The sequence below is a fragment of the Myxococcales bacterium genome, assembly GCA_016706225.1.
Classification (GTDB): domain Bacteria; phylum Myxococcota_A; class Polyangia; order Polyangiales; family Polyangiaceae; genus JADJKB01.
This window is the reverse complement of sequence record JADJKB010000021.1, coordinates 857,319-913,961: the sequence shown is the minus strand read 5'-3', so window position 1 is coordinate 913,961 and position 56,643 is coordinate 857,319. Positions and strand designations below refer to the sequence as shown.

Genomic DNA, 56,643 nt, shown 5'->3' with positions numbered 1-56,643 from the left:
CCATCGATGGTCGCGAGTCCCAAGATACCCCAGTCGTCGATTTTTCCCTTGGTCGTACTGATGTCGACACTCGTCAGCCCGAGGATACGGCTGCCGTCCTTCGGCATGCGCGGTTTCAAGAAGTCGAGCAGCTTCTCCGCGCGATAGCGCGCGCGCTTCGGGTAGTACGCGCTCTTTGGCAGATCGACCCGCGGCAGGGTCTTGACCTCGACCGCGTAAAACGCCCGGAGCGCCTCGACCACCATGGCCACGTCGGCCTCCGGGAGGGCCTTACCCAGAGCCTGCACGTACACGGTGCGACCGCCGTCCTCCTCCGCGCCGGCAACTCCGGAGAGCACCAGGGGGAAGAGCCCGGAGAGCGCCAGAAATCTACGACGGGTATGCGGGTTCATGGCGCGGTTTTCAGCATAGCAAGCTCTGCGGCCGTGAGCCGCACCGGGTCCCGCGGCAAGCGCGCGAGGGAGAAGTCCTTCAGGCATTGCTCCGGTGTCATTCGCTCGTCGCCGTCGAGCCCCGAAACCCCGGCTGCCCAGGCGACGATGCGGCGCGGATCGACCCCGCGCTCCCGCAGCTCAGCCAGGCTGAGATCATCGGCACGTTTGGCGAAACGTCGGCCGGAGGCGTCGACCACGAGCGGCACGTGGAGCCAGCGCGGGGAGGTGAGTCCAAGGGCCCGCTGAAGCAAGATCTGGCGCGCCGCGCTCGGCAAGAGGTCGTCGCCGCGAAGCACCTCCGTCACCCCTTGAGCCGCGTCATCGACCACCACGGCCAGCTGGTACGCCGGGGTGCCATCGCGCCGCATGACCATGAAGTCGCCGACCGTGCCGCCGACATCGAAGCTCTGCTCGCCTCGGAGCTCGTCCTTGACCAAAGTCTCGCCGTCCGGCACCCGGAAGCGCAGGCTGGCGTCCTTGCCGGTCAGCTTTCGTGCGTCTTCGCGGGATCCGAAGCGATCGCGGCAGGTTCCCGGATAGCGCACCTCCACGTCCCCCTCGTGGGGCGCGCTCAGCGCAGCTCGAACGTCGGCTCTCGAGCAGATGCACGGGTAGGCCGCGCCGAGGTCGCTGAGTCGACCGGCCTCGGCGCGCAACCGCTCGAGGCCGGAGCTCTGCAGCAGCATTGGTCCGTCCCAATCCAGGCCGAGCCAGGTCAGATCCACGAGCGCGGCGTCGATCATCTCCGAGCGGGCTCGAGGACCGTCGAGATCCTCCATACGCAGAACGATGCGCCCGCCGCGGGCGCGGACGCTCCACCAGGCGAGCAGAAACGAGCGCGCGTGCCCGAGGTGGAGCAGCCCCGTGGGGCTCGGTGCGAGCCGGCCGACCGGCGGTGTGGAGTCCATGGGCGCTCACTCGTGAGCTTGCCAGACCCGGTGTTCAGCGTCTCGCGCGGCGCCAAGCCCGGAGCCGAGCTCACATCTTCTCGACCGACTTGAACATCTCGCGGACGAACGAGGTTCGCGGTCGGATGAGCAAGACGCGACCCGCGAGGGGCCTGACCGTGATGCGCGCTCCCGCTGGAAACCCGACGTCGGAGTTCAGGAGCTCGTCGTCGAAGATGTAACGATCCCCATCGTCTGTGCGCACGGCGCTCTGAACGTCAGCGCTGGCGACTCCGGTGATGGCCAGAAGGGTCAGGCCGAGGGCCGCGGAAATCCCGATCCGAGTCATATTTGTGCCTCCCGTGCTTCAAACCGCGGCGAGGCGAGGAGCTTGGGTCATTCCTTGTCGGGGTCGCACTTGCAGACGGCCAACTTGGCCTCGCTTTCCTTCACGATGTTCTTGGCGCGCGTGCAGCGGTCGGCCGAATCACCCGCGAGCCTGCAGACGGCAGCGGCGGCGCGGCGGAGCGAGGTCATGGCCTTGCACGCATCGGGGCAGCGGGCGTCACCCTGAGCCAGGCGCTCGGCGCCCTTGCCGGCCTTGTCGCCAGCCTTGCCCAACGACTTGTCGAGGTCGGCTCGCGCTTGGGTCAGCTGCGTTTCGGCTTCGGCGAGGGTGCTCGGGTCCCGGAGCAGATTGCGCCGGCTGTCGTCCTCGTCCTTCGCGGCTTCGGGCGCGAGGCCTGGACCCGGTGTCGGCTTCGCTTCGGGCTCCGGTGTCGGGGTGGCCGCGGGCGGTTGTTCCACCGGAGATGCCACCGATTGCGGGGCCGGCGGCGGCGCCTCGCTGGCCGCCGGGGCCGCGTCCTTCTTGCAGCCCGCGAGGGTACAAGCGAGCACGAGCGATACTGCGATTGAAGAGCGCATCTCAGGTCATTCTCCGTCGGGCGCGCACTTGCACACGGCCACCTTGGTCTCGCTCTCTTGTACGATTCCGCGGGCGCGCTTGCAGCGCTCGTTCGTTTCACCAGCCAAGCGGCACACCGCGCTACCGGCGCGCTTGAGCGATGCAAAGGCCTTGCAAGCCGAGACACAGCGATCGGTACCAGCGGCGAGTGGCTCGGCTTCGCCGCCGCTGGGCGCCGGCTTCGCGGGTTTCTTGTTGGCGGTCTCGCTGGTCTTCGCTCTGGCGCCCGGGGTGGGCGGGGTAGCTGGCCCCAGCTCGGCTCGGGCTCTGTCGAGTGCCGCCTCGGCCTCCGCGAGGCTCGTGAACTGGTTCTCGTCCTCCGCACGTGGCTGGTCGCGGTCGAGACCGCCTGCGTTGGGCGCTGCGCTCGAGGTCCCGGTCGGCGCCGCCCCCGGGGCGGGCATGGGTTGTTGCCCATAACCTGGCTGTTGCATTGGCATTCCGCCGGGCTCGGGGCTCGCGGGCTCCTGCGCCTTGCTCGCGGCACAACCCATCAGTCCGAGCGTGAGGAGTCCTGAGAGAGCAGCGCGATGGAAGATCGACATCATTTCACCCGAGCCGGAGGCAGAGTCAGGGGAGGGTACCAAAGTGAGACGATCGACGGACGGAATCGATGGGTGGCATGCGGCGAGTTGGTCGGAGAACCGGCCGTTTCCCGCCGTCCCGCGCCCGAAATGTGCGAGGCCCCCGCGGGCGCGATCGTAGAAAACGGTCGAGCCCCGAGGGCCTTACACTCAATCTGCTAGAGAACTGCGCACGCGCACGTCGTGCCCCTGGTCCGCGCCATCAGTTGATGGCGTCGGGTCGGCGGTAAACCGTCACCACGGCCGCGCCACCGAGGCCGAGGTTGTGTTGCAGCGCGATTTTGGCGTCCTTGACCTGGCGCTTTTCGGACAGGCCCCGGAGCTGCCAGTTGAGCTCGGCACACTGGGCGAGGCCCGTGGCCCCGAGCGGGTGGCCCTTCGAAATTAGACCGCCCGACGGATTGACCACCCATTTTCCGCCATAGGTCACCGCGCCCGAGTCGATCAGTTCGCCGCCCTTGCCGGCCTCGCACAAACCGAGCGCTTCGTAGGTGAGCAGCTCGTTGGTGCTGAAACAATCATGCAGCTCGATCACGTCGACCTGCTCGGGACCCACGCCCGACGCCTCGTAGGCGGTTTGGGCTGCTTTGCGCGTCATGTCGGAGCCGACGATCTTGATGCAGCTACGCTCATCGAAGGTGCTCTTCAGATCGGTCACCATCGACATGCCGGCGATCTCGATCGCCTGCTTCTCCAGACCGTTCGCCTTGACGAACTCCGCGCTGGCCAAGATGGCCACGCCGGCGCCATCCGAGGTGGGGCAACACTGAAGCTTCGTCAGCGGCGCGTAGACCTCCTTGGCGTTCAGGATGTCTTCGAGCGAGTACTCGTCCTGGAACTGCGAGTACGGGTTGTTCACCGAGTGTTTGTGGTTCTTCCAGCCCACCTTGGCGAACTGCTCGGGTTTCGTTCCGTACTTCTCCATGTGCTCCCGGCCGGCGTTGCCGAACAGCTGCGCTGCCGGCGGAGCCGGCGCGAACTCTCGCAGCTCCATCATCAGCATCATGTGTTTGTCCATGGGGTTCACCCGGTCCATGAACTTTGCGCCGAGGGAGCCCTTCTCCATCTTCTCGAAGCCGGCGGCCATCACGCAGTCAGCCAGCCCGCCTTCGATCAGCTGTTTGGCCAGAAACAGCGCCGTGGAGCCGGTGGAGCAGTTGTTGTTGACGTTGTAGATGGGGATGCCGGTGAGACCGAGCCCGTACAGGGCGCGCTCCCCACTGGTGCTCTCACCGTAGACGTAGCCGGCCGCGGCTTGCTGGATCTTCGTGTAGGGAATGCCAGCGTCGGCTAGTGCCTTCTCGCCGGCCTCCTTGACCATGTCCGGGTAGTCCCACTCCTTGGAGCCCGGCTTCTCGAACTTCGTCATTCCCACGCCCACGACGTAGACTTTCCTGCCCATGGTTCTCTCCTAGTTGGTGGCCGATGGCGTCCCTCTAGCGGGTGCGCTCCGGCTCGAGCCGCGCAGCTGCGATACGCCATCGACCCTAGGCAGGCAAGCCTGGCTGAGCACGTCGAGAGCGCCCTGCGGCCGCACGGCGGTTCTCCGCTCGGAGCACCGAGCGGGTGCGCCGTTGTGCGGGCGTGGAAGGGGGAGGGGCCAGGCGGCGCGAGCGGAGGCGCTCAGCAGAGCTCAGCGGCGCGCGACAATGTACGCGAGCCAGCCGGGCTGGTTGTGGGCGCGCAGGCGCGGCCGAAACACCTCGGCGTCCATCGGTTTCTTCGAGCAGTCCCAGTACACCTGCACGTCCGAGAAGCCTGCCTCGGCGAGCAACTCTTGCAGCTCTGGGAGCGTCCAGAACCGCCAGTGATAGCTGAACGCCTTGTTCAGGCGGCTGCCGTTCTTGAACTCGAAGTGGATGTAGTTGACGACCTCGTGAGTGATCGGGTCGAAGCCATTTTGGTCCCAGACGTAGGTGAACCCACCCTTGATACGGCGGCGCTCTTCCATTGGCTCGATCGCCTCCCAGCCGCCGTAGGCGTCGAGGGCGAAGAACGAATCTTTGGCCAGCAACGTGCGGACATGGGCGAAGTAGGCGCGCATCTCGTCGCGCGTGCGGAAGACCCAGTAACTGAAGTTGAAGGCACACACGACGTCGAACTTGGCCCGCACGGGGCTCCGAACGTCCTGCCGCAACAAGGACAGGCGGCTTGCCGACTCGCCGAGGCCCGCGACGTTGTGTCGTTTGCCCCAGGCCAGCACTTTCGGGTCGATGTCGACGCCAGTGGCCTTACGCGACTCCCCGCGCCGAACCCACTCCGCACACAACAGCGCGGAGCCGCAGAAATCCTCCAACAGGCTCTGCGGGCGGCGTCCGAGCAGCGAGCGATAGACGTGATCCAGGAAATCGACCTCGACCTCCGCGTCTTGCACGCTGAGCTGGTAGAGCACGTGCCGGTCGGCGTTCTTGGCCGTCAACGCGGGCTTCTTGGCCGGCTTCTTGCGAGTTTTTTTCGAGGCCTTGCGGCTCGAGCTGGGTTGTTTTTTTCGGGTCACTGGGAGCGCTACTTGTCGATGACGACGATGTCGAATTGCGCGTTTTCGTATAGTTTGTCGAAGGTGGACGCAAACTTCTTTTCCACGTTCTTGCGCTTGACCTTCAGCGTCGGTGTGATCTCGTCTTCGTCCAGAGAGAACTCGCGCTCCAGCAAGTACACACGCTTCACCTGCTCCACGCGCGAGAGCTTCTGATTCCCGCGGTGCACGGCCTCGGCGATGCGCTGGCGGAGTCCGGGCTGTGAGGTGACCTTCTGCATCAGCTCGTTCAGGCCGTCGGGCAGAGCCAGAGGGTTCTGCATCAATGCGAGCTTCATCCGCTCGAGCTCGGCCTCCTCGCTGGCCAGCCCGTTGCTCTTTGCCCACTCGATGGCCTCGATGGGGCTCACCGAGACGATGGCAGTGACGTACGCGCGGGTGTCACCATGGGCGTGGACGTGGCTGATCAGCGGGTCTTGGTGCTTGATCTCGTTCTCGATGTTGGCAGGCGTGATGTTCTTGCCGCCGGCGGTGATGATGATGTGCTTCTTGCGATCGACGATGTAGAGGTAGCCGGCATCGTCGCGCTTGCCGACGTCGCCGGTGTGCAACCAGCCCTCCGCATCGACGGTCTCGGCCGTGGCCTCCGGCGCCTTGTAATAACCTTGGAACACCGTCTTGCCGCGGATCAAGATCTCGCCGTCTTCGGCCAGCTTGTCCTCGACGAAGGCGAGGGGTTTGCCCACCGAACCCAGGCGCACGGCGCCAGGTCGGTTGACGTGGGTGACCACCGTCGATTCGGTCATGCCGTAGACCTCGAAGATCGGGAAGCCTGCGGCCCAGAAGAACTCCAACATCTTGCGCGGAATGGGGGCGGCACCCGTGACGTAGTATCGGACCCGACCGCCGAAGACCGCGCGCAGCTTCGAGAACACCAGCCGGTCCGCGAGAGCGTGTTTCATGCGCAGACCGAGCGGGATGGGTTTGCCTGCTTGCCAGAGCGCGACGACTTCATGCCCGACCCCCTCGGCCCAGCGAAAAGCCTTCTGTTTTCCCGGCGGAGCTTTCTGCACTTCGCTCTGAATCCGAGCGTAGGCCTTCTCGAAGATGCGCGGCACACTGCCGAAGATGGTGGGTTGCACCTCCTTCACCTCTTCGAGCACCGCCGGCACGCTGCTGGCGTAGGCCGTGGCGATGCCGTGGTTGATGCGACCGTAGAACGCCAGCACGCGTTCTGCGACGTGGGCCATGGGGAGGAAGCTCAATCCGCAGTCGTTCTCGTCGAACTCCATGATGGTCGAGCTACCAAGCAGCGTGACGATGTTCTCGTGGGAGATCATCGCCCCCTTGGGGGGGCCGGTCGTGCCGCTGGTGTAGACGATGATGGCCGTCGATTTGGGATCGATCTGGCGGACCCTCGCCTCGACTCGCTGGCGCTCCGGCACCTTGGTGAGCGCGTCCGCGAACGGAGTAATCCAGCTCTCGTTCTTCAGCTGGTCTTCGATGCCGCGCGTCTCCCATACCAACGCGCGCTCGAGCTTTGGCAGGCCGGGTTTCGCGGCGATGACCTTATCGAGCTGCTCTCCGTCCTCGACGATCACAAACCGCGAGTCCGAGTTCTCCAAGATGTAACCGAGCTGCTCCGCGGTGAGCGTGGGGTAGGCACCGACGGTGACCGCGCCGGCAAGCAGGCCGCCGATGTCCGCTATGCACCACTCGGGTCGGGTGCTGCCGACGACGGTGATCTTGTCACCGGGCGCGAGCCCCGCGTCCATGAGCCAAGCCGCGAGCGCGGCAGCCGACTCGTAGAAGTCCCGCCAGGTCGAGGAGACCCAGGCCCCATCGACCTTGCGTCGCCAAGTGGTCGCATGAGGCGAACGGTCGACGCGGCCGAGGAACAATTCCGGCAGCGTCTTGCAGTCGGGGATCACCGGCTTGGTCGGGTTTGCGGGGGAGCGAATCTGGTCCAGCATCAGGGGCGCGAGTCTAGGCCAGTGTCTCGGTCTTCGCCCACACTTGATCTGTCAATTTGGCGGGACTCACAGGAAGTGAAAAAGACGACAAGTCTGGCCGATGGTGCCGCGACGCGATGTCCCGGCCGGACTCGGGCGCGTCCGTTCGCGCCGCTGCGCCGCGTGGGAGCTTCACTTCTTGGCTGCGCAGCGCACGCGTGCAGCCCAGGTGCGATGGTCCGCCGTGTAGGCAGCGACGATGCCTTCGGGCGTTGCGGCGAGGGAAGTGTTGGCGAAAGCTTTGGCGCGCGCGAGCACTCGAGATGGCCCGAGGCCATCGAGCGCCAGGCTCGACAGGTGCAGCTCCTGCGGTGCGCCGGGTTTGGCTTCCGAAGGGCTGACGTAAGCGAGCCAGCTGTCGCCGCACGCCCGCACCACCGAGATTGGCGCAGGATCGAGGCCATTTGGGTAGATGCGCCAGGTGATGGGCACCCCCATCTTCGGTCGCTCACCCACAGCAAGCGCCGCGAGGCCAAAGCGCGACACGTCCCGTTCGATCGCCACGAATCCCCAGACCTCGCCGGCTGCGCTCTCGGCCGCGACGATTTCCGTCGAGGTTTGTGCCGAGCCCCCCACCCACACGACGACATCTTCATCGAGGGCCGTCTTGCCGCCCTTCTCGAGCAGGAGCCGAGCGTGTACCGGCGTCATCGCGGTGCGCCCTTCGAGGGTGAAGGCCATCACACCTCGCGAGGTCTCGGCGAGCGTCACGCTGCTGGCGGCTGCTCCCTCCGGCGAGAGGCGCAACGGATCCCCGCCGTCCACCCAGAGGCGCGCGGCGGCATCTCCGTCGGCGCTCGCGGGGCGTGTGATGTACGCGACCACCGCCTTGCCGCCGAACGACGCGGCCGACACGCGAGTGCCGTCCCGCGCGTCCTCGCTGAGTACATCAACCCTGCCGCCCGAGAGCTTGGCTCGGACCAGTCGCCCCTTGGAAATCCAGAATGCATGCTCCCCCAGCACGGCCGGGCCGCGAGCGAAGGCTGCGAACTGACCTGCATCGAGGCTCACCGGAGCCGGAGCGCCTTTTACGGTGCTCGGCAACGCCGTGACACTCAGCTGGTCGTCGCGGGTGAGCAGCACGACGCCTCGACTCGTGGCGGTCGCCGGCCCTGCCGGACCGATGTCGAACAGCTCGATGGCGGCGTTCGCGCCGGCATCCGTGGCACTCCCGGCATCGATGAGCTCGTCTCGCTCGACGCTGCGTGCGCTCGCGGTAGGCGGTGAAGCCGAGGTCGCTGCGCTGCCGGAAGTTGCGGGCGTGGAGCTCGCCGGCGGCGGCGGCTTTTGTGGTTTTCGCTCGCAGCCCACCGCCAAGAGCAAGACCAGAGCCGAGACCGCGCGCGCCTGCATGGGTGCCCTCCGCATACCCGTTCGGCGCCCCGATCTGAAGGGACGGCTACCCGGGATCATCTTCCGGCGGTAGGTCCTATTGAAAATGACATTGACAATCATTTTCAATAAGGCAGAGTGAGCCCGTCTGAAGGAGCAAACCCGCATGTCAGCCGTCTCGTTTCGCCTTCGATCCCTTGCCATCGTGCTCGGCGCTTCCGTCCTTTTCACCACTCTCTCGCCCAGGGACGCCGGCGCATCCGAGCGACGTTTTGCCTTCACCCACGAGTCCAACGTGCTGAACCCCGGCAGCGTCGAGCTCGAACCCTGGACGACCTGGCGGGCCGGCCGAGACCAATTCTACAATCGCTTCGACCAGCGCCTGGAGTTCGAGTTCGGGGTAGTCCCAAACTTGCAGATGGCCTGGTACTGGAACATGACCGCGCTCGCCGCGGATCAGACGGACGCCACCACCGGCCAGACCACCCGAGCGTCTGGGTTCGAGTTCGGCGGTATCTCCAACGAGTGGAAGTACAAGCTCAGCGACTCGTTTGCCGACCCGATCGGCTCCGCCCTCTATTTCGAGTGGACGGCGGCGCCCGCCGAAGCGGAGGTCGAGCTCAAGCTGATCGTCGACAAACGCATGGGAGACCTCCTGGTTGCCTTCAATGCCGTGGGTGAGCATGAGTGGAAGTTCGAGACCAAAGGCGAGTCTGAGCGTGAAATCGCCGTCGAGACGGATCTCGGTGTCGGATACTTCGTGACCCCGAACGTGGTGCTCGGCGTCGAGCTGCGCACCAAGACGGAGCTCGAGAAGGCGAAGGAGTACGAGAGCACGGCTTTTTATCTCGGCCCGTCCATTGCTTACGCCCAGAAAGCCTGGTGGACCGCGTTGACGGTTCAGCCTCAAGTCTTTGCCATCAAAGGCGAGGAGGCGAAAGAAAAGGACGACGGGGCGCTCGATCTCGAGCACCACGAACGGGTCAACGTGCGCGTCCTGTTCGGAATGGATCTGTGAACAAACGGTTCTTCGCGTTCATCGTCATGGCTGCGGCGCTCGCTGGCTGCGCCGCAGGTCTGCCCGCGGCGAATGCCAGCGACGTCGAGCGGGCTCGAGGGCAGTTCCCCGGCGCCACGGGTGAGCGACTGGCGAAGGGGCGCTCGTTGTACGTGCAGACCTGTGCCGGCTGCCACACCCTGAAGTCCCCGGACGAAGTGCCGCCGGCGCAGTGGGCCGACGAGATCGCCGAGATGCGTCAGACCCAAGGCGTGCAGCTCACCGACGACGATGCCTCGGCCATGGCTGAGTACCTGTGGGCGGTTAGCTCGCGGTTGCGAGAAGAGTCCGCAAATCCCGGGGCCGCGGCCCGCTGAACGCTTCGGGCTTGGTCGCCGCCCGCGCCGGCGTTATCAGCGGCGCATGTTCGATCTGCGTCGCCTGGCGCTGCCATTGGGTTCGTGCCTCCTGATCTCAGGCTGTGGTTCCTGTCCGCCGTGCGAGGCAAAGACGGCCAAGGAGTCTGTGTGCCGCGCCGACGAAGGCGAGGGCACTGCGCAAGGGGCGAGCGCACCTCCAGCGACGAGCGCACCGGTCTCCGTGCCACCGCCAGCTCCGGCAGCCGCCCCGACAGCCAGCGCTCCGCCTGCCGTCGTCGACGCGCCTCCGCCGCCTGGTGCCGCCTTGCCGGAGGTCAAGGTGGAGAACGTCGGCCTCCACATCGGGGGTGGCCCAAACGACGACGCGTCGAAGGCGCCGTTCTTGCGGGCGCTCGAGAACCAATTCGGCGCCTTTCGCTCCTGCTACGTGAAGGTGGACGATCCGGTGAAAGGTGGAACCTTCGGTGTGGATCTGCACATCGGTCGCGACGGCGGCCATGCGGCGGTGAAACAGCCGCGCACGGCCATGAAAGGCAACGGTTTTCGCGACTGTGTGGTCAAGGTCTTCGAGCAGGTCGAGTTCGACAAACCGAAGAAGGGCCCAACGGTCATCAGTTATTCGATCAAGTACACACTGACGAAATGAGGGCTCGCCGTGCCTTCGGGCGGATAGACTGCCGGGTATGGTTCATTCCTGGCACGAGCTCCCGAGCCGCTCGCCGTCGCCCGCCGACGCCGTCAACGCGCTGATCGAGATCCCGCGAGGCTCGAAGGTCAAATACGAGCTCGACAAACCCACCGGGCTCTTGCGGGTCGATCGGATCTTGCACAGCTCGGTCCACTACCCTGCGAACTACGGTTTCATCCCTCGAACCTACTGCGGCGACGGGGATCCACTCGACATCTTGGTCTTGTGCAGCGAGTCGGTCGAACCGATGTGCATCATGGTGGCTCGGCCCATTGGGCTGGTGCGCATGGTCGATGGTGGGAAGGCCGACGACAAGATCATCGCCGTGCACCTGCACGACCCAGCGTTCAACGACTACAAGGAAATCGAAGAGCTGCCTCGGCACCTGGCCCGGGAGATCCAGCGATTTTTCCTGGACTACAAATCACTCGAGGCGAGAAAAGACATCGTGGCGGAAGATCCCGTCGGCCGCATCGAGGCCGAGCGCATCATCGAAGAGGCCATCGAGCTCTACCGCAAGGAGGAGAGCCGGCTGCGAGGCTGGGGCTGAGGACCGCGCTACCGGCGGCCCGCGCGGCGGCGTTCACAGCGGCTGCCAGAACCAGCCGCCGTCTCGCAGACAAACGGCGAGAGCTCGCCCCAGGATCGCGTCGCGCGATACGAGGCCGAAGGCACGGCCGTCGTGGCTATTGCCCCGATTGTCTCCGAGCACCAGGTAGAGGTCGTCTGGCACGGTCGTGTCGTCCAGATCGGGACCGCCGTCGTGGTCCAGCGCTAGCGTGTACGTGTGCCGCGCGGGCAAACCGTCCAGCAGAACCTCGCCGTGGCGCACCGCCACTCGGTCGCCTGGAACGGCCGCGACGCGTTTCAGGAGCACGCGCCCATCTTCCGGCGAGTCGAGCACGACTACGTCGCCGCGGGCCGGTCCGTCGTGACTGCCGACGCGCAGGTGGGTGAACGGTACTCGCAGGCCGTAGGCGAGTTTGTCGACGATGATGCGGTCGCCCTCGACCACGTTGGGGCGCATCGAACCGGTCGGCACTCGATAGTGGTCAGCGAGGGACGAACGTGCGACGAGCACACCCGCACACGCGACCGCCATGAAAACCCAGCCCCGTGGGCCCTGGGGGTCTCGCGGTGAGCTCGGCATGTGGCTCAGAACCCGGCCGCGAGGCGCCGCATTCCCGCGAGGTCCACGGGCGTGTATCCTCGGGCAAGGATGAGCAACGACGATCGCCAGCGGATCCTGGCCCGACGCGCGAAGCTGATGGCGGCGGCGTTGACCGTGCTCGCGGCAGATGGCTGCCGTCCGCCCGACGGCGGGGAGCCCCAGCCTTGTTTGTCGCAGCCTCAGCCGTGCCTCTCGGTCGAGCCGGAACCCCAGGTGTGCCTGTCGCCCATTCCGCCGCCCGAGCCGGAGAGCGACGCGGGCCCCGAGCCCGAACCTCAGGTCTGTCTCTCCATGCCGAACCCGCACCCCGAGGGTCCGCTCGAACCTGAAAAGAAACCTGGGCCCTACGCCGAGCCGCCCCCCGGCAAGAGCTGAGCTCGCCGCTCACCACTCGAGCAAGACCTTACCTGTGGCCTGCCGCGTCTCGAGGTAGCGATGTGCGGCCGCCGCCTCGTTGGCGGGGAACACTTTGCCGACGTGGGGCGCGAGCTGCATGTCGGTGACACGCTCGAGCTTCGCCGTCAGTTTCTCCACCCACTTGGGATCGCGCAGCACGTGCAGCGCATTCAGGCCAAAGACTCCCTGGTTGTGGTTCAACAGATCGAGCACCGAGAGCCGCGGCGTCGAGAGCACGGCCCGGGCGATGCGCACGAAATCTCGCTTGCCGTCGTTCACGCCGGAGTTCAACCCCATGCACACCATACGGCCGGTGAGACCCAGGCGCGGCAGCTGCCTCTTGATGTCCTTGCCCCCCGAGGCTTGCAGGATGAAGTCGAAGCCGTTGATGCTCGGATCGGCGAAAAACTCGTCGCGGGTGTAGGGGGTTGCGCCGAGCGCGGCGATGTATTGCTTTTTTGCCGCCGTCGTCGTCAGCCCGACGACCTCGGCGCCGGCGCGGAGCGCCATCTGCACCGCCAGCGTGCCCACGCCGCCGGTCGCACACTCGATCAGCACGCGGTCGCCGGCGCGAACGCGTCCCATCTCGAACAGCGCCAGCTCGGCCGTGAAGAAGCTCACCGGGAGCGCGGCGGCCTCGGCCAAACCGGTGCTCTGGGGCAACGGAAAAGCCTGAATGGCCGGCACACTGACCTGCGAGGCGTAGCCGCCGAAATAGGTCCCCGCCACGACGGGGTCGCCGACCTTGAAGCGCGCCACGTTCTTCCCGACCTGCTCGACAGTGCCGCTCACCTCGTAGCCGGGCACGAAGGGCCGCTTCGGTGCGTCCGGGTAGAACCCGAGCCGCATCTGGATGTCGGCGAAGTTGATGCCCGAGTACTTCACCGCGATGGCAACGTCGTCGTCGCCGACCTCTTCCCGGGGCCTCTGCCGGAGGGCGAGGGACTTGGCGGGACCGAACTTCTCGATGGCAATCACTTGGCGTTCAGCAGTTTGCATTTCAGTTCTCCATATAGTTCGACAACTGTCGAAGTTTTAGGGCAAAAAAAGGGCGCTCAGCGGCCGGCTTCGAAGATCGCGCGCAAGGAGGCCATGGCGTCCGGGCGGATGGTGCAGACCAGCTGCTTGCCATCCCGGGAGGTCTCGATGAGCCCGGCGTCTTCCAGCTCTTTGACGTGGTGGCTTACCGTCGGAGCACCGATGTTGAGGTTGTTCAGCACGCCGGCCAGGAAACAGTCATGCACCCGGCCCTTGGCGAGATCGAGCCGGCTCTCTTCGAGCAAGTTGAGGAACAGCTGCAGCCGATTGGGATTGCTGAGCGCCTTGAACGCTCGGCTCAGCCGCTTGACGTCTCCATCCCGTGACACGCCGACATCAATACGACGTTTGTCGAAGTGTGTCAAGACCGGCTCAGAAGATTGCTCGCTGCCTACTGCCGCTCCGGTTTAGGGGCCCTAGAACACCGATCAGCTTGCGCTGCTCGTGTTCTAGGACCTTTACGTTGGGGCTGCGCCCCAAACCCCCGGCCTTCGGCCGTGCGCGCTCCGCGCGCGAGCGCCGAACACCTTGCAAGTCCCGGAAAACAAACGAACTTCAACCTGTTCGGCACTCTAGACCTGGCTCAGGCGCCCCTGGCTCAGGCGCCGCGGGTCAGCTCTGAGAGCCGCTCGAGAGGGCCGCGGAGTGAGGGGTAGAGTTTCTCGTACACCTCCCGATAGAGCTCACCGTAGCGCGCGCTGTTCGGGCCGGGGCTGAAGCGCTCGGCAGTACCAGTCATGTGACGGGTGGCGGTCTCGAGATCTGCGTGCAGCCCCGCGCCGACCGCGGCCAAGATCCCAGCTCCGAGCGCCGTGGCCTCGGCGGTCCGTGCGCGCAACACTCGGGTCTCGAGCACGTCCGAGATGATCTGGCACCACAGCTCGCTCCTCGAGCCGCCGCCCATCACGATCAGCTCTTCGACGGGGCTCTCGAGGGCGGTCTCGACGGCGCGAGTGTGCAGGCGTTGCTCGAACGCGATCCCTTCGAGAACGCCACGATACACGTGCGCCGCACCGTGGCGGCCGGTCAACCCCACCATGATCCCGGTGGCGTCGTCGTCCCAGTACGGATTCATCACGCCGTTCCAGTAAGGAACCAACATCAGACCGTCAGAGCCGGCGCGAAGTTCGGTGGCCTCTGCCTCCAGCTTGCCTAGCGCCTCGCCGGTGTCGCGCGCGCCCAGCAGCTTCTCCGCGAGCCAGTTCAAGATGAAGGTTCCGCCCTTGAGATCGGTCTCCAGGAAGAACGTGCCCGGCGAGGCCGCGTAGAGCGTACGAAACGCGTTGTTGATGCGGTAGTCGTTCGACAAGAGGCCCGAGACGATGGCGGTGCCCAGGTTCAGGTACGCGCGGCCCGGCCCGGAGATCCCCGCGCCGAGCCCGGCGGCCTGCCCATCCCCGGCACCGGCGATGACCGGCAGACCGGCGCGGAGGCCGATGGTCGCGGCGATCTGAGCGTCGAGGTGACCGAGCTCCGCGCCGGGCTCCACCAGCTCGGGCAGCTGCGCTTTGGCCAGATCCGCGAGCGCAAGCAGCTCGTCGGACCAGCTGCGGGCTTGCATGTCGACCAGACCGAGCGGATCGGCGGAAGCAAGCGACGTGGCGCAACGACCGGTGAGGCGCCAGGCGAGAAAGGCGTGCACGTCGAGCACTCTGGGCCGAGCCTTCGCGAGGTCCGGGCGACGCCCGAAGAGCGCCATCAGTTTGTAGACCGATGGCGTGATACACGGCGGTTTGCCGGAGAGCTCGTGCAGACGGCTCGCCCCGAAGCGTTCGACGGCTCGCGTCACCTGGTCGCCGCCGCGGCTGTCCATCCAGACGATGGCGGGGCACAGCGGTTTGCCATCGTCATCGGTGAGCACGAAGGTCTCGCGTTGGTGTGCGATGGAGAGGGCAGCGATCTCACGGGCTCGCGGGCCCAGCCCTCGCACACACTCCGCAATCGCGAGGCGCGCGGCGGACCACCAGGACTCGGCATCTTGCTCCCAGGCGTTCACGTCGGGGTTCGAGAGCTCGAAGGCAGAACGCCCCTCTGCTACCGCTGTGCCGTGTGGATCCCAGGCGATGGCCTTGGTGGCCGTGGTGCTGGAGTCGATGCCAAGAACCAACATCGGCTCAGCTCCTGAAGAAACGGGCGAACGGCATGTCGACCGGGCGCCCGTCTAGGGCGACCTCTGCCATGTGCTCGAGCAGGGGCACGCTGTCGACATGCAGCGAGCCTCGACTTCGCAGCATGGGCAGCGCGGCGCGCATCGATTTCAAAATGTCGAGGCACTCCAGCGTCGCGCCCTGCATGCGGTCGACGGCTTCCGCAACCGAGAGGCCGGCGCCCAGCAGCTTGCCGAAGCGTCCCGTGCGTCCCCCGTTGGTGGTGACATCGAGATCCCCTACACCCGCCAGTCCCGAGGCGGTGTCCGGATCACCCGACAGCGCCCGGATTACGCATCGCATCTCGCCGACCGCCTGGGCAAAGACCGCGGCTTCGTAGTTGTGGAGCGCGATGCTGCCAGCCGCGCCGCCGTTCCGCTCGTGGATCCCGAGCGCGAAGGCGATGCCCATCGCGTATGCGTTCTTGAGCGCTGCGGAGACCTCGACGCCGATGACGTCGGAGCTGGCGAACGGGTGGTAGTACGGCGTGGTCAGCGCTTGGCAGAGCCGGTCGAGCTTTGCGCGGTCGCGCCCGGTCACGACGACGCAGGTCTCGACGCGCCGAGCCAGCTCTCCGGCGATGCATGGCCCTGCAATGGCCGCCGGGCTGATCTTGCCGCGCAGTTCCGGTGCCAAGCAGCCCTCGAGCACGTCGGGCAGAACATCGAGGGAGCTGCCCGACCACTCGAGGCCTTTGCTGATCATCACGACCGGGACCTCTGCCCGCACGAAGGGAGCGAGCTGGTCCCCCGCCCAGCGCACGCCCGCCGAGCTGACCCCGACACCAATGATGTCCACGTCGCGCAGGGCTTCGGCGAGCTCTTCCAGAAAGAATGGGCGGATCGCCCGAGGCACGTCGAATGCGAGCTTCGGGTGGTGGCCCCGTGCCCGCAGGCTCTCGATGATCTCGCGATCGAGGTGCGTACCGACCAATCGTACGTCGTGCCCCGCGTCGAAGAGCGGCAAACAAAGGGCGGTGCCCATCATGCCCGCCCCGACCACGGTGACGACTGCCATGACCGGCAGCATGCCGTGGTGGCGGCGGCTGGGGAAGGGCCGAAGCGGTGGCGGGCGGCGCCAGGGCTCTGCTTTTCGCGCCCGCGTCGCCGGCGCTGCCAGCGAGTCCTACCCGCTGTTCGGGCGACCGCAGTTGGTGCTCGCAGATTCGTCACCCATGCGCGCTTCTTCCTGCTCCTCCGTGCGGCGAAAGAAGACCTCGTGGAGCGCGGCGGTCATGCCGGTGCCCAAGGCTGCCTCGCGAACGATCTCGAGTCGGCGTGGCCAGAGCAGAGTGTCCGGTGCAGGCTCGCCTTGTTTGCCTGGCGGCGAGACCTCGCGCAGCCCCGCGCACTGCCAACATGCGCCCTGTTTGTTCACGAGCGCACACAGGCCTTCGTAGCTGTGCTGCATTTGCTCACGAGCCGACGCCAGGTGATGCCGGAGCACCGAGGTGCTGATCTCCAGCGCCTTCGCCGCTTCGTCGTTGGAGAGGTCCATGACGTCGCGCAGGACCAGGGCGGCTTGAGCTTCCGGCTCGAGCGTGCGTCCCACGCAGGTGAAGCAATATGCAATGTGCTCCCGTACGTCGTACGAGTAAGCGGGACTGCCCAGGGCCTGGCCCACTTCGCCGCCCATGGTTTCGTCCTCCAGGCAGCGGCTGGCGAAGATGACCTGGGCTTTCTCACGCCAGCGTTTGCGCGCGCGTAGGTGGTCGAGCGCCAGGCGGGTGCCGATGGAACACAACCAGGTGCTCGGCGCGGCTTCGCCGCGGAAACCGGAGATGTTCTCGTACGCCTTCAGCAGCGCCTGCTGAGAGAGGTCGTCGACGTGGTCGGGATGGCCGACCAAACGCCGAACTACGCCGCGCAGCTTGGGGACGTGCTCCGCGAACAAACGGTCGAAGGCACGTCGGTCCCCACGCTGCGCAGCGCCGAGCAATTCTTGGTCGATGGGATTGCTCGCGGCATTCATCACGCCGAAGTCTCCCGCGCGCTCTCGCGTTTCGCAATCGCAGCGCGCCAACGGGCGAGATTGTCCATGCCTTGTCCCACCTCGGCGCCGGCCTTCGCCGCGCAGTATTCGACCATTGGATAGGCAAAGAGATCGGCCAAGCTGAGCGTGTCGCCGGCCAGAAAGGCCGACTGGTCGAGGGCTTTGTCCATGGCGCTCAAGTGAGCGCGGGCCTTTTCTCGGAGCTCGCCGCTGGCGGTCTCGTGAAACGGGGTCACGACGTCCGGGTAGATGTAGTCTATGCAAGCGCTGACCCACTGCAGCATCTTGGCTCGCTGTTTTGCGTCTTTCGGCTGCAGTTGTCCGTTGCCGAAGGTGTCGTCGAGGTAGCTGGTGATGGCGAGCGTCTCGAACAGCACCAGGCCTTCGTGCTCGAGCACTGGCATCTTGCCAAACGGGTGCAGCGCCAGATGGGACGGCTGTTTGAACTCCAGCGGTTGGAGATCGTGCGTTTCTCCGACCTCGGCGCACGTCATGCGGGCCGTACGGACGTAGGTGCTGGGAGCGAAACCGAACAATTTGATCTGTGACATGGTGGCCTGCCCTTGTTTGGGGTTCGTCAGCTGAGACGATCCGCGCGGCCCTGCCTGCCAAACGTCGGGAACCAATCGTCTTTGTTGGCGCGCACGCACCACCAGCGCCGGTGCGCCGCCCAGCGGGCCCGAGCAGCCGAACGCGGTGTGGGGCGGGTCGCGCTACGCGGCCTCGCTGCTATCTTTCGTGCGGACCAACGGTCCCGCTCCAGCGGAGACGAGAAAGACCGGACACGGCGCCTTCTGCAGCACGGCTTCCGCGACGCTGCCCACCTTGACCTTCTGCAAGCGTTCGACCCCGCCACGGCCGTGAGTGACCATCATGATCAGATCACATTGCTTTTCGGCCGCGGTATCCAGGATTGCCTGAGTTGGCGAGGCGTGGGCGACGCATGGGTGCGCTGTGACACCCTTCAACGAAAGCCCGTCACACACACCGGATAGGTACTTGGTGATGGTGTCGATGAAGTTGTCCGACTCCGAGCCTTCGACCACCGTCAGGAGGGTCACCGCACTGCCAAAGCCCGAGGCGATGGCGTGAACATGCGGCAAGACCTCTTCTGACACCGCCGAACCGTCCAGCGCTACCAGGAGGTGGCGGAAACGGGTCCGTGTGCTCCCCCACTCGTCCGTGGGACGGATGACCAGCACCGGCGCGGTGGTCTGATGGATCACAGCGGTCGTGACGCTGGGCAGCACCCAGCGTCGAACCATCGCGCGGGCGTGGATGCTCATGACGACCAGATCGACCTGACCCGAAGCGGCATCGATGCCGATCTGCTCCGCCGGCACTCCGGCCCGAATCACCTGCTCGGAGTTGTAGCCGCCCATGCCGAGATCCTCGGCGACGTCTCCCAGGTATTCCTCTGCGGCGCGCTGATTCTCGCCGACGTTCGCCGCGTCGGGCGGCACGACGTACATCAAGCGGATCTTGCCAGTGTAGTTGCGGGCCATCGTCTGGGCTTGCGCCAGGCTCAGCTCCGCGGACGGGGTCAGATCGAGCGGAACCAGGATGTTCTCGTAGGTGACACCCGGATAGAGCGCTTCACCCGCGGCGGGAGAGAGGTTGCTCGCGGCGATGACCTGTCCGAAGCGCTCTTCGACCTTGAGCGGCGCGCCGAGCCGCTTCCGAAAACGGCCGAGCACGACGTAGAAGATCGGCACGAGCACCACGTACATCCAGGCGCCGTCCATGAAGCGTTCTTCGAAGATCACCAGAGTCGCGCCGGTGGTCATGAGCGCGGCGAGCCCGGTGCCGCCAATGGCCGCGGCGCCGGGCAGAGTGAGCTTGATGCGATTTTCTCGGACCAGGCGCTTGACCGCAGCCCAGCCCGTCAGGCTGAGCAGGATGAACACGCCGGCGGCGTAGAGGGCGAGGTAGGTCTCCTCGTGAGTGCCGAACAGCACGAAGCACACGAGGCACAGGCCGACCTGCAACCAGACGGGCGCAGCGGCGACGCCGTAGCGGTTCTTGGAGCCGAGCCAGGCCGGAATGTAGTGCCGGAAGCGCAGCCCGAGACTCAGGTTCTGGATGCCCTGGGCGGCTGCGGCCGCGGCGGACAGGAGCACCGCGACGCCGATCAGCGTGCCGATGTAGGGCAGCGGTGCGGGCAGGAGTTTGTCCATCGTCTGGGTGAAGACGGACACCTCGTGTTTCGAGGGATCGGCAAGCTCGAAGATGGCGGGCCCCACCACCAGCATCGTCAACGAGGTCGTGCCCATGATGATGAGCAGGCTGCCGAAGGCCTTGCGCGAACGCTCCTTGGCCGGCCCCTCGTAGGCCGCGACCAGATTGGCGAAGATCTCGATCCCGGTCATCAGGGCCAGGATCCGCGCGTACCCACCCAGAGTGATGTGGATATTTGCCGGAGCAAAGGCCGCCCAGTCCAGGGTCGGGAGGCGGATCCCGAACCTGGCAATCGTTGCGATGATCATCGCCCACAAGAGCACCAGGATGGCGGCTGTGGCCGGTCCGAACGTGCGCGCGGCGACCTTCGGACCCAGGTTCACCGCAAAACCGATCAACAACGTCGCGACGATTGCGGCGACCGTTCGTGCGGGCAGCCCGAAGACGGAGGTGTTGAAGACCGGGAAGCGGTCGGCCAGGAACGTGACCAGCGCCGCGATGCTCACCAGGAAGGTCAGCGTGTACTCGATGATGGTGATGCCGGCGTTGATGAGCACGGCCCAGCTGCCGAACTCTTCCTCGTTCAAGCCGCTGCCACCGCTGCCATCGGTGACCCAGCGCATGACCAGCCGATACATGAGCGACACGGTCACGACGGTCAGCACGGCCAACCAGATGGCTGACCCGAAGACCACCGAGGCCACTCCCGACGCGACCAGCAGGTTCAGGTACGGGCCGAAGACGTAGAGCGGCGAGGTTGCGGGATCACCACCCCCCGCAAGGGCCCCCTCGATGGAACCGGATAGTTTGTGATTGACGTGGGACATTGGCGAGAATGGCTCGGGCGGCGAACCGGATACGCCGCGAGGCCCCTCGCCGCCAGCCCAATGTTGTGCGGCGGAGGTGATTGCTGCCGGATTGGTCCGTGGGTGAGCGGCCGGTCATGGGGCGCGGCGCGGCGAAACGAGCGCCTCCCTTTGCGTTCGCAGGGCGCTAATCGAGGCGGCTCAGTACACGCGGCTCAGCGGCGCGTCGTCGGAGTGGACGACGGGCGCGTAGCCCGGATCCCACACCACCCGACGCACCGTGGCCTCGACGTCCTCCGGATGGATGCGCCGGCCGAGGTTGTTGTCGCTCGCGTAACGCACGACGGCGCACGCGATCTCGAAGCTGACCCGGCGCAGCTCGCTCTGGTGGGGGAAGATCGCGTTCTGGGCGAGGCGCTCCTCGGTCACCGAGCGCGCCAGGGTGGCAGAAGCGATGTGGAACATCTCGGTCGTCACCTCCCGGGCCTCGGCGATGGCGGCGCCGAGACCGACCCCCGGGAAGATGAAGACGTTGTTGGCCTGGCCGACCACGTGACGGCGCCCACCGCTCTCCACGTCGTCGAAGGGGCTGCCGGTGGCCACGATCGCGCGGCCGCTCGTCCATTCCAGGGCTTGCGTCGGCGTACACTCCGCCTTGCTGGTGGGGTTGCTCAGTGGCAAGACCAGCGGCCGCTCGACGTGCGCTGCCATCGCCTCGAGCATCTCGCGGGTGAACGTGCCGGCGCGGGCGGAGGCGCCCACCAAGATCGTCGGCCTCAGCTTCTGGATGACATCGACGGGTGAAAGCTCGGTGCTCGGGTCGAGCCCGTGGCTCAGGAGTGCTTCACGAGATATCGCCAGCTCGTGTTTGTGCGGTTCGTCGATGTTGCGCCCGTCGTGCAGCAGGCCTCCGCTGTCGAAGGCGACCAGCGCCCGGCGAATCGTCGCGTCGTCCGCGCCGTCGGCGCGCATCGCCAGGGCGCACAGCCGTGCGATACCCGTGCATGCGGCGCCCGCCCCCATGAAGACCACTCGTTGAGCGGCCATGCGCTGTTTCGTGATGCGCAGGGAGGCCAGGATGCCAGCCACCGTCACGCTGGCGGTGCCTTGAATGTCGTCGTTGAAGGAGACGATGCGGTGCCGGTAGCGCTCGAGCAGCGTGAACGCGCGATCCTTGTGGAAGTCTTCCCACTGCAAGATGGCGCGCGGAAAGACCTCGCGCACTGCCCGCACGAAGGCCTCGATGAAGTCGTCGTACTCCGGGCCACGCAGGCGTTTTTTGGGGTAGCCGAGGTAGAGCGGGTCGCCGCGGAGGGTCGCGTTGTCCGTGCCGACGTCGAGACTCACGGGTAGGCACTTGGAAGGATGGATGACGGTGCCGGCGACGTAGAGTGCGAGCTTGCCGATGGGGTTTCCCATGCCGCCGCAGCCTTGGTCGCCGAGCCCCAGAATGCGCTCGTTGTCGGTGGCGACGATCAATCGGATGTCTTTGAACGGTGAGTTCCGGAGCACCCGCGGGATCTCGTCGACGTCGTCGGGGGTGATCCAGAGGCCGCGCGCGCTGCGGTAGATGTGGCTGAATTTTTGGCACGCCTCACCCACCGTGGGGGTGTAGACGATGGGCATCAGCTCAGCGACGTGGTCGACCAGCACGCGATAAAAGAGCACCTCGTTGCGATCTTGAAGGCTGGCGAGCCCGATGTACTGCTCCAGCGGCGAAGTCTTGGCGCGGATCTGCGCGATCGCGAGCTCCGCTTGCTCTTCGAGGCTCGTGACTTTGTACGGGACCATGCCTCTCACGCGGAGGTCGTCCCGCTGAGCGCGGCCGTACGCCGTGCCCTGGTTCGTCGAGGGGTTATGCAAGAGCCAGACGCCGGCTTTGCGGGTCTGGATCACCTTCGCGCCGCCGAGATCATCGAGGGAGTCGCTCATTTCTAGGTTTGTATACCAGAGCGCCACGACGGGGCGAGCCGCTCTCGTCGTCGCGCCCGCGCGTTTCATTCGTGCCTGTGCCTTGCTCCGAACCGCACCGCGCAAGCACTGCGCGCGGGCCACCCGCCGCCAACCTTGGTCACAGACGCCCGTCGAAGTCCGCGCCGCGCAGGCGCGGGGATGTGGGCGCTCTTCGCCGCTCTTCTGGCTTCGATTGCCGGGTCGCGGAGCACGGCGCGCTCGTTTCATTGGTGCGGCCCGGAACCCTCGGCTCGAAGCGGTGTCTGGGGTTCCATTCGGAGCGTCGGCTCCTTTTCGAACCCGTCAGGAGGAGACGCATGCTGAGGCCGCGTTCTGCTTTCATTTCTGCTTGTTTGGTGCTCGGAGCCGCGCAGGTTGCGCTGGCGGAGCCCGCCACGTTGCCCCTCAAGCGGGTGCGCCTGTACGAGACCGGCGTCGGTTATTTCGAGCGAACGGGGAGCATGAATGGACGCCCTGCGGCGCTGCCGGTGCCCGCGGGACACCTCGACGACGCACTGAAGACGCTCGTGGTCCTGACAGACGATCCGAAGGGCGGCAGTGTGGCTGGGGTCGAGTTCGGCAGCAGCATCAGTCGCGGCATGGCCCGCTCGATGGCGGGACTCGGCGCGGAGGAGGCGCCGCTCACTCTGCACGCGATGTTGAAGAGCTTGAAGGGCGCCGAGGTCCAGCTCAAGGCCGGCTCGCTCTCGCTGACGGGCAAGGTGGTGGAGCTCTCGGACTCGGCGACGAGTGACCTCGAAGAGTGTGTGCCGGTGGCCGGTGCAAAAGCCGGTGAGCCGAGCTGCGCGATGCAGAAACAACCCGTGGTGGTGCTCTTCACCAAGGCCGGGGAGCTGCGGCGCATCAAGGTTGCGGAGCTCACCTCCGTGCGGCCCACGGATCCGGCGTACGCCGCGCGACTCGGCTCGGCGCTCGACGCGCTTGGCGACCGCAGCGCGCGCGTCATGAAGGAACTGCGAGTGAGAGCCTCTGGCGCCAAGAGTGTGTCACTCGGCTACGTCGCGGAGACCCCGGTCTGGCGCGTCACATATCGCCTGGTGCTCGCCGACAAGGCCGGCGACACGAGCAAGCTGCAAGGTTGGGCGCTCTTGCACAACGACACCGACGAAGAGTGGAAGAGTGTGCAGATCGATCTGGTGAATGGCCGACCAGACAGCTTCCTGTTTCCTCTGGCAGCGCCGCGCTACGCGCGCCGCGAGCTCGTCACGCCGGAGAACGAGCTCGCTACGGTGCCGCAGTTGATGGATCAGACGCCAGACTCGATGTGGACCGGTGAGAGCTTCGGAGCCGGAGGGCTCGGGCTCGCGGGGATTGGTGAGGGCGGCGGAGGTCGCGGCGAAGGCATTGGGCTCGGCAGCATCGGCACCTTGGGACACGGCGGCGGCACTGGCAGCGTCGGCGCGGCCAGCGCGAGCTCCATGCTGTCGGTGGGTAATCTGGCGGGCGTCGCACCGGCGGAGGGCGTCGAGGCAGGCGCCATGTTTCGCTACACGCTGAAACAACCGGTCGATCTCCGGGCCCACGGCTCGGCGCTCATGCCCTTCCTGGGCGACGGGATCGCGGCGCGTCGGATCGCGTTCTTCTCTGCCGCGGGGGAGAGCGCTCGAAGCGCGGTGCACCTGACCCATCAGGGCAATCAGACTTTGCCGCCGGGCACGCTGGCGGTGTTCTCCGACGGTGGTTTCTCGGGTGAAGCGGCGCTCGCGCGCATGAAGCCCAAAGAGACGCAGGTGATCACGTTCGGTGTCGACCTGGACGTGGAGCTCAGCCAGGCTGCGGCGGACTTCAAGGACAAGACCCGCTTGCTCGCCTTCGACCGAGGGCAGTTCGTCGAACACTTCGTGCGGCACCACGTGGTGAGCTACGCGCTGGAGAACCGCAGCGGTTCGGGGCGCGACGTGTTCTTGAAGCTCGGATACGTCAACAACGCCAAGGTCACCGGCGCCGATGAGCTGACCTGGGACTCGAACGCGGGGGCCGCGTCGGCGGTCTTCAAGATCGGGCCGCGGGCGAAGCTCGAGAAGAAGCTGGAGGTCGACGAGGGGCTGAGTCGGCGGCTCGATCCGCGGCGCATCGACTCGCGCAAGCTGCAGCGGCTGGCGGCGTCGGTGCCCGCACGGCAGGCCAACGTGGTCAAGCGGGCTGCAGAGCTGATGCTCGAAGCGGAGGTGCGACGGGGCGCGCTGGGAAAACGCAGGGCCGAGCGACTGGAGCTCGAAGCGGACATCGTGCGCCTGCGCGAGCACGCGCGAGCGCTCGGGCGGACCCGGGGCTCCGAGGACATTGCCAAGCGGCTGCTCGCCGCCGAGGACCAGGCAAAACGCACGCGCGTGCGAATCCACGAGCTGGAGAGTGAAGCGAAGGAGCGAACGCGGTTGGCCATTGCCACGCTGGCGACGCTCGGGCGCTGAGCGGACAGGAGCCGATTTCGTTTCCAGCTCCGAACATCGGCGCGCACTGCGGGGTCGAGTCAGGGGGAGTTCGACTTGGGGGTGTCGGGCTTGGGTGCGACGGGTTTGGGCGCGGGCTTGGGTGGGTCGACCTTGAATTCGATCTTCGGCAACGCCGGAAGACCGCTGGGCAGTGGCGGCAACGAGCTCGGCAGCGGCGGCAGTTTGCCCAGGATCTCGCCGATGTCGAGGTCGCCGATCTTGAGTGGCTTGAGCCCGCAACCGACCCCGACGGCCTTCGTGACCTTTGCGTGCTCCAGATCGTCCGAGCGGGCCGAGATCCCGACCTTGATGGCAACACTGCCCTTGATGAGCTGCCGCGCCAGATCCCCGGCCAGCCCCCCCAGCGCGCGCCCCAGGTAACTGTCGGCGGCGGCTCCGGCCAACGCGGAGCAAGGCAAGCTGCCTTTCAGCTCGAGCTCGAGCGCGCCATGGTCGTCTTGTCGCGCCACGCTGCCCGTACCTGCGAGCTTGAATGCGCCGGCGGTGACCTTGACGTCAGACAGGTCGGCGCGCTCACGGGCTTCGTCCACACGCAGCTTGGCGGAGAGGGTGGTGGTGTCCCCAAACACGAAACCGTCGAGCTCTCGCGGGTGGGGCGGGATGTAACCCTTCAGTGAAGCGTCGAGGGTGCCGGTCACAGCGCCGCCGTCGAGACCCTTGGGCATGACCAGGTGCACGGTGCCACTGGCGGTGACGTTCTTCACTGGGAGCTTCACGCCGAACGGCCCGGCGAGGCGCTCGAGGGCGACCGGCGAGAGGGTGATGTCCGCAGTGGGTTCGGCCAACGCGTGTTTGATCTCGAACCGCACCGGCGCCCGGTTCGGGTCCTCGACTCCGAAGCCGATCACGACCTGGGCCTCGTCACTGGTCCATGCCGCGCCGAGTTTTCCCAGATCGGGACAGCTCGTCGCGCCCTCGTCAAGCTCGGGGCACACACCGAGCACGCTCTTCTCGGTGCTGACCTGGGTCATCGCGCCGGAGCGCGTGGCCGTACCGCCCGAGAGCGTGAGCCACGGCTCCGCGTCCGTGGCCTTGCGCCAGACGAGGGACGCCTCTCGAGCCTCGGTTGGCATGCGCAATGTCTGCGGGTAACGCTTGGCCCACTCGCTGACACCGAGCGCCAGGGTTGCCGCCGAGCCGCTGGCCTCTACGTCGACGCCGGTGAGCTTGAGCCCGACCGGCTGCGTCCAGCGCAGCGACACGTCGAGCTCGCGGATATTGCCGTGGATGGCGGGCAGGCCCGCGAGTGAGAACTTGGAGCCGGTCAGCGTGACCGAGCCGAAGTGGAGCGAGGCCTGCTTGGGTTCGAGGACGACGCCGTGCTCCGCGGCGCGCTCGACGGCCATCCGCAACGCCATCGGGCGCGCGAAGAACAGCGCGAACACCGCGAGCGCGGCGGCGAGAGCCGCGGCGAGCCCGCCGACGCCGGCGACAAAGCGCTTCTTGTTCATGCGAAGTTCGACGGTTGTAGCCCCGAATCGCTTCGATTCCGAGCTATTGTCCTGCCCGAAACGATGAGCACCTACCTGACGCCGGAGGGCGCCAAAAAGCTGCAAGTGGAGCTACACCAGCTCTTGCATGTCGAACGACCGCGGGTGGTCCAAGAGGTCTCGGACGCAGCGGCACAGGGCGACCGGTCGGAGAACGCCGAGTACATTTACGGCAAGAAGCGGCTCCGGGAGATCGATCGACGCATCCGGTTCCTGACCAAGCGCCTCGAATCGGCCGTGGTGGTCAAGCGGGACGAGGGTGCAGCTCAGGTGGTGTTCTTCGGGGCGACGGTCGAGGTCGTCGACGAAGAAGGGCAGCACAAACGCTACCGCATCGTGGGCCCCGACGAGGTCGACCCCGGGGCGGGGACCATCAGCTTCAGGAGCCCGCTCGGCACGGCGCTGATGAAGCGCAAAGTGGGAGATATCGTAACGGTGCGGCGGCCGGCGGGTGAGGTGGACTTGGAGATTTGTGCCATCACGTACGAGTGAAGAGCTGTCCAAAAATTGGCCAGGCGCAAGCCGGCGAGGCCGGCCCGCGTGGGGTGGGGCCCCAACGAATTCACTTCGTTGGGGCGGGGAGGCGCGTGCCTCCCCGATGACAAAGTGAAAGGGCTGTCCAATTCTTGGACAGCTCTTGAGTGAGCCGGTGGTTCCATTGAGCCCGAAACTGCTCTAGCTTGGCCTCGCCTTTGGGACGCCTCCGCGCCCCGAAGCCCCGAGCGCCGTCTTCGGCAGTGCGGGAACAGAGAGCCCTCGAGGAGGCAACATGTCCGAGCTTCGTTTCGACAATCGAGTCGCAATCGTCACAGGTGCCGGCGGTGGATTGGGGCGCGCCCACGCGCTCTTGCTCGCCAAACGCGGAGCCAAGGTCGTCGTCAACGATCTCGGTGGATCGATGGATGGCACCGGCGGCGGCGGCAACTCCGCGGCCGACAAGGTCGTCGCAGAGATCAAGGCCGCCGGTGGCGAGGCCGTCGCCAACTACGACAGCGTCAACACCTGGGATGGCGCCCAGAAGATCGTTGCCAAGGCCAAAGAGGCCTTCGGCAAGCTCGACATCGTGATCAACAACGCCGGCATCTTGCGCGACGTCTCGTTCATGAAGATGACCGACGAGGACTGGGAGAAGGTCCTCTCCGTTCACCTGACCAGGTCCATATACGTGTGCAAGACGGCCTGGACCTTGCTCCGCGAGAACAACTATGGCCGGGTCGTCAACACCACCAGCGCCGCCGGCCTCTACGGCAACTTCGGCCAGGCGAACTACAGCGCTGCCAAGCTGGGTATCGTCGGCTTGACCAAGACGCTGGCGCACGAAGGCGCCAAGTACAACATCAAGGTCAACGCCATCGCGCCCATCGCCAAGAGCCGTATGACCGAGACCATCATGCCGCCGAACGTGCTCGAGAAGCTCGCGCCGGAGTACGTGTCGGCGCTGGTTGCGTACCTCGTCTCGGACAAGTGCGAGGACAGCGCGCAGGTCTATGCCGTGGGCGGCGGATACTTCTCCCGCGTCGCCGTCATGGAGGCGGAAGGCATCGGGATCGCCGTCGACAAAGTCACGCCCGAGGCCATTGCCGAGCAGTGGACGAAGGTCAACGACATGACCGGCGCCAAGGCTTACGGCAACGCCATGGAGGCCGCGGGCGCGGCGATGAAGTTCGCGATGACGTGAGCGGCAACGCGAGTTGCGCGAGCAAAGAAGGCGACGGGCCCAGGGCTCGTCGCCTTTCTTGCATCTTCGTTCAGGGGGGCGGCGTGTTGACGTTGTCGAACGTCGCGATCGGCTGTGAGCCGTTCGGCCCAAAAGTGCCCGCACCGAGCTCGAAGTTGACCGTTGTCATGCCGCTGGGTCGTTTTACCATCCGCCGCTCCGTCCACGTCTTGCCGTCCGGGCTCGTGTCGAATCGGATCTCATCCTTCGGGAAACGCATGCGCCACCAGCGGTGCTCCACCGGGCTGTAGTGGATGCCGGTGGTGTCCTCGTTGGAGTTTTCTTCCACGCTGAACCGCATCTCGAGGCCCGTCGGTGAGGTCGACTCCGGTTGGGTCATCATTTCTGCGTCCATCGAGCCGCTCACCGTTGCCATGAAATAGGTGTCCCCTTGCTGGGCGCCCTTCACGACCTGTTTCACCTCGACCCACATCATGCAGCCGTCGAGGGTGAAGGTCTGGTTCGAGCTGATCCCGACGTAGTTCCCGGCGTTCATCCCGGGTTTGGCGATGAGCACTCCCCCGGCGGCGTCGATGCTGCCGGCGTTGTAGGCGTACTTGCCCCAGATCGAGAGATTGAGCGGTGACGAGAAGGAGTCCTGGAAGTCTTCGAGCCCGCCGGACGGGCAGGTGCTCGTCACGCCCGCTCCGCCCCCGGTGCCGCCCGCGCCCGCTCCGCCGCCAGTGCCCGCTCCGCCGCCGCTCTGCCCGCCTGCACCGGCCCCCGCGGCTCCGCCTCCACCACCCCCGCCGCTGGCTCCGCCGCCGCCACCGCCGCCGCTCCCGCCCCCGGATGTTCCGCCGCCGCTCTGCCCGCCTGCACCGGCCCCCGCGGCTCCACCGCCCGAGCCGGCTGCCCCGCCACTGCTCCCGCTCGCTGCCGCTCCCCCGCTCGACGCGCCGCCACTTCCGCCGTTCGCAGTGAACTCTTCACCCCCGCATCCACCGACGACGATGGCGAGAGCAAGCGCGGGGCTGAGTCGGGCGAACGAAAGCACCAACCGCCAAGCCTAACACGTGAGCCACACACTCGGCGCCACCGAACTTTTCGGGCGGCGCGGATCATCGAGCCGCGTTCCTACTTGCGCGAAGCCGGCCGCCCGCGCCTCTTTGCCGCTCGTCGCCACAAACCGAGCACGCCGAAGAGCCCGAGGAGGATGCCATGGCTCGCGCGGCGTGCCGGAACCGCACACCCGCAGGCGCCATTCGTGTCGTTCCCCAGACCGCTCGCCTGGCCCGGTGTGGTCGACGAGCCGGGTGCGCTGGAGTGGTTGTAGTCAGCCAGCGCCGCCCCGATCTTCTCTTCGTTGTCCACCAGGAGCACGTACTCGCCCGCGAGGGTGAACTCTTCGATCTTGCTCGCCCACGGCACGTCCGCCGGCAGGTCGCCGGGCGCCGTCGTGCCGGCCACGTTCCGCCCGTCCGAGGTGGTGGTCATCAGCGTGCCGTCGCACTGATTGGTGCGCGTCGCCGAGAGCTGGTTCGAGACGTCCGGCAGCGCCATCGGGGTCACGCGGAACATGGGGTCTTCCGTCATCTCCGCCGGAGAGATGCGCGTGACCATGCGGGTCAGGTAGAGGTTGTTCTGCAGAACCGAAGTCGCGTGCTGCGCGGGTTTTGCGATCAGCTCGTCGAAGTCCGCCGCAAAAGCGTCGCCGTTCCAGAGCGTCAGATCCGCGTTCGGGTAACACGTCATGCAGGAGTAGTACGCGGCCGCCGTTACCCCGTCGGGCGGGGGCAGGTAGTCGGCCAGCAACGGGAACACCAGCGGGTTGCTCGACTGGCAGTTTGCAGCCGACTGGCAGCTCGCGAGGTTCCAGGCTTCGAGCTGGTTCATGACCTCGTAGGGGTCGATGGCCTTGAAGGCTGTACCATCCCAGTTGGTCTGTGAGATGCCGGCGGGGCTGACCGCCGTGCTCGGACCTGCGTACTCGGTGATGAAAGCGCGCCCGTTGGCCGCCGGGCTGTCCACCGCCCGGGCGATGGCTAGGCTGTAGTTTTGTCCGAGGCCTGTCCAGTCCAGACGCGCACTGTTCAGTGTCACGTGTTTGTAGCCACCGCTCGGCACGACGCGGTCTGCTCCCAAAAAGAAGGTGCGGACCGTCATGTCTTCGACGGCGGCAATGCGCGTGAGCTTCAGCGGCACACACGGCTCGTCGCCCGGGTAGCGAACGACGATCGGATGGATCTCGTCCACGCCGGCGTCGGCCTGGAGCTTCAGCGCCACGAACACGTAGCCGCGGTCGATGTAGTCCTTCAGGATTGGCTCGGCGTCGGCTTGGTCGGCGTCGTAGTTGTTCTGCACCAGCCAGTCGAGCATGCCCTTGGCGTCCGTTGGCTGGAGGATCAGGCTCTCGAAATTGCCCACGGCTTGCCGGCCGATGACGGTCGGGGTGTTGTTCTGGGAGCCGCTGCCTCCCGCTCCCGTCGGGCCGTAACTGCCGCCCGCGCTGTCGCTCGACGATGAGCTGCACCCAAAACCGGAGCCTTGTGAGGTCGAGTCGTCGCCTGAGCAAAACTGGAACGTGGTCGTGGTCGTGAACGACGGGACCGTGCCGTTCAGCAGGTTCGTGAACAGCACCTGCGAGCCCACCGACAGCTCGGGTTTGACCGGCACCGGGATGAGCCAGGCAAACCGCGCGGGGTCGCCCTGGTACTGGATCTGGATGTGGGCCTCGACGAAGCCGTTCTGCATCACGAACAGCACGTTTTCGCCGGTCTGGTCGACTGGCATCGGCGGTTGCCCCGCCGGCGCCTGATCACAGAACGTCCCACCACAAGCCGTCGCGTCACGCGCCGAGCCCGACGCCGCCACCACGAATCCCAACGCCACACCCACGCGAATCCAAGAGCGCATATCTGGCCTCCGGCTTTTTGCCTCCGAGGACCATCCAACCTCGGAGACCGAAGTTCCAGCCTACAGCAATGCGCGTGCCACCGCCGAATCCCTCGCGGACCGCCGGCGATCGAGGTTTGACGGAGGCAGCCCCGCTGACATTCGAGTCACGGGCGTGCCAGGGACGCCCGTTGCAAGACCCGGTGGGGCGCGTGGCGGACTCGGAGGTTGCGCCCTCAGACGAAGAAGTCCGGGAGCAGGTCGGCTCCCGGTGTATTCGCGTACTGGTCGAAGTCCGTGACCCCGGCGGCCCGCAGCAGATCTTCGTCGATGGCAAAACGACCGGTGAACTCCCGGCTGGGTCGCGTCAGGATGAAGTACGCCGCATCCGACATGATTTCCGGTTTGCGGCAGCGCTCCATGCTCGTCTCGCCGCCGAGCAGGTTCTGCACCGCCGCAGTCGCAATGGCGGTGCGAGGCCAGAGTGCGTTGACGGCGATCCCATCACTCGCAAACTCCTCCGCCATGCCGAGCACACACATGCTCATGCCGAACTTCGCCATCGTGTAAGCAACGTGGGGGCCGAACCAGCGCGCCTCCATGTTGAGCGGGGGCGACAGGTTCAGGATGTGCGGGTTCTTGGCGAGCTTGAGCTGGGGGATACACGCCTGGGAGCACAGAAAGGTGCCGCGGGTGTTGATCTGGTGCATCAGATCGTAGCGCTTCATCGGCGTGTCGAGCGTGCCGGTCAGGCTGATGGCGCTGGCGTTGTTGACCAAGATGTCGATGCCGCCGAAGGCGTCGACCGTGCGCTTCACGGCCTCGGCGACCTGGTCCTCGAAGCGGATGTCGGTGACACACGCCAGGCCCTTGCCGCCGGCCGCCTCGATCTCTTCGACCGCGCTAAAGACGGTTCCGGGCAGCTTCGGGTGGGCCTCCGCCGTCTTTGCGACCACGGTGATGTTCGCGCCGTCTCGGGCGGCTCGGAGCGCAATGGCCTTGCCGATTCCGCGGCTCGCGCCGGTGATGAAGAGCGTCTTGCCTTTGAGGTCTGCCATGGTGGGCGAACGCTATTGCAGATTGTTCCGCGGCGTGACCGAAAAAACTCACGGCTCCTCGCGTGACGCCCCGGCCTGCGACACACCCAGCCGAGGTTTTGTGCGCGGGAGCCTCCGCGGGCGCCAGCTGCCTCGCTCCGGCGCCCGTGTTATGCGATGCGCATGGGGCGTCGCTCATCCACTTCCGCGTTTTTCTCCCTGTTCATCCTGGCGAGCTGTACCGACAAACCCGCCGTCGCACCGCCGCCCGCTCCGCCCTCGGCTGCATCGAGCGAGCCGGCACCAGGCCTGTCGCCCGTCGCGCACCCGAGCTTCGAGAACCTGGGGGGCATGTGGCTGCCGAAGCAGCTCGAATCCCAGCTCGACACGCTGAAGAAGCTCGGGCTCGCGCTCGACCCCAAAAAGTTGGTCGACCCCATGGCGTATCCGCTCGGCGCCGTCGTCAGCTTGGGCGGATGTTCCGCGAGCTTCGTCTCGCCGGAGGGGCTGATCGTCACCAACCACCACTGCGCGACGGGTGCGCTGGGGTACAACTCGACGCCGGCGGAGAACCTGCTGAAGAACGGTTATCTGGCCAAGACTCGTACGGACGAGAAGTGGAGCGGACCCACCGCGCGAGTGTACGTGACTCGCTCGTTCAGCGACGTCTCGGACTTCATGCGCGCAGGCCTCGAGCAGATCAAGGACGACAAAGCCCGACAGGAGAGCCTGGAGACTCGAGAAAAGGAGTTGATCGCAAAGTGCGAGCAGCAGCCGAGTGTGCGTTGTGACGTTGCGAGTTACTTCGGCGGCGGACAGTACCTTCTGATCGAGAAGCTCGAGATCAAGGACGTCCGCCTGGTCTACGCGCCCAAAGAGAGCGTGGGTAACTTCGGCGGGGAGATCGACAATTGGCGCTGGCCGCGACACGGTGGTGATTTTGCGTTCCTGCGGGCGTACGTGGGCAAGGACGGCAAACCCGCCGACTACTCGCCGGACAACGTGGCGTATCAGCCGAGCATGCACCTGCGCCTGGCCGAGCGCGGCCTGGGCGCCGGTGATCTGGTGTTCGTGGCGGGTTATCCCGGGCGGACCATGCGCCTCAGCACCGCCGAAGAAACGAGTGAGGCAGTCGACTGGTACTACCCGAAGCGCATGCGGTTGTTCGAGGACTACCTGGCGCTGATCGAACGCGTGGGCAAGGAAGACGCGGACGCTGCCATCAAGGCGCGACCCCTGGAGCGAGGGCTCGCCAACGCCCTCACCTACACCAAGGGCTCGCTGGAGGGGCTCACCAAGGGCGGAGCCGCGGAGCTGCGCAAGAAGCGCGAGGCGGAGCTGAAGACCTGGATCGCGGCCGAGCCCGAGCGGCAGAAGCGCTTCGGAGAGGTCTTGCCGCGGCTCGAGCAGCACTTCGCCGAACGCAGGAAGTACCGCGAGCTCTCGTACGCGCTGAGCGAGCTCGAACGCATGGTGAGCCTGCTCGGCGCGGCGCACACCATCGTGCGCATGGCCGAGGAGCGGCCCAAGGCGGATGCCAAGCGCAAGCTCGACTACCAAGCGCGAAACTGGGCGCGGCTGGAACAAGAGCAGCAAGCATTGGAGAAGCGCTACTCGCGGAAGCTCGACGTCGCCGAACTCGAGCTGGCGCTCGCGCGCGTCGAAAGACAAGCTGATGACAACGCCAAAAAGCGGCTCCTCCCGATCTTCTTGGGCAAGGCAGCTCCGACCGAGAAGAACATTCAGTTCGCGGCCACACGCCTCTACAAGGAGACGAAGCTCGAGGACGCAAAAACGCGAGTGAAGCTGCTGAAGAGCGCCAAGCTCGCCGAGCTCGTGGCCAGTCGGGACCCGATCGTGCGCCTGGCCGTGGCGCTCCGCCCGCTGTTCAAGGAGCGGGATGATCACAACGACGCCGAGACTGGGGCGCTCTCGTTGATTCGCCCGCTCTACGTCGCAGCGCTCCGGGAGCACTCCAAGACGCCCATTGCGCCGGACGCCAACGGCACCCTGCGGGTGACCTACGGCACGGTGCGCGGCTACCGACCGACGCAGGGCGCGCCCATTTACACGCCGTTCACGACGCTGAAGGAGCTCGTCGCCAAGGCAACTACCGAGGAGCCGTTCGACGCTCCCCCTCGCCTGCTCGAGCTGGCGCGGGCGGGCAAACACGGTCCGTACGCGGACTCACGGGTCGGCGGCCTGCCGGTAGATTTCCTGGCGGACCTCGACATCACCGGGGGCAATAGCGGCTCGCCCACGCTGAACGCCCGCGGTGAGCTGGTGGGGCTGGCCTTCGACGGCAACTACGAGGCCATGGCCAGCGACTGGGTGTTCATGCCGGAGATCACCCGCAGCATCCACGTCGACGTTCGTTACATGCTCTGGGTGATGGACGCGGTCGACGGCGCCGATCACTTGCTCCGCGAGATGGGCAGGCAGCCTGCGCTCTGAGCTTCAGGGGCCGAAGCCGTACTGGCCGCAGTCCGCGAAGTCGAAGGCCGCGCGCACGGTGTGACCGCTGCCCGTGCAGTCGGCTTCGACGTGTCCGCTGACGCCGCCGGACTTCACGCTACCAACGAAGGTCATCTTTCCACAGCCGGAGCCGATATTGTCGAACAGACTTCCGGTCGTGTAGTTGACGCGCATGCCGCCGCTGTCGCTGAACGAGAGCCGACGCTTCGCCGCATCGACGATCGTGACGGTGTGGGTCGTGACGGCCGCGCCCCCGCTCGTCATGGTCGCCTCGGAAACCTGGCAGTCGGTGGCAGCGAACGGCGCGCCGTTGAACGAGACGCTGCCCGCGATCTTCGACTTGGATTTGCAGGCCAGGAGCGCGCCACACAGGAGTGCGCCAGAGAGCAGCGTCGTGCCGAGGAGCTTCGGCCGCGAGCTCACGATTTCTTCGCGCTTGCGGTCACGTTGATCAACGTCGTGCCGTCGTCCGAGCTCTTGGTCGCGGTGACGCTCACCGCGAGCTGGTCGTTCGACAGGTTGAGGATGGTGGTGTCCCCGCTCGCGAGCTCCGCGTCGACCTTGAACCCCGTCATGTTCTTCTTGTAGTACTCGAGCACGGCGCCGGTGGTGTCCGTGGTGCTCAGGGTGAGCATGTGGCTCTCTCCCTGGGAGACCGACACCGAGCTCATGACCTTCGCGCCGGGGTAGACCGGGACGGCCTTGGGGAAGTCCGCCGGAATGGAGCTGCCCTCACCCAGCTGGACCTCGGACTCTTTGCCGTCCGGGCCCTTTTGTTTCAGCTTCACCTTGCCCGTCTTCGAGTCGATGTCGACCTGTCCGCCAGTGGCTTTCTCGGCGGCCTTCTCGGCCATCTTCTCTTCGATCTTCCGGCAGCCGCTGGCGCCGAGCGCGAGCGATAGGACCACGACACATTGGATCGACAAACGCATGGCATCTCCGTCAGCTGGGGCGGAGCCTAGCGGAGCGGCGAAGACGGCGCCAGCCGGGTGGGATCTCGTATAAGGTCGCTCCGCAGCCATGCCCAAAGTGAGTGTGTGCTTCGTTTGCCTTGGCAACATCTGTCGCAGCCCGACGGCAGAGGGGACGATGCGTCACCTGCTCGAGGTCGAGGGCCTAGCCGCCCACGTCGAGGTCGACAGTGCGGGGACCGCCGCTTACCACACCGGAGATCCGCCTGACCGGCGCGCGGTGCTCGCGGCCCGCGCGCGCGGCATCGAGGTGGGCGGACGCGGGCGCCAGTTCCGGCGTGCGGACTGGCAGCGATTCGATCTCGTCCTGGCGATGGACTGCGATAACTTCGACGACCTGCAAGCGGGGGCGCCGGCGGAGCACGCGGACAAACTGCGAAGGCTTCGCTCTTTCGATCCCAAGGCCCCGCGAGACGCCAGCGTGCCCGACCCATACTACGGCGGCCAGGAAGGCTTCGACGAGGTCTTGGACCAGTGTGAGGCAGCCTGCCGCGGGCTGATCGCGTTCTTGCGCGAGCGATATGGTCTGTGATGCGGGCGGCCCTTCGGTCAGAGCTCGAAGAGACCCTGCACAGTCGTGTCACCGGTGTTTCCCCCATCAGTGGCGGCGACATCAATCAGGCTCACGCGGTCGATCTCGCCGATGGTCGGCGGGTGTTCGTCAAACACAACGCTGCGACCCCGCCGGGCATGTTCGAAGCGGAGGCCCACGGCCTCGCGTGGCTGGCGGAAGCCGAGGCGCTGGCACTGCCCCAGGTGATCGCGATCGGCGCGAGCTTCTTGGTGCTCGAGCTGCTCGAACCCGGTCGACCCCGCGCCGACCACGACGAGGAGCTCGGACGTGGACTCGCGCGCCTCCACGCACACGGCGCACGGGAGTTCGGGCTCGATCGCGACAACTTCATCGGGCGGCTGCCCCAAGACAATCGTCCGCTCCCCGACTGGGCGACGTTCTATGCCGAGCGACGCTTGCGTCCGATGGTCGACCAAGCTCGGCAACCCTTGGGGCGCGAGACCTTGGCGGCCTTCGAGCGCCTGTACGCGCGGTTGCCGGAGCTCGTTGGCCCGGACGAACCGCCGGCGCGCCTGCACGGTGACCTCTGGGGTGGCAACGCCCATGTGACCGAGAGTGGAGCTCCCTGTCTGATCGACCCTGCGGCGTACGCGGGGCACCGCGAGGTCGATCTGGCAATGATGGCCTTGTTTGGCGGCTTCGGAGGCCGAGTGTTCGCCGCATATGCCGAAGCTTTTCCGCTCGAGCCTGGGCACACGGACCGACAGGCGCTCTATCAACTCTACCCGCTGCTCGTGCACGTGAACCTGTTCGGAGACGGGTATGTTGGTGGAGTTCGCCGTGCGCTTTCGCGATACGTCTGAGGTCCGGCGCGATTTCGTTGACGCCAAACGCCTCCAGAGCCATGAAGCCGGCCACATGGCGTCGCCCCGCATCGTGTCGATCGGTCGCGGAGAAGATATCGTCAATTCACTGACCGACGCATGCCGCGGATTGGATGGCTGGGTTCAGGCCACGGGGGTGGTCGAAGCCGTCGAGCTCCGGCTAGTCGGTGACGGTGCCGATCCGGTGCGCGCGCCCCGCGGCCGTCTTGCGCTGGTTGCCCTCGCGGGCCCCGCAGGCGGTCCGTACATGGTGACACTCTCCCGCGCTTCCGAGGCGGGGGCCGAAGTTTGGGCCGGACAACTGGTGCGGGCCCAGTCCGACGGCGTGACCGTGTTCATTGTCCCGTGTGAAGCCACTGAAAAAGTCATGCCAGAAATACCCGCGCCCAAGCCGAACGCCGCACCGACTCCGACCCCCGCCGCTGTGCCTGCAAAGGTCACACCCGCGGCGGTGCAACCCAAAGACCCTCCGCCCGTCGCCCCGGCGCAGAGTGATTGGGCCAAAGCGGCCCTCGCCAGCGCCGCGGTTCGCCGCGCCGCGGAAGCCGAGCACGAGCCCATCGTCCCTGAGCCGGGAGATCTCGTGCAGCACTTCTCCTTCGGCCTGTGCGAGGTCTTGATGGGCGACGACGAGCGCTTGAAGATCCGCGACATCGATGGCCCCGGGCGCATCCGCGAGATCCGCTTGGACATGCTGACGGTCACCGGCCCTCGCGATCGCGAAGGCAAGCGACTGTACCGGCTCGAACGCAAGAACTGACCCCCGCCGTTTCCACCCCGGCGTCGTTTCGCCGGGGCGGTGAGCACGGCTCACTTGGCCGGGTTTTGTGCGATCTTGGTAGCCAGGCTGTCCAGCGCGCGAGCCTGGTCGGTATTCGCGTTCTGTTTGGCCGCAGCGATCAAGCTCGGCGTCGTCGGTGCGGCGACCACCAGCAGGGCGCGCTCTGCCTTGCTGCGCAGATAGCCGGTGTTGTTGACGAACACCTGAATCAGGGCCCGCGCCGCGATGGCCCGGACTTGGGCCCCTTCGCCGGTCTTCGAGATCTCTGCCGTCTCCCAGGCCCAGGCGTTGCCGACGGTGCCGAGGCTCTTCACCACCACGAGCAGCTGGGCCTCGTCCCGCGTCACGCTGAGCTTCGCGAGGGCGGCGGCAGCGGCGGTGCGACGGCACTCGCCCAGGGCCGCGACCACCGCGGCCTGTTTGGGGCCCGCGGCGAGGGCCATGCGCGACAGCTTCTTGGTGGAGGCGTCGTCACCGATGCGGCCGAGAGCCTCAGCCGAGGCCCGCACGATCTCGAAGTCGGACTCCCGATCCAGGATCGCACCGAGCACCGGTGTGGCGCGCGGGTCGCGGACGAGCCCCACCGCCTCGATCAGCCCGACCCGCAGGGTCGTCCAGGTGCTTTCACTCAGCTTGCCGCGCGTCGGTCCATCGAGCGCGAGCATCTCCAGCATCGGGAAGAGCGCCTCACTCCCGAGCGCGCGCAGCGGCAGGGTGATGCTGGCGACCCGCCCGCGCTTCATCTGATCGGCCTCGATGGCGAGCTTGGGTGCCTCGGCGACCTTGGCGAAGATGGCCTGGTTCTTCGCCCGCGCCTTCTTGACCTCGGTCTTCAGTGCCGTTCGGTCCTTGGCCTTGAGGTGTCGGGACTCAACGCCGATGCCATCGGCCAGCGCAGTTCCGCTGAGTGTGAAGAGCAGGAACCCCGCGAGGGCGAGGCTGACGATTCGCTTCTGGGTCTTCATTTTCCGGTCTCCCACCACTTCACGGTCACGGCACGATCCGCGTTGCTTCCACAGTGAACCTCACCGAGCAGCCGGTGGTAGAGGTCCCAGTCTTCGACGAACTTGACCGTGATGCCGTAGGGCGCGAGCGCCTTGACCATCTGGTCTTCGAAGATGTCGATGCCGTTGATCTTGGGACCGAAGGGCTTCGGGACAGCCACCGTCTTGGGGCCCACGTAGGTCAGGTTGACCGTGCCAGGCTGATAAGCGACGGAGTAACCGCCGGTCTTCCAGTGCAAGAACGGGATCTTGACGATCTCCGCGTCGGTGATGCCGGTCTCCGCCTTGAGCGTCGCAATTTGCCCGTTCACCTCGGTGATTGCCTCGTTCGAGGGACCCATGACCGCGGCGTCCGCGAGCACGGCGCTGATGCTGACCTGAGCGGAGGCACCGCCCGACCAAGTCTTGCCGACAAACATCGGTGTGCTCCCGTAGCCTTGGGTCTGGGCGTTCTGCAGCATCGATTTCGCGAGGGCCGCGTCATTGGCGAGCATCACCCAGCCCCGCGGGCTGTTGACTTTCACGAACGAGAGGGTCTCGTCGACGTGGCCCACGGCGAGCCACGAGGTATCGAGGAAGATTTGCGGCTGTGTGCCCTGGGCCGTCAGCATGGCCTCGAAGGACTGGTCCGGATAGAAGTTCGAGACGCTGCCTCGCAGGATGCGGCCGAGCGGGTAACTCTTGCCGCCGTACGAATAGGGCGGAACCGTCTCGGTGTTGCCAAACGAGTTGAGTGAGTCGGCCCCGTTCGGATGGTTCGGGTCGTACTGGGTGATGCCGGCCTTGTCCTTGCCGCGGAAGTACTCGTACACGACCTTGCCTGCCTGACGCAGGCCACTGCTCGTGTAGTTTGCGGAGCGAAAGTAGACCCGGATGGTCTTTTGCGAGCCACCCGCGGCGGGCATGCTCATGTACCCAGTCTCGAAGAAGTCTTGCGTCCACTGGTCGTTGAGGTTGCCGAGCTCGGTGTAGGCGGTGCCTGCGGACGAACACGCGGCGGACATGTCGGTGCGGAATGCCGACGACGACGACGAGTTGAACGACGTCACGTAGATGTTCGTTGCATCTTGAACGTGGTGGTTGAGCATCACGGGTGACATGCGCATGCGCACCGTGTCGCTGCCCGAGCCGCCCCCCGTCATGCTGACCGTGACGTTCAGGTAGCCGTCCCAGCTGGTATCACGCCGGATGTCGAGCCCTTCGAGGCCGAACTCGACGCCGGCCTTGAGCTCCGCAGAAGTGAGGGACGCGCCGCTCGAGATCGCTGTGAAGCTCCCGCCGCTGTTCTTGAAAAGCCGGACTTTACTGGGCTGATTCACGCTGATCGTGGCGGCCGCGTTGGCCGGCGCACTCGGCCAGGGCACCGTGCGCAGGCGAGCCAGATCGTCGATGTCGTATGCGCCGTCGATGACGGTGTTGGTCGCATCGCTACAGGCCGCGAGCTGCGCGTCCGAGACGCCCTTCGGGCAATTGCCGTCGTCGTCGTCGATGTTCGGCAAGAAGATCGCGCCGTGTGTGGCGTCCCAGCTGTCTTCTCCGGTCTCGTCGCTCGTGCCCGCGGTGTCGACGACACCGTCGCGGTTCACATCAGCGCGCAGATCGAGCGCGGTCGCCGTGCCGCCGCCGCCCCCCGAGCCGCCGACGCCTCCGACTCCGCCCGAGCCGCCGGCGCCGCCCGCCCCGCCCGTTCCACCGGACCCGCCGCTGCAGATCGCGCCGTAGTCGGCGCAGCAGTCGCCGTAGGTGACGCAGTCGGTGTCGCAATAACATTGTGGGTTGCTGCCCGGCACCGCGGTCGTGCTCCCGCAATGACCTGCGCAGGTCGGACCGCCGCCGCCGGTTCCGCCGCCGCTCGGGGCGCCACCACCACCCGGTGCGCCGCCACCGCTGGGTGCGCCGCCACCGCCGGGTGCGCCGCCACCGCCGGGTGTGCCCGCGACTCCACCGGTGTTGCCGGTGTTGCCGAACCCCGCGGCACCGCCGCTCGGTGCGCCGCCGAAGTTGCCGCCGGCGCCGCCGACGTTACCGCCTGCGCCGCCCGCGTTCGTTCCGCCCGCCTGTGCACCCGCCGCACCACCGAGGCCGGCGTTGCCGCTGCCGGCCGAGCTACATCCTGTCGCGGTCAGCACGATCGCGAGCGTCCAAGAAGATGTCCGCATCCTGTCCGTCCTGCTTCACGCGGGTGAGCGCCACTACTCACCCGACGGCCCGTTGGGCTCCGGAACCATGACTCAGAGTCCGGGGACGCACACGCGAAATCTGTACGTCAATGTGAGGAAATGCGGGGAAGCTCGGCGGATTGTTTGCGTCTGGCCACGAGGGCGCACCGCGTCAGCGCTGGCGCAGGTGCGCTTTCAGCGTGAATCCGCGGGCTCAGACTGCGGGGACTAACAACCCAGAACGTCGGTGCACTTCGCGGCGTTTGGCTTGCAGCAAGCCTTCGGGTCAGCGCAGTGCGCCGTCACCGCGGCGGCCTCGTCGCCGCAGGTCGCGGGGACGTCGACACAACAGAGCGGGGTTGCGAGCTGACTCTTGCAATTGAGCTTCGGTGGTTCGGGAAACGCTCCGGCTGGAGCCTTCTCGAGGGTCCAGGTCGAACCTCCGAGCGGGATTGGGACCGGCTTGGTCACGTCACCCTCGGCGATACCGCAGAAGACGGTCTGCGCCCCGCAGAACTTCCCTTTGAGTGTCACCTCGGCGGTGATGGGCGAGTGCGAGAATGGGTTGGCCTCGCCGACCACGCTGAGCGGAGGGAGCTTCGCGTCGAATGTCCCGTCGGCCCCCAGCGCGAAGCTGTCGCCCGCCGCCGGAATGTCGAAAGGAGTGCCAACGAGCGTCTTTCGATCACTCCACAAGAGACCCTGCAGGTTCCAGCGCATGGCCGTGGCCCCGCCCTTGTCTTCGGTCGTGACCTTGGCCAGAAAAAGGATTGGCTTCGAGCTGTCGAGGACGGCAGCCAGCGTGAAGAGATACTCGCCGTCGATCTCCCCCGGCGCCGGTGCGGTACACACCGACGCGTCTCCCGGGGAGCCTGCGGCGCCCGCCGCGCCAGAAGCGCCACCACTCCCGGGATGCAGTTCGGTGAAGCGATCCTTGAACTCGTCGTATTGGCCCTCGGCGTCCGGGCAGCCGGTGACCAGGAATAGTGGCAACGACAGTGCCAGGAGCGTGCGCTTGGACGGCATCGTGGGCTCTGAAAGGTTCGGGACGGTCGCTCGAGCTGACTGACCGCCTTGGCGGTCCCCCCGAGCCCCCTTTCCATACGAGCCGAACCTCGGGGGCGTCAAGCGTCGGAAAGGGTTTTGGGTCCGCGATGGGTGGTATCGGGTCGCCTCGACCCTCACAGCTGGTGTAGAACCCCCGCATGAGGCCCGCACGGCTCGGCTTGGTTCTGGGAGGGACGTTGGCGTTGTGCCTGGTGGGGTCGCGTGACGCCCGCGCGGCGGGAATTTCCGTGGCCCGCTTCGGCGGTGAGCACGGTCACCCAACCACGACCAACGCCACCGCCATTTTCTACAACCCCGCGGGGATCGGCATGAGCGAGGACACTCACGTCTTCGCCGATGTCTCCTTGGCGTGGCGCAAGACCAGCTACAACCACGAGCTCACCGGCACCGACGACGGCACGATACCCGGCGCCAACGACGGCACGGGCAAGCTCTTCAACGTGCTTGCGTCGCCCATGATCGGCGTGACCACGAAGCTCGGGGATCTCGCGCTCGGCGCGGGCTTCTACGTGCCGTACGGCGGTCAGAGTGTGTGGGACAAGAACGACGACTTCAAGGACGACCCGAGCTATGCGGGACCCTACGATGGCGTGAACCGCTGGTACGTGATGGAGGGCATCATACGCTCTTCGTTCATCACGCTCGCCGCGGCGTACCACATCGTGCCCGCGCGTCTGTCGATTGGCGTGTCGGGCAACCTGATCTTGAGCACCGTCGACACGATCCGCGCAAAGACCACTTCGGGCGGCAACGATCCGGACACCGAGGGGCGCGCGTACCTGCACACGACGGGTGTGGACTGGAGTCTCGGTGTCGGGGCCATGTACGAGGCCATGCCGAAACAGCTCTGGGTCGGAGCATCGTATCAGTCGCGCCCCAACCTCACCGGCATGAAGAAGCTGAAGGGTAGCCAGCGGACGTTGCTGGTGAACGCCAACGGTACCTATAGCGAGAGCGACGTGAAGGCCACGCTCGAGCACGAGATCCCCGACGTGATCCGTCTGGGCGGCCGGTACCGGCCCGCCGATGATCTGGAGCTGCGATTGTTCGGGGACTACACGCGCTGGAGTGTGCTCGATCGCCACGTCGTGAAAAACACGGAGAATGACCAGTATTTGCTCGATCAAGACCGCAGCTGGAAGGACACCTTCGGGGTGCGCGCGGGCGTGAGCAAATGGGTGACCAAGCCCCTCGAGGTCTACGGTGGCGCGGGTTACGCATCGAACGCTGTGCCCGACAGCACTCTCGAGCCGGCGCTGCCCGACTGGAACTCCATCTCGGTCTCGGCGGGGGGGCGTTACCAGCTGGCCGAGAAGATTTTCGGCTCGCTCTCGTATACCCAGATCATCTACTTGCCGCGGGATACCACCGGCAAGAGCACACTCACCGAGCCCAGCAAGGCCGTCCCGAACCCGGATGCGGGCGGCAAGTACAAACAGGCGGTAGGCGTCGTGAACGTCAACTTCGACATCGCGTTCTGAAAAATACGCGAGTGTTTCTCGCTGCCAGCTGCTTGCTGTTCGAAAGATTCCGCGGCCCGCGACGCGGCCGCGATGTGGGCGGAAAGCGGGCAGATGCACGGCTCCGTCGGGCTCTCGTCGCCCACTCCGCTTGACAGGCCGCGCGAGCTTTGCTGTTCCTCCTAGGGTCATGGGAGCCGTACGCGATTTCATCGTCCACAACTACCGTCACTTCAACGCGGCCGTCGTGATCGACGCCGCCCGCGCCTGGGAAGAACACCTGGGCAAGGGCGGCAAGATGCTGCTCACGCTCGCGGGGGCCATGAGCACGGCGGAGCTCGGAATTTCGGTCGCGGAGCTGATCCGCAAAGGAAAGGTCCACGCCATCGTGTGCACCGGCGCCAACCTCGAGGAAGACGTCTTCAACTTGGTCGCGCACAACAGCTACAAGCGCATCCCGAACTACCGGATGCTCAGCGCCGCAGACGAGAAGGCGCTCGAGGACCAGGGCCTGAATCGCGTGACGGACACCTGCATCCCCGAGGGTGAGGCGATGCGCAAGATCGAGCGACACATGCTCGAGCTGTGGAGCGAGTCCGACAAGAAGGGGGAGCGGCTGTTTCCCCACGAGTTCTTCTACCGGCTGCTTCGCAGCAAGAAGCTGGAGCCGGACTTCGAGATCGACCCGAAGGACAGCTGGCTCCTGGCCGCCTGTGAGAAGAACCTGCCGATCTGGGTCCCGGGTTACGAGGACTCGACGCTCGGCAACATGTTCGTGGCGTCGGTGGTGCGGGGCGACCTCAAGAGTGCGATCACCATCAAGAGCGGCCTGGAGCAGATGCGCACGCTGATCGACTGGTACCGGGAGGAGAGCGCCCGCGCCAGCATCGGATTTTTCCAGATCGGCGGCGGCATCGCCGGCGACTTCCCGATCTGCGTCGTGCCGCTGATCCACCAGGACCTGCAGGAGAAGTGCCCCTACTGGGGTTACTTCTGTCAGATCAGCGACTCGACGACGTCGTACGGCAGCTACAGCGGCGCCGTGCCGAACGAGAAGATCAGCTGGGGCAAGCTGGAGGTCGACACCCCGCGCTTTGTCATCGAGAGCGACGCAACGATCGTGTTCCCGCTGATCGCCGCTTATTTGTTGAACTTGTGAAATCGAGTTGCCCCGCCCGTAGAACCGGCGGAAATTCGTGTGGCAATGAGGATCGCCGTCGCGCTCGGGTGCTCGGTCGTCTGCTTCGCGTGTAGCTCGACGACGAATAACCATGGGAGCGGTGGCGGGACCGGAGGCAGCTCTGCGGGCGGAGGCGCGACGGGGACCGGCGGGATGGGTCCCGGGGGCAGCGCGGGGAATGGAGGGGGTGCCAGCGGCGGCGTGGGGGGTACAAGCGGCTCGGCGCCGGGTGGCGGTGGATTTGGCGCGGCGCTGGGTGGCGGTGGCGGGGCCGGCGGAGCCGCAACCGGCGGAGTCGGGGCGAGCGGGGGTACGGGCGGCGCACTGACCGGCGGCGCCGGCGGTGTTTTTGGTGGTGGAGGCGGTGGCATGGGTGGGACGGGTGCGGATCCCTGTGCCTCGCTCGTTATCGCGGGCGGTCAAGTGCAATACTGCGCGCCAGCGACCTACAAGTGCCTTTTGTTCTCCGCCAGCGGCTGTGCCGGCAAGCCCCTCACGGGATCTGCGCTCGGACCTTGTGCGAACAATACGGGGACCTTTTACTCGGCCAATCTGCAGGGCTGTTCTCCGACGCAGCTCGAGATGCTGGGTGGAGTCACCTCGGATTGTTCCTTCGGTACGTCATCGCTCGCCACCTGCACGCCCTGACCTTGACCTTGAGCTTGTCAAGGCCGCAGCGTGCGCGCCGACGACCGCAACGCCAGCGATCAGCCCGCTGTTGAACTCGTTGGCTCATCCGTCGTCGTGCGCGCCGCCGTCACCGCCCGTGTCTCACGGCGAACGCGGCGAACTCGGCGAACGCATCGGCGAGCAGCTGTCGCCGCCATCCCTCGAACAGCTCGCCCGCGCTCGCCAGCTCGCCGGTCTCGACCACGCGCGCCTTCAGCCGGCGCATCAGCCGCCCCGGGAACACCAGCTCCGGCGCAACACAGAGGTCCGTCGAGAGCTGTGCACGCGCCAGCGAGAGCCAGCCGTCGAGCAAGATTTCCCGTTCGGTGGCGTAGGGCGGCGGATCGATGGGCACGAAGCCCGCAGTGTCGGCGCTCGCGGCGGCGCTGCGCGTGCCTTTGACCAGGTCGGCGCCATGATGGTCGGCGAAGCGCCGGTTCACGCCCTTGATGCGCGCGAGATCATCGAGGGACCCGGGCAGTCGGCCCGCGATGGCGAGCAGAGTCTTTGCTTCGGGCGCGAAGCCTTGATCGCGGGGTGACAGGTTGTTGTACCAGTCGACCAGATACCGCAGTGCGGCCTGACTGCGCGCGTCGAGTTGCCAGGCGTTGCGGAAGCTCTCGAGCGACATCGGCTCGGGTTCGTCCCGGACTGGCCAGATGAGCTCGCGACTGGCCTCGAACACCAGCTCCCCGCGTGATCTTTCGCGCAGGCGGTCGCAGAGTGCGTTGTGGAGCGCAGGCAGCTCCTCGATGTCGGCGGCCGCGTAGGCGAGCTGCGCGGCGGGCAGGGGGCGACGCTTCCAGTCGTCTGCCTGGTGCGACTTGCCACTGCGCAGGTCGAGCAGGCGAAATTTGAGGTACGAGAGTGAGACGCTGTGCTCGACGCTCGTCAGCGCCCAGGCCACCTGCGTGTCGAAGACTCTCGGTGGTGCCTTCAGGTCGAAGCGCAGCGCCAACAGCTCTACGTCCTGCGAGCCGGCGTGCAGCACCCACGCCCGCGCGGGATCTGCGAGCACACCGCGGAGTGGTTCGAGGGACGAAAGCCGAAGTGTGTCGATCAGGTGAACTTGCTCGCCGCCGGAGAGCTGCAACAGACACAGCGTCTTTCCGTCGCGAGTCGAGTCGAACTCGGTGTCCAGATAGAGCGTTTGGGCCTCAGCCAAGCTCGCGGCAACCGTGCGAAGCTCGGTCTCGGAATCAACGACGTGCATCGCGTGGCAGTCTAAATGACCGGTCGCGATTGTCGATCGCGGACGGCTGTTAGGAGTTGAAGTTGCCCCCCCACGCCCGTGCTCGGCTGCGCCTGCGCGCGGGCTTCCCCCCCAAATCGGCCGCTGCGCGGCCTCAGGGGGGAAAACGTCGTGGGATGGATTGAAAAGTTGGGAACCATCGACGATGACGGAGTTGCAAGACAACCAACATCGGAGGTTCCCGTGGGCATCTTACCGCGTTTGCCGCGACACGAACGACGACGATTGCTACACATCGGGCGCAGCAGTGGCGACCCCGCCACAGCCCCTGCGATTTCAGGCCGTTTACAAGCTGCTCTGCGGTCAGCGCACCGTCGCGGTTGCTCGTGCGCTCGACCTTGCCGTTTCGACCGTCGTCAAGGCCGCGAATCGATTCTCCGAGCAGGGCATCTTCGGCCTCTACGACCAGCGCAAAGGGAAACGGGGCGCCCAAGGTCGATGCTGACTTCCGCGACGAGCTCTGGCGGGTGCTCGAGCGCGTTCCCCTCGACTTGGCTGGGAACGTCCCAGCTGGACCCGCGAGCTGCTCTGTCTCGAGTTGGAGCGGCGCGGCTTCGGCCGCATTGCCGTTTGCACCATGGGCCGCGCACTGCGCGCGATCGGGGCGCGACTCGGCGCCCCAAAGCCCATCGTGCTCTGCCCCTGGCGCAAGGCCAAGCGCGAGCACCGCCTTCGCGCGCTTCGGCGCCTGGCGGAGACCGCATCTGCCCGGCAGCCCGTCTTCTACTGCGATGAGGTCGACATCCACCTCAACCCGAAAATCGGCCGCGACTGGATGCTCCCCGGGGTCCAACGCCGGGTGGTCACGCCGGGCAAGAACCATAAGGCCTACATCGCCGGCGCTCTCGACGCCCGAACCGGCCAGCTCGTCTGGGTCGACGCCGAGAGCAAGGCGAGCTGGCTTTTCTGCAAGCTCCTCTGGCGCTTGGTGGAGCAGAACCCGCAAGCCCGCACCATCCACCTCATCGTCGACAACTACGTCATCCACAGCAGCAAGGTCACACGCGAGGTCCTCGCTCACTTCGCCGACAAGATCCAGCTACACTTCCTGCCTCCCTACTGCCCGGACGCCAACCGCATCGAGCGCGTTTGGCTCGACCTCCACGCCAATGTCACCAGGAACCATCGCTGCGTCACACTTCCCGAGTTGATGCGCCATGTCCGACGCTTCCTCAATGACTTCAACCGTCGCCACACTCGCGGCCTCGCGCTGCGGCGGGCGGCCTGACGCAGCCGATCGCAAATCGCTACGCGAATTGCGATCGGTCATTTAGGCCCTCAGGTCCGCTTCGCCCACGCCCCATCTGCCGGTGCCCGATTCTTGGCCCGCGCCCGATTCTTGGCCCAGGCGCCTCAGCTTTGCTTGAACCCAGGTGTGCCTCGTTTTGGTCTCGTGCTCTGGCTGAGCTCTGGTCTGCTCTCGCTCGTCGGGTGTGACGAACGGCGCGCGCCGCCTCCGCCCGCCGAGCTCGCGCCCGCGCCAAGCCCGGTGAAGACCACGGACCCGAAGCTGACGGAGACCCTCAGCGCGTGGATCAACAAGGACTGGTCGGCCTTTCGCGCGACCCGGGACGAGAAGTGTGACGCTGAGCGTTTTGCCGGGCTCCCCGCCGACGCGCGCACGCTGGTGCTCGCGGTCCACGATGCGCGCTTCGAAAAAAAGCGACTGCTTGCCCTCGATCTGACGGACGCGTTGACCCAACCCAAGCTCCACGCGCTGCGCGACGACCTGGCCCTCGCAGCGCCCGGGCAGACGCCCAGCGCAGCGCTCACCGACGAAGTCGAGAGCCTCGCCAAGCGGCGCTTCGTTGGTGTATTCCACATCACCGAGCACTACGGGGCGGAGCGAGTGTTCCGAATGGATCGCAGTCGCTGGGAGTGGATGCCCGGCACGCTGGTCGCTTGGTTTGCGGTACACGACGCCAAGTCGGGGGCGGCCTTGTGCCAGAGCCTGATGGTGGTGAAGAACGACGTCACGTCCGCGCCGATCGCGGCGCGGCTCAAGTCCGACACCCGCGAGCGCCTCGGCCGCGAGCTCGGCCGCGACGTGCGCGCGGAAGCCAGACGTGCGCTCGCGCGCATCAGCTCCGAGCTCGAGCTGCCCGAAGCGACCGGGAATCGAGCGGTCGCCGGCCGGAAATGAGCGTATTCTTCGGCGATGGTGCGATTCGGGGAGCAATGCGAAACCTGGGACACGAGCTCGGGCGAAGCAGCACCAAGCACATCCTGGCCGACCATGGCATCGAGCCAGCTCCGGAGCGCGGCAAGTGAACGTCCTGGAGAACCTTCCTCGAAGCCCACTGGGGCGCGCCAAGATTTCAGAGATGTTCACCGCGACCGTCGAGGAGTGACGCGCCTCGGGCAAGCCAGGCGGTGAGGCCCGCGCTCTCCGACCACCCGCTAGTCGCGTCGCCGCCGCAGCGCGAGCGCGGAGAGGGCCAGGAGGACCGCCCAGGGAGTTTGCCCCGGCCGTGGTCCGAGCGCGCACCCGGTGTCGAGACCGGCGTGCACCGGCGCGTTTTGGTGCGACGACGTGCTCGCCGCGCCGCCGAATGCGACGGGCTCGCCCAAGAGCGGGCCGCTGCCTCCGCTCCCCGGTGGAGTCGGGGGCGCCAGCTGCTCGACGCACAGCCAGTTGTCGAGCCAGGTGTCGGATTTTTCCGCGTGGTCGAACCAGCGCACGCAGCTCTTGCCGACGATCGGGCCCGCAGAGCTCCAGCTGAATTGGTAGCCGGAGGCCTTGGGCAGACACAGGTAATTGTCGCTCCAGGCGTCCGCCTGCTCGTCGGCGGACTCGGTCACGTTCGTGCAATCCATGCCGTCGATCGGCCCCGCGTGCGACCACTGCATGCCGAGGTCGGCGTCGGAGCAGAAGTAATTGTCGCTCCAGGTGTCGGGGTCGGCCGGCTCGTCGAGGTTGACGCAGCTCTTGCCGTCGAAGGGTCCCGCGCTGCCGAAGCTGAAGCCGCCCGCAGAGAACGTGTAGACGGGCTCCGAGCAGAGGTAGTTGTCGCTCCACGATTGGCCGAGATCCGCGGGCTCGTTCCACTGCACGCAGCTCTTGCCCGCCAGGGGTCCGGCGCTGGAATAACTCAGTGCGACCGGGCTCTGCGGTGGAACGCACAGGTAGTCGTCGCTCCAGGCCGCGGCTTCGGGATCTGCGGCTTCGTACACGTTGGTGCAATCCATGCCGGCGATCGGGCCCGAGCTCGACCACTGCATCCCGAGGTCCTTGGCGCTGCAGAAGTAGTTGTCGCTCCAGGCGTCGGGGTCGGCCGGTTCATCGACGTTGACGCAGTGCAGGTTCGGCTCCGCTCCGTCGCAACTGAACGTGAATTTGCCGTCGCTGCGATCGCACGACGGGGGCGCGAAGCTGATCGAGTTGTAGCGAGCCGCGGTGTACGTGCCCCACGAGAAGTGGACGGTGCTGCCGCTGATCGAGGAGACGCTGTAGTCCTTGGCTTCTGCGACCTTGCCGCAGTCGCTTTCGGCCATGATGTGCATCTTCGAGTGGGGGGTGGCCCAACCCGCGAACAAGAAGGTGTGCGAGTGGTCGCTGGCGTAGAGCGCGTCACCCGGCTGCAGGTCGACCGCGTTGATTGCCGCGCTGACCGACGGCTTGGCCAAGCCGGTGACAACCAGGCCGGGCGGCGGCAGACCCCAAGCCCACGACACGAACCCGGAACAATCACTGCGGTAGGGATCCCAGGCCGGGTTCGCCGCGGCCCCGGTGCGGTTGCAGGTCTGGCCGCAGGCCGCGTCCCAACCGTGGTTGGCGGCCTGGCAATACGGAACCTGGGCGTCGACCCACGACTGTGCCCGCGCGATCACGTCGCTACTAAGGATCGCCTGCGAGCTCTGGGCGACCTGTTCGCCGGGCGGCCCGTCCGTCGATGTCGGGTCCGGGCTCGGCGCGCCGCAGGCTGCCGTCGCGCAAATCAGGAATGTTCCAACGCTGATGGAGCAAAGACCACGGCGCGTCGACGAGCTCGGATTCACGCCTGAGCACGGAGCAAGGGGGATGCCGTCGCGCCGCGGAGACACCACTCGCGGATTGCCCGGGGAAACGCCGTGCTTGCGATGTCGGGGTGCCAACCCGCAGTTGCCGGGAAACCCGGGGTTGGCATCTGGCAAGCGAGCTCAATCGCTCCGAAGCGCGCAGGCTGCGAATTGCGATCGGGTCGAGGGCTTCAACCGCAACCCCACCGCCCGCAAACTCGAACGACGCGGGGACGATTTGATGTCGGGAGCGGCTCGGAACGCTCCGCTACTACCGCCGGGATGCGGCTTGATTTGCGCGGACCAGTTTTCGGACACCGCGGGTTCGCGCCGGTGTTCAGCTACCGCTCGACACCCCGAGATCATCCCGTATTCTTCCGCGATGCGTCGTTTGGCCTTCGCCGTTGCTCTGCCATTGCTGGGCTCCGCCTGTGGCAGTAACGAAGCGGGGGTCGCGTCGAACAGCGGCGGCGTGAGCTCGGGGGGCGGGACCGGAGCGAGCGGAGGCATAGCGGGTGGAAGCGGCGGCAGTGATACCGGCGGCGCGGGCGGCTCGAGCTGTTCGACCCCGCCGCCGGGCACGTACGCAGCGAAGGTGCTGGGGCAGGCGCTGGCGCAAGGTAATCTGCGCGCATCGGTCTTGCTCTGGGATCCACCCAGCGAACGCTACGTGGTGCTGTTCGGCTCGGTGAATGCGAGCGGTGGATTCCGTACTCGAGCCATGACGGTGCGCTGGAACGGCAGCACGTTGGAGGCTGGGCCCGAGCTCGAGCTGGCCGACCCCGCATTGCCCACCACCGACTCCCTCGAACGCGAGATCGTGCGCTCCGAGGGCGACAATCCGAGGATCCTCGCGTTGCTCGAGGACACCCGTCAGACCGGCGACGCTGCACGGGAGGTGATGGGTCAGTTCCTGAAGCTCGGGAGCGGCGGAGAAATCACCGAGGACGGTCCTAGTTTCTCCATCACTCAGCTTCCCGGTCAACACGAGTTCACGCCGAGTGGTGCGTGGGACTCGGGCGCCAAAGCGTTCTTCGTCAGCTGGTCCGACGATCGCGAAGAGAAGACGACACCGGACGGCAGGCGGGTGTTCGGGCGCACGGTGAAAGCGGACGGCACGGTCGGCCCCGAGGTGCGCCTCGGCGGCTCGAGCCTGTGGCAGGTTGGGGCTGTCACCGCCGGGTCGGGAGGAAAGGGTCGTTTCCTGGTCGCCTGGGGCGACTATGAGCTCACGCCGCAGCTGGACTCAGGATATCGGGCACGAGTCGTGGATGGAGCCGGTCAGCCCATCGGCGGGCCGATCGAGCTCGCGCGCTACGGCGACCACGTCTACGACCCGGCGGCTGTTGCTTGGCAGCCGTGCAAACAGGCGTGGTTCGTGGTGTGGATGCGGGAGGAGAAGATATTCGGCAGCTGGATCGATTTCGACGGCCAGGTGCTCGGGAACGGCCTCCTGCTGGCGGACCCCAGCGAGGGCGCCGGCGCGCCCCGGCTCGCCTGGTCAGCGTCCACCCAGACGTTCGCCCTGAGCTTCCACGCCTGGAAGACCGAAGATGCGTTCGTGCAGCTCCTGGACGCCGAGGGAAAACGCCTGGGCAGTCCGCACGACATCAACGCGGGCACACCGACCCTGGGGACCTTCTGGCACCCCATCGCCGCGCGCCCGGACCAACCCGCGCTGTTGCTGCTGCCCAGCATCAACTTCACGCAGATCACCGGCAGCCTGTTTCTCGCGCAGTAGCGCCCTTCCCTCTTTAATTGCAACTTGGCGTCTCGCCGCGTCACGTCCGTGCGGTCTTCGTCGGCGATGGGGGTGCGAACCTGCGCTAGAGCGCCGAACAGGTTGAACGTCGTTTGTTTTCCGGGACTTGCAAGGTGTTCGGCGCTCGCGCGCGGAGCGCGCACGGCCGAAGGCCGGGGGTTTGGGGCGCAGCCCCAACGTAAAGGTCCTAGAACACGAAGCTGATCGGTGTTCTAGGATACGACCCGAGATGGCGCTCGAGATCGTAAGCTTCGGGGCCGGCGACTCGCGGGCCTGGCTGGCGCCGGAGCGCGGCGGCCTGGTCACGCGCTTCGAGGTCGCGGGACGCCCCGTCCTGTTCATGGACGAGAGCACCCTGCTCGATCCGCGCAAGAACGTGCGCGGCGGTGTGCCGGTGTTGTTCCCGAGCCCGGGGCCGCTGACCGGGGATCGCTTCACATGGCATGGGCGGTCGGGCGCAATGAGACAACATGGAATCGCCAGAAACCGCCCGTGGCGGGTGCTCGACCAGCGCGAATCCGAGGTGACCATCGAGCTGCGGTCGGATGACGCGACGCTCGCAGCCTATCCCTGGAGTTTCGTCCTGCGCCACCGCTACGTCCTCAGCGGAGCCTGTCTGCGCATCGAGCAGCGGCTCGAGAACACCGATGCCGAAGCGCTGCCGTTTGCGATGGGCTTCCACCCATACTTCCAGGTCGCCGACGCCGACAAGCCGCTCTGCTCAGTGCCGACGCGGGCCACCACTGCGTTCGACAACGTGTCCAAGCTGGAGATGAAGCTCGCTGGGCCGATCGCCCTCGGTGCCCCGGAGGTGGACTTGCACCTTCACGATCATGGCGGCAACGAAGCCTCGCTCCAGCTGGCCGATGGCAGCCGCATCGAGGTGCGTGGCTCGCGCGAGTATCAGCGCTGGGTGATCTGGACGCTAGCCGGGAAGGACTTCGTGTGCCTGGAGCCGTGGAGCGCCGGCGCCGACGCCCTCAACCGCGAGCCGGACATGCTCGTGGTCCCGCCGGGTGGGGCGCGGGAGCTGCATATGGAGATCGAGCTCGTTCACTCGTGATCCTGGGTGCCGCGCCCGGCGCACTGGGTAGCCGACCGGTGTCTCACACGCTGGGCGCTCCCGGGCGCGTCCGGCATCTGGCTCTGGATTTGTGGGCGGTGAAACCTCGCGTTTGTCGAGGTTGTACGCTCAGCTTTCAGGCGCGGTTCCTCGCGTTTGCCGTTCGTGGGAAATTGGTTCTGTGAACTACGAGCGCTCCGTGGCCCTTGTCCTCGCGGCCATCGTCGGCCCCGCTTGTACGGGTGAAGCAGACCCCACCGAGGCTGCCTTTCGTTGCAGAACGCTGGGAGCAAAGACGGTGGCCTGTGGCAAGAACAGCTACGAGTGGCGTGGCCTGGCTGCGGGGCCCGGTGAGTTGCCGTTCGACGCGGCGCTGGCGGAGCACGCCACGCGGCTCGAGCGACAGTTCCACGGTCTCAACGCCTACGGCACGGACGTGACGGCGGATCTGTCGGTGGCCGTCACGCGCGTCGAGGAACGCAAGCTCATCGCGGACTTCGTGGCGGGTCACGGCTGGGACTTCGAGGCGTTTGCGGGCCGCTCCGTGCCCAGTGTCGTCGACGGGTTCGGCAAGACAGCCGGCATGTACGCCGGCGCGGGCATCGCCGCGGACGCATTTCGCTACGCGACACTCCGAGACCAGGGCGCCGAGTGTGCGGACATCGAACGGGCGCGGCAGTACCTGGCCGCGGATCTCGAGGTACTCCACAAGGTGACGGCCATCACCGGGATCCCGGGCGGAGTTGCTCGGGGTTTCATGCAGAAGGAGCTGGCGGGGAGCGCCGGGGTCGAGACCACTCCACTGTTCGACGAAAACGGCGCAGCGCTGCCCATCGAAAAGGACAATGGAACCTGGCGTGCGGACAACTCCGGCGGAACATACCCGGACACGATCTGGGAGGACTCGTGCAGTCGGGACATGTTCTCCGGTTGGGTGTTCGGCTACGCGTCCGCCTGGGAGGCCATCCACGACGACCCGGCCTTCGCCAAGGACAAGAAGGCGCGACTGCAAGCCGACGCCAGCGCCATCGGGCGGGCCCTGATGGAAGTGGGCGCGCAAGGATACGACCTGGAGCTCAAAGACCCGGACGGTCGCCGCACCTATCACGGTATCCTGAACGAGAACTCCATCGATCGACTGTACGTCGATGGCGCGCAGAATGGCTTCAACGGTCTGCTTGCCCTCGGCAGCGTCGCGGCGCTGGCATATGTCTCCGAGGACCCAACGCTGAACGCGTATCTGGAGAAGAACCTGATCCGCGAGCGCGCTCTGCACACGATCGCGCGGGACAACATGCTGGGCGTCGACCTCGGGGTGAAGTCGAACTACTCGTCGTACAACATGGCGTTCTTGGGCGGCTGGCTCGCCGTCCGCTACTTGTGCGACGAAGACGTGCGCTCCGTCGCACGGGAGGCGGTCCAAGTTGCCCTGTACGACCGCCCCGGCCAGACCCGACAGCCGCTCGAGCAGAAGCAGAGTTTCTTCGATCTCGGCTACGTGGCGGCCGTCTCTGGCACGAGTGCCTTCGCGGGACCGAGCGCTGCCGTGGACCAGGCTGCCCTCGCTCGCGCGCTGCAGTCCCTGGCGGAATTCGAGCCGCCCCCGTACTTCGCCCCCGTCCGCGTGAACTGCGACGCCGGGGAAATTGCTGCAGGAAAGTGTGTGGCCGACGACGGCAGCGCGCTGGTGCTGCTCGGATACGTGGGCCGTGGGGACGAACTGGTAGCCGCGGAGCCGCTGCCCATGCGGACTCGCCCGCCGAGCAACTACCACTGGCGGAGCAACCCCTACGCGGTCGACTCGCCGTCGGACGGCTCGGAGCTGCTGTCGGGTGTGGACTTTCGTGTGGCGTATTGGATGGCGCGCTTCACGAAGCGGTAGACACGGCACTGCCACGGGCTCGGCTTTTCCCTGGATTTCGGACTGGCTTCGTCTTTTTTCTCCGCGACCGATGAGTTTTGGTCGGGGGACCAGTCTGTATCTCCGAGCGGCAACTGGCGCCGCAGAGAACCCGGAGAAGTCATGAACCCGATCAGCGAAAACCACGTGTTTCAAGCCTACCTGAGCTCCGCCGTCGTACTGGGGCTGAACCTCCTGGTACTGGCCAACAACACGGCCCTGACCCGAGCCACCGCCGTCGAGGTGGTGAACCCGGAGGACAAGAAGCTGAACAAGCAGGCCACGGTCGTGTTCGAGGCCGGCAACGAAAAGACCGCGCGCTACCGGCGGGCCCACCGCAACGCGCTGGAGAACATCCCGCTGTTCCTGATCACCGGCTACCTGTTGACCCTGACTTCGATCTCGTTCGGCCTGGCGGTTGCGATCTTCGGCGTCTTTGTCTTCGCCCGCCTCAGCCACAGCGTCGCCTATGTGACCAGCGCTCAGCCGTGGCGCACGGCCAGTTTTGGGATCGGCGCGCTGGTTCAGCTCGGCATGCTCCTTTACCTCGGCTACGCGCTGATTACCGCAGCATGACGGGAGATGCGCTCGAGTGACGCGGTGAGAAATGGACCTGTCGTATGCTCGACCCGTGAGCGCCGATGAAGTGACCCACGTGAAGCGGGCCGCGCAGGCGGGCGACGCGGCGGGCTTTCGCGAGCTCGTCGCGCCCTACCAGGCCGAGCTCCGAGCCCACTGCTACCGCATGACAGCCTCGATGACCGACGCCGACGACGCCCTGCAAGAATGCCTGCTCCGCGCCTGGCGTGGCATCGAAGGCTTCGAGGGGCGGGCGTCGCTGCGCACCTGGCTCTACAAGATCGCGACTCACAGCTGCCTCGACTTCGTGAAAGAGCGGCGAGCGCGCACGGTTCCGTCACAGGTCGAGGCCGCTTCGACCCCGCTCGCGCCGCTGGCGGCGCCGCGCTTCGAGCCCATCTGGCTCGAGCCGTGTCCCGAGACACTCTGGCAGGTCGAAGCTCCCGGACCCGACGCGCAGTACACCGCGCGCGAGAGCGTGGGCATCGCGTTCCTGGTTGCCCTGCAAGAGCTGCCGCCGCTCCAGCGCGCGGTCCTCCTCGCCCGCGACGTGCTCGGCTTCTCCGCAGCGGACGTCGCCGAGCTGCTCGATGTGACTGTCGCTGCCGTGAACAGCGCGCTGCAGCGCGCCCGGGCCACGGCCGAGCAGCGACGCGCAGGTGTGAATCAGCGTGGCCCCGACCCGACCACAGACGCAGATGTCCAACGCACGCTGGCCGCGTACGTGCGTGCCTGGGAGAGCGGTGACGGTGCGGCGCTGGTTCGAGTGCTGCACGAGAACGCGGTCATGCGCATGCCGCCCATCCCCACCTGGTACCAGGGTCGGGACGACATCGGTCGCTTCTTCGAGCTCATGGTGAGGACGCTGGGCGAGCGACGCGTCTTGCTCACCGTGGCCAATGGCGCGCCCGCCGTGGCGCTCTACGTCGCGG

The 56,643-nt window shown here is 66.4% G+C and carries 51 protein-coding genes (2 of these 51 running past the window's edge); 22 read left to right on the top strand and 29 right to left on the bottom strand.

Annotation, left to right across the window (positions count from 1 at the left end; all coding sequences use genetic code 11):
* From IPI67_28765 to IPI67_28725, 9 genes are all read right to left on the bottom strand, one after another.
* Positions 1 to 392, bottom strand: partial view of a matrixin family metalloprotease gene (locus tag IPI67_28765; protein ID MBK7584180.1) — the 5' portion only. 280 nt of this gene lie to the left of the window's left edge; only the first 392 of its 672 coding nucleotides appear in the window; its start codon is at positions 390 to 392; its stop codon lies off the left edge, out of view.
* Positions 389 to 1,342, bottom strand: coding sequence for a tRNA glutamyl-Q(34) synthetase GluQRS (gluQRS, locus tag IPI67_28760; GenBank protein MBK7584179.1), 954 nt, complete (start codon positions 1,340 to 1,342; stop codon positions 389 to 391). Before gluQRS ends, IPI67_28765 begins: the two co-directional genes overlap by 4 nt.
* A 70-nt stretch (positions 1,343 to 1,412) precedes the next feature.
* Positions 1,413 to 1,670, bottom strand: a complete 258-nt coding sequence (locus IPI67_28755; GenBank protein MBK7584178.1) for a hypothetical protein — start codon at positions 1,668 to 1,670, stop codon at positions 1,413 to 1,415.
* A 47-nt stretch (positions 1,671 to 1,717) separates the two neighbouring features.
* Entirely contained in the window at positions 1,718 to 2,248 is a 531-nt protein-coding gene (locus IPI67_28750; GenBank protein MBK7584177.1) for a hypothetical protein, read from the bottom strand.
* Between the two features lie 6 nt (positions 2,249 to 2,254).
* Positions 2,255 to 2,692, bottom strand: a complete 438-nt coding sequence (locus IPI67_28745) for a hypothetical protein (GenBank protein MBK7584176.1) — start codon at positions 2,690 to 2,692, stop codon at positions 2,255 to 2,257.
* Positions 2,693 to 3,074: 382 nt separating this feature from the next.
* Complete coding sequence (locus IPI67_28740; protein MBK7584175.1) at positions 3,075 to 4,274, bottom strand: lipid-transfer protein; 1,200 nt, start codon at positions 4,272 to 4,274, stop codon at positions 3,075 to 3,077.
* Between the two features lie 231 nt (positions 4,275 to 4,505).
* On the bottom strand, positions 4,506 to 5,291 hold the full coding sequence (locus IPI67_28735) for a class I SAM-dependent methyltransferase (protein ID MBK7584174.1): 786 nt from the start codon (positions 5,289 to 5,291) through the stop codon (positions 4,506 to 4,508).
* Between the two features lie 86 nt (positions 5,292 to 5,377).
* On the bottom strand, positions 5,378 to 7,321 hold the full coding sequence (locus IPI67_28730) for a long-chain fatty acid--CoA ligase (protein MBK7584173.1): 1,944 nt from the start codon (positions 7,319 to 7,321) through the stop codon (positions 5,378 to 5,380).
* Between the two features lie 171 nt (positions 7,322 to 7,492).
* A complete protein-coding gene (locus tag IPI67_28725; GenBank protein MBK7584172.1) occupies positions 7,493 to 8,713 on the bottom strand; it encodes a hypothetical protein in 1,221 nt (406 codons plus the stop codon).
* 145 nt (positions 8,714 to 8,858) lie between these two features.
* Between IPI67_28725 and IPI67_28720 the strand changes: the two genes are divergently transcribed.
* Genes IPI67_28720 through IPI67_28705 form a run of 4 tightly spaced genes read left to right on the top strand, consistent with a single transcriptional unit; the run spans position 8,859 to position 11,307 of the window.
* Positions 8,859 to 9,710 carry a hypothetical protein gene (locus IPI67_28720; GenBank protein ID MBK7584171.1) on the top strand — a complete coding sequence of 284 codons (852 nt, stop codon included), beginning with the start codon at positions 8,859 to 8,861 and terminating at the stop codon, positions 9,708 to 9,710.
* On the top strand, positions 9,707 to 10,066 hold the full coding sequence (locus IPI67_28715) for a cytochrome c (GenBank protein MBK7584170.1): 360 nt from the start codon (positions 9,707 to 9,709) through the stop codon (positions 10,064 to 10,066). The genes IPI67_28720 and IPI67_28715 overlap by 4 nt, the downstream gene beginning before the upstream one ends.
* A gap of 46 nt (positions 10,067 to 10,112) precedes the next feature.
* Complete coding sequence (locus IPI67_28710; protein ID MBK7584169.1) at positions 10,113 to 10,715, top strand: hypothetical protein; 603 nt, start codon at positions 10,113 to 10,115, stop codon at positions 10,713 to 10,715.
* Between the two features lie 37 nt (positions 10,716 to 10,752).
* Positions 10,753 to 11,307, top strand: coding sequence for an inorganic diphosphatase (locus tag IPI67_28705; protein MBK7584168.1), 555 nt, complete (start codon positions 10,753 to 10,755; stop codon positions 11,305 to 11,307).
* A 33-nt stretch (positions 11,308 to 11,340) separates the two neighbouring features.
* On the opposite strand, the gene lepB is transcribed toward IPI67_28705, so the two are convergent.
* Positions 11,341 to 11,859: a signal peptidase I gene (gene lepB / locus IPI67_28700; GenBank protein ID MBK7584167.1), complete on the bottom strand. Its 519-nt coding sequence runs from the start codon at positions 11,857 to 11,859 to the stop codon at positions 11,341 to 11,343.
* 117 nt (positions 11,860 to 11,976) lie between these two features.
* Between lepB and IPI67_28695 the strand changes: the two genes are divergently transcribed.
* Positions 11,977 to 12,303 (top strand): hypothetical protein, encoded by a 327-nt coding sequence (locus IPI67_28695; protein ID MBK7584166.1) that lies wholly within the window; start codon positions 11,977 to 11,979, stop codon positions 12,301 to 12,303.
* A gap of 9 nt (positions 12,304 to 12,312) precedes the next feature.
* On the opposite strand, the gene IPI67_28690 is transcribed toward IPI67_28695, so the two are convergent.
* The 8 genes from IPI67_28690 to IPI67_28655 all read right to left on the bottom strand — a co-directional run bounded on the left by IPI67_28690 (position 12,313) and on the right by IPI67_28655 (position 22,417).
* Positions 12,313 to 13,323, bottom strand: coding sequence for a zinc-binding dehydrogenase (locus IPI67_28690; protein MBK7584165.1), 1,011 nt, complete (start codon positions 13,321 to 13,323; stop codon positions 12,313 to 12,315).
* Between the two features lie 56 nt (positions 13,324 to 13,379).
* Positions 13,380 to 13,664 (bottom strand): winged helix-turn-helix transcriptional regulator, encoded by a 285-nt coding sequence (locus IPI67_28685; GenBank protein MBK7584164.1) that lies wholly within the window; start codon positions 13,662 to 13,664, stop codon positions 13,380 to 13,382.
* A gap of 296 nt (positions 13,665 to 13,960) precedes the next feature.
* Entirely contained in the window at positions 13,961 to 15,472 is a 1,512-nt protein-coding gene (locus IPI67_28680) for a xylulose kinase (protein MBK7584163.1), read from the bottom strand.
* Between the two features lie 4 nt (positions 15,473 to 15,476).
* Complete coding sequence (locus IPI67_28675) at positions 15,477 to 16,526, bottom strand: glycerol-3-phosphate dehydrogenase (protein MBK7584162.1); 1,050 nt, start codon at positions 16,524 to 16,526, stop codon at positions 15,477 to 15,479.
* Positions 16,527 to 16,634: 108 nt separating this feature from the next.
* A complete protein-coding gene (locus tag IPI67_28670) occupies positions 16,635 to 17,480 on the bottom strand; it encodes an RNA polymerase sigma factor (GenBank protein ID MBK7584161.1) in 846 nt (281 codons plus the stop codon).
* A complete protein-coding gene (locus IPI67_28665) occupies positions 17,480 to 18,052 on the bottom strand; it encodes a glutathione S-transferase family protein (GenBank protein ID MBK7584160.1) in 573 nt (190 codons plus the stop codon). The genes IPI67_28670 and IPI67_28665 overlap by 1 nt, the downstream gene beginning before the upstream one ends.
* 162 nt (positions 18,053 to 18,214) lie before the next feature.
* Positions 18,215 to 20,506, bottom strand: coding sequence for a universal stress protein (locus IPI67_28660; protein ID MBK7584159.1), 2,292 nt, complete (start codon positions 20,504 to 20,506; stop codon positions 18,215 to 18,217).
* 180 nt (positions 20,507 to 20,686) lie between these two features.
* Positions 20,687 to 22,417, bottom strand: coding sequence for an NAD-dependent malic enzyme (locus IPI67_28655; GenBank protein ID MBK7584158.1), 1,731 nt, complete (start codon positions 22,415 to 22,417; stop codon positions 20,687 to 20,689).
* Positions 22,418 to 22,755: 338 nt separating this feature from the next.
* Between IPI67_28655 and IPI67_28650 the strand changes: the two genes are divergently transcribed.
* Entirely contained in the window at positions 22,756 to 24,870 is a 2,115-nt protein-coding gene (locus IPI67_28650) for a hypothetical protein (protein ID MBK7584157.1), read from the top strand.
* A gap of 59 nt (positions 24,871 to 24,929) precedes the next feature.
* On the opposite strand, the gene IPI67_28645 is transcribed toward IPI67_28650, so the two are convergent.
* Positions 24,930 to 26,363, bottom strand: a complete 1,434-nt coding sequence (locus IPI67_28645) for a hypothetical protein (GenBank protein MBK7584156.1) — start codon at positions 26,361 to 26,363, stop codon at positions 24,930 to 24,932.
* A gap of 63 nt (positions 26,364 to 26,426) precedes the next feature.
* Between IPI67_28645 and greB the strand changes: the two genes are divergently transcribed.
* Complete coding sequence (greB, locus tag IPI67_28640) at positions 26,427 to 26,894, top strand: transcription elongation factor GreB (GenBank protein ID MBK7584155.1); 468 nt, start codon at positions 26,427 to 26,429, stop codon at positions 26,892 to 26,894.
* A gap of 277 nt (positions 26,895 to 27,171) precedes the next feature.
* On the top strand, positions 27,172 to 28,080 hold the full coding sequence (locus tag IPI67_28635; protein MBK7584154.1) for an SDR family oxidoreductase: 909 nt from the start codon (positions 27,172 to 27,174) through the stop codon (positions 28,078 to 28,080).
* Between the two features lie 70 nt (positions 28,081 to 28,150).
* Here IPI67_28635 and IPI67_28630 read toward each other — a convergent pair whose 3' ends face one another.
* The 3 genes from IPI67_28630 to IPI67_28620 all read right to left on the bottom strand — a co-directional run bounded on the left by IPI67_28630 (position 28,151) and on the right by IPI67_28620 (position 32,012).
* A complete protein-coding gene (locus IPI67_28630) occupies positions 28,151 to 29,116 on the bottom strand; it encodes a hypothetical protein (GenBank protein ID MBK7584153.1) in 966 nt (321 codons plus the stop codon).
* An 80-nt stretch (positions 29,117 to 29,196) separates the two neighbouring features.
* Positions 29,197 to 30,975, bottom strand: a complete 1,779-nt coding sequence (locus tag IPI67_28625; protein MBK7584152.1) for a DUF2330 domain-containing protein — start codon at positions 30,973 to 30,975, stop codon at positions 29,197 to 29,199.
* Positions 30,976 to 31,190: 215 nt separating this feature from the next.
* On the bottom strand, positions 31,191 to 32,012 hold the full coding sequence (locus tag IPI67_28620; GenBank protein MBK7584151.1) for an NAD(P)-dependent oxidoreductase: 822 nt from the start codon (positions 32,010 to 32,012) through the stop codon (positions 31,191 to 31,193).
* Positions 32,013 to 32,174: 162 nt separating this feature from the next.
* Here IPI67_28620 and IPI67_28615 point away from each other — a divergent pair, with 162 nt between their 5' ends.
* Entirely contained in the window at positions 32,175 to 34,445 is a 2,271-nt protein-coding gene (locus IPI67_28615) for a S46 family peptidase (protein ID MBK7584150.1), read from the top strand.
* A gap of 3 nt (positions 34,446 to 34,448) precedes the next feature.
* On the opposite strand, the gene IPI67_28610 is transcribed toward IPI67_28615, so the two are convergent.
* Positions 34,449 to 34,889, bottom strand: a complete 441-nt coding sequence (locus tag IPI67_28610) for a hypothetical protein (protein MBK7584149.1) — start codon at positions 34,887 to 34,889, stop codon at positions 34,449 to 34,451.
* On the bottom strand, positions 34,886 to 35,398 hold the full coding sequence (locus IPI67_28605) for a hypothetical protein (GenBank protein MBK7584148.1): 513 nt from the start codon (positions 35,396 to 35,398) through the stop codon (positions 34,886 to 34,888). Before IPI67_28605 ends, IPI67_28610 begins: the two co-directional genes overlap by 4 nt.
* 88 nt (positions 35,399 to 35,486) lie before the next feature.
* Between IPI67_28605 and IPI67_28600 the strand changes: the two genes are divergently transcribed.
* Genes IPI67_28600 through IPI67_28590 form a run of 3 tightly spaced genes read left to right on the top strand, consistent with a single transcriptional unit; the run spans position 35,487 to position 37,595 of the window.
* The gene (locus tag IPI67_28600; protein MBK7584147.1) at positions 35,487 to 35,969 is read left to right on the top strand and encodes a low molecular weight phosphotyrosine protein phosphatase; all 483 of its coding nucleotides are present in this window, start codon (positions 35,487 to 35,489) and stop codon (positions 35,967 to 35,969) included.
* Positions 35,969 to 36,814, top strand: coding sequence for a fructosamine kinase family protein (locus IPI67_28595; GenBank protein MBK7584146.1), 846 nt, complete (start codon positions 35,969 to 35,971; stop codon positions 36,812 to 36,814). Before IPI67_28600 ends, IPI67_28595 begins: the two co-directional genes overlap by 1 nt.
* Positions 36,774 to 37,595, top strand: a complete 822-nt coding sequence (locus tag IPI67_28590; protein MBK7584145.1) for a hypothetical protein — start codon at positions 36,774 to 36,776, stop codon at positions 37,593 to 37,595. Before IPI67_28595 ends, IPI67_28590 begins: the two co-directional genes overlap by 41 nt.
* Before the next feature lie 50 nt (positions 37,596 to 37,645).
* Here the strand turns inward: IPI67_28590 and IPI67_28585 are convergent, their stop codons facing one another.
* From IPI67_28585 to IPI67_28575, 3 genes are all read right to left on the bottom strand, one after another.
* Positions 37,646 to 38,581 carry a HEAT repeat domain-containing protein gene (locus tag IPI67_28585; protein ID MBK7584144.1) on the bottom strand — a complete coding sequence of 312 codons (936 nt, stop codon included), beginning with the start codon at positions 38,579 to 38,581 and terminating at the stop codon, positions 37,646 to 37,648.
* On the bottom strand, positions 38,578 to 40,779 hold the full coding sequence (locus IPI67_28580; protein ID MBK7584143.1) for a protein-arginine deiminase: 2,202 nt from the start codon (positions 40,777 to 40,779) through the stop codon (positions 38,578 to 38,580). The genes IPI67_28585 and IPI67_28580 overlap by 4 nt, the downstream gene beginning before the upstream one ends.
* A gap of 228 nt (positions 40,780 to 41,007) precedes the next feature.
* Positions 41,008 to 41,805, bottom strand: a complete 798-nt coding sequence (locus IPI67_28575; protein ID MBK7584142.1) for a hypothetical protein — start codon at positions 41,803 to 41,805, stop codon at positions 41,008 to 41,010.
* Positions 41,806 to 41,984: 179 nt separating this feature from the next.
* Between IPI67_28575 and IPI67_28570 the strand changes: the two genes are divergently transcribed.
* The 3 genes from IPI67_28570 (at position 41,985) to IPI67_28560 (ending at position 45,135) form a co-directional block, all read left to right on the top strand.
* A complete protein-coding gene (locus tag IPI67_28570) occupies positions 41,985 to 43,328 on the top strand; it encodes an outer membrane protein transport protein (GenBank protein ID MBK7584141.1) in 1,344 nt (447 codons plus the stop codon).
* 169 nt (positions 43,329 to 43,497) lie between these two features.
* Complete coding sequence (locus IPI67_28565) at positions 43,498 to 44,466, top strand: deoxyhypusine synthase family protein (GenBank protein ID MBK7584140.1); 969 nt, start codon at positions 43,498 to 43,500, stop codon at positions 44,464 to 44,466.
* Between the two features lie 45 nt (positions 44,467 to 44,511).
* Entirely contained in the window at positions 44,512 to 45,135 is a 624-nt protein-coding gene (locus tag IPI67_28560; protein ID MBK7584139.1) for a hypothetical protein, read from the top strand.
* A 109-nt stretch (positions 45,136 to 45,244) separates the two neighbouring features.
* Here IPI67_28560 and IPI67_28555 read toward each other — a convergent pair whose 3' ends face one another.
* Positions 45,245 to 46,369, bottom strand: coding sequence for an HRDC domain-containing protein (locus IPI67_28555; protein MBK7584138.1), 1,125 nt, complete (start codon positions 46,367 to 46,369; stop codon positions 45,245 to 45,247).
* A gap of 577 nt (positions 46,370 to 46,946) precedes the next feature.
* Between IPI67_28555 and IPI67_28550 the strand changes: the two genes are divergently transcribed.
* Together IPI67_28550 and IPI67_28545 are read left to right on the top strand one after the other, a co-directional pair.
* Positions 46,947 to 47,636: an IS630 family transposase gene (locus tag IPI67_28550; GenBank protein MBK7584137.1), complete on the top strand. Its 690-nt coding sequence runs from the start codon at positions 46,947 to 46,949 to the stop codon at positions 47,634 to 47,636.
* Positions 47,637 to 47,729: 93 nt separating this feature from the next.
* Positions 47,730 to 48,551 (top strand): hypothetical protein, encoded by an 822-nt coding sequence (locus tag IPI67_28545; GenBank protein ID MBK7584136.1) that lies wholly within the window; start codon positions 47,730 to 47,732, stop codon positions 48,549 to 48,551.
* 257 nt (positions 48,552 to 48,808) lie between these two features.
* Here IPI67_28545 and IPI67_28540 read toward each other — a convergent pair whose 3' ends face one another.
* The gene (locus tag IPI67_28540) at positions 48,809 to 50,407 is read right to left on the bottom strand and encodes a hypothetical protein (protein ID MBK7584135.1); all 1,599 of its coding nucleotides are present in this window, start codon (positions 50,405 to 50,407) and stop codon (positions 48,809 to 48,811) included.
* 382 nt (positions 50,408 to 50,789) lie between these two features.
* On the opposite strand from IPI67_28540, the gene IPI67_28535 reads away from it, so the two are divergent.
* The 5 genes from IPI67_28535 to IPI67_28515 form a co-directional block, all read left to right on the top strand.
* Complete coding sequence (locus IPI67_28535) at positions 50,790 to 52,148, top strand: hypothetical protein (protein MBK7584134.1); 1,359 nt, start codon at positions 50,790 to 50,792, stop codon at positions 52,146 to 52,148.
* A gap of 250 nt (positions 52,149 to 52,398) precedes the next feature.
* Complete coding sequence (locus tag IPI67_28530; protein MBK7584133.1) at positions 52,399 to 53,232, top strand: galactose mutarotase; 834 nt, start codon at positions 52,399 to 52,401, stop codon at positions 53,230 to 53,232.
* Between the two features lie 199 nt (positions 53,233 to 53,431).
* The gene (locus IPI67_28525) at positions 53,432 to 55,114 is read left to right on the top strand and encodes a hypothetical protein (protein ID MBK7584132.1); all 1,683 of its coding nucleotides are present in this window, start codon (positions 53,432 to 53,434) and stop codon (positions 55,112 to 55,114) included.
* A 141-nt stretch (positions 55,115 to 55,255) separates the two neighbouring features.
* Positions 55,256 to 55,708 carry an MAPEG family protein gene (locus tag IPI67_28520; GenBank protein ID MBK7584131.1) on the top strand — a complete coding sequence of 151 codons (453 nt, stop codon included), beginning with the start codon at positions 55,256 to 55,258 and terminating at the stop codon, positions 55,706 to 55,708.
* 55 nt (positions 55,709 to 55,763) lie between these two features.
* Positions 55,764 to 56,643, top strand: the 5' portion of a protein-coding gene (locus IPI67_28515) for an RNA polymerase subunit sigma-70 (protein ID MBK7584130.1). It continues 131 nt past the right edge of the window; 880 of the gene's 1,011 nt are visible here — the first part of the coding sequence; the start codon lies at positions 55,764 to 55,766; its stop codon lies off the right edge, out of view.

Coding starts and splice junctions, on each gene's coding strand:
- IPI67_28745 (MBK7584176.1), bottom strand. CDS start 2,692: ATGCCCGCCCCGGGGGCGGCGCCGACCGGGACCTCGAGCGCAGCGCCC.
- IPI67_28650 (MBK7584157.1), top strand. CDS start 22,756: ATGCTGAGGCCGCGTTCTGCTTTCATTTCTGCTTGTTTGGTGCTCGGA.
- IPI67_28705 (MBK7584168.1), top strand. CDS start 10,753: ATGGTTCATTCCTGGCACGAGCTCCCGAGCCGCTCGCCGTCGCCCGCC.
- lepB (MBK7584167.1), bottom strand. CDS start 11,859: ATGGCGGTCGCGTGTGCGGGTGTGCTCGTCGCACGTTCGTCCCTCGCT.
- IPI67_28645 (MBK7584156.1), bottom strand. CDS start 26,363: ATGAACAAGAAGCGCTTTGTCGCCGGCGTCGGCGGGCTCGCCGCGGCT.
- IPI67_28695 (MBK7584166.1), top strand. CDS start 11,977: ATGAGCAACGACGATCGCCAGCGGATCCTGGCCCGACGCGCGAAGCTG.
- IPI67_28575 (MBK7584142.1), bottom strand. CDS start 41,805: ATGCCGTCCAAGCGCACGCTCCTGGCACTGTCGTTGCCACTATTCCTG.
- IPI67_28670 (MBK7584161.1), bottom strand. CDS start 17,480: ATGAATGCCGCGAGCAATCCCATCGACCAAGAATTGCTCGGCGCTGCG.
- IPI67_28665 (MBK7584160.1), bottom strand. CDS start 18,052: ATGTCACAGATCAAATTGTTCGGTTTCGCTCCCAGCACCTACGTCCGT.
- IPI67_28755 (MBK7584178.1), bottom strand. CDS start 1,670: ATGACTCGGATCGGGATTTCCGCGGCCCTCGGCCTGACCCTTCTGGCC.
- IPI67_28625 (MBK7584152.1), bottom strand. CDS start 30,975: ATGCGCTCTTGGATTCGCGTGGGTGTGGCGTTGGGATTCGTGGTGGCG.
- gluQRS (MBK7584179.1), bottom strand. CDS start 1,342: ATGGACTCCACACCGCCGGTCGGCCGGCTCGCACCGAGCCCCACGGGG.
- IPI67_28590 (MBK7584145.1), top strand. CDS start 36,774: ATGTTGGTGGAGTTCGCCGTGCGCTTTCGCGATACGTCTGAGGTCCGG.
- IPI67_28585 (MBK7584144.1), bottom strand. CDS start 38,581: ATGAAGACCCAGAAGCGAATCGTCAGCCTCGCCCTCGCGGGGTTCCTG.
- IPI67_28580 (MBK7584143.1), bottom strand. CDS start 40,779: ATGCGGACATCTTCTTGGACGCTCGCGATCGTGCTGACCGCGACAGGA.
- IPI67_28680 (MBK7584163.1), bottom strand. CDS start 15,472: ATGTTGGTTCTTGGCATCGACTCCAGCACCACGGCCACCAAGGCCATC.
- IPI67_28560 (MBK7584139.1), top strand. CDS start 44,512: ATGAGGATCGCCGTCGCGCTCGGGTGCTCGGTCGTCTGCTTCGCGTGT.
- IPI67_28690 (MBK7584165.1), bottom strand. CDS start 13,323: ATGCAAACTGCTGAACGCCAAGTGATTGCCATCGAGAAGTTCGGTCCC.
- IPI67_28720 (MBK7584171.1), top strand. CDS start 8,859: ATGTCAGCCGTCTCGTTTCGCCTTCGATCCCTTGCCATCGTGCTCGGC.
- IPI67_28730 (MBK7584173.1), bottom strand. CDS start 7,321: ATGCTGGACCAGATTCGCTCCCCCGCAAACCCGACCAAGCCGGTGATC.
- IPI67_28675 (MBK7584162.1), bottom strand. CDS start 16,526: ATGGCAGTCGTCACCGTGGTCGGGGCGGGCATGATGGGCACCGCCCTT.
- IPI67_28635 (MBK7584154.1), top strand. CDS start 27,172: ATGTCCGAGCTTCGTTTCGACAATCGAGTCGCAATCGTCACAGGTGCC.
- IPI67_28600 (MBK7584147.1), top strand. CDS start 35,487: ATGCCCAAAGTGAGTGTGTGCTTCGTTTGCCTTGGCAACATCTGTCGC.
- IPI67_28535 (MBK7584134.1), top strand. CDS start 50,790: ATGCGTCGTTTGGCCTTCGCCGTTGCTCTGCCATTGCTGGGCTCCGCC.
- IPI67_28660 (MBK7584159.1), bottom strand. CDS start 20,506: ATGTCCCACGTCAATCACAAACTATCCGGTTCCATCGAGGGGGCCCTT.
- IPI67_28570 (MBK7584141.1), top strand. CDS start 41,985: ATGAGGCCCGCACGGCTCGGCTTGGTTCTGGGAGGGACGTTGGCGTTG.
- IPI67_28725 (MBK7584172.1), bottom strand. CDS start 8,713: ATGCAGGCGCGCGCGGTCTCGGCTCTGGTCTTGCTCTTGGCGGTGGGC.
- IPI67_28605 (MBK7584148.1), bottom strand. CDS start 35,398: ATGCGTTTGTCGATCCAATGTGTCGTGGTCCTATCGCTCGCGCTCGGC.
- IPI67_28530 (MBK7584133.1), top strand. CDS start 52,399: ATGGCGCTCGAGATCGTAAGCTTCGGGGCCGGCGACTCGCGGGCCTGG.
- IPI67_28520 (MBK7584131.1), top strand. CDS start 55,256: ATGAACCCGATCAGCGAAAACCACGTGTTTCAAGCCTACCTGAGCTCC.
- IPI67_28655 (MBK7584158.1), bottom strand. CDS start 22,417: ATGAGCGACTCCCTCGATGATCTCGGCGGCGCGAAGGTGATCCAGACC.
- IPI67_28740 (MBK7584175.1), bottom strand. CDS start 4,274: ATGGGCAGGAAAGTCTACGTCGTGGGCGTGGGAATGACGAAGTTCGAG.
- IPI67_28565 (MBK7584140.1), top strand. CDS start 43,498: ATGGGAGCCGTACGCGATTTCATCGTCCACAACTACCGTCACTTCAAC.
- greB (MBK7584155.1), top strand. CDS start 26,427: ATGAGCACCTACCTGACGCCGGAGGGCGCCAAAAAGCTGCAAGTGGAG.
- IPI67_28615 (MBK7584150.1), top strand. CDS start 32,175: ATGGGGCGTCGCTCATCCACTTCCGCGTTTTTCTCCCTGTTCATCCTG.
- IPI67_28620 (MBK7584151.1), bottom strand. CDS start 32,012: ATGGCAGACCTCAAAGGCAAGACGCTCTTCATCACCGGCGCGAGCCGC.
- IPI67_28710 (MBK7584169.1), top strand. CDS start 10,113: ATGTTCGATCTGCGTCGCCTGGCGCTGCCATTGGGTTCGTGCCTCCTG.
- IPI67_28595 (MBK7584146.1), top strand. CDS start 35,969: ATGCGGGCGGCCCTTCGGTCAGAGCTCGAAGAGACCCTGCACAGTCGT.
- IPI67_28555 (MBK7584138.1), bottom strand. CDS start 46,369: ATGCACGTCGTTGATTCCGAGACCGAGCTTCGCACGGTTGCCGCGAGC.
- IPI67_28750 (MBK7584177.1), bottom strand. CDS start 2,248: ATGCGCTCTTCAATCGCAGTATCGCTCGTGCTCGCTTGTACCCTCGCG.